Origin of the sequence: Pseudoalteromonas rubra, from assembly GCF_004212645.1 — a bacterium.
Lineage (GTDB): Bacteria > Pseudomonadota > Gammaproteobacteria > Enterobacterales > Alteromonadaceae > Pseudoalteromonas > Pseudoalteromonas rubra_G.
This window is the reverse complement of the sequence record NZ_PPUZ01000041.1, coordinates 1-57,671: the sequence shown is the minus strand read 5'-3', so window position 1 is coordinate 57,671 and position 57,671 is coordinate 1. Positions and strand designations below refer to the sequence as shown.

The 57,671-nt window shown below is 50.1% G+C and carries 41 protein-coding genes and 1 tRNA gene (1 of these 42 running past the window's edge); 24 read left to right on the top strand and 18 right to left on the bottom strand.

Going from position 1 to position 57,671, the window contains the following annotated elements; translation table 11 throughout:
• The 9 genes from C3B51_RS15665 to C3B51_RS15625 form a co-directional block, all read right to left on the bottom strand.
• Nucleotides 1-1,006, bottom strand: the 5' portion of a protein-coding gene (locus tag C3B51_RS15665; RefSeq protein ID WP_130245669.1) for a peptide MFS transporter. It extends 431 nt beyond the left edge of the window; the window shows 1,006 of its 1,437 coding nt (coding positions 1-1,006); the start codon lies at nt 1,004-1,006; its stop codon lies off the left edge, out of view.
• A gap of 279 nt (nt 1,007-1,285) precedes the next feature.
• Nucleotides 1,286-2,494 (bottom strand): DUF642 domain-containing protein, encoded by a 1,209-nt coding sequence (locus C3B51_RS15660; RefSeq protein WP_130245668.1) that lies wholly within the window; start codon nt 2,492-2,494, stop codon nt 1,286-1,288.
• A 302-nt stretch (nt 2,495-2,796) separates the two neighbouring features.
• On the bottom strand, nt 2,797-6,906 hold the full coding sequence (locus C3B51_RS15655; protein WP_130245667.1) for a poly-gamma-glutamate synthase PgsB: 4,110 nt from the start codon (nt 6,904-6,906) through the stop codon (nt 2,797-2,799).
• On the bottom strand, nt 6,896-11,236 hold the full coding sequence (locus tag C3B51_RS15650; RefSeq protein ID WP_130245666.1) for a hypothetical protein: 4,341 nt from the start codon (nt 11,234-11,236) through the stop codon (nt 6,896-6,898). The genes C3B51_RS15655 and C3B51_RS15650 overlap by 11 nt, the downstream gene beginning before the upstream one ends.
• On the bottom strand, nt 11,224-11,982 hold the full coding sequence (locus tag C3B51_RS15645; protein WP_130245665.1) for a hypothetical protein: 759 nt from the start codon (nt 11,980-11,982) through the stop codon (nt 11,224-11,226). Before C3B51_RS15645 ends, C3B51_RS15650 begins: the two co-directional genes overlap by 13 nt.
• Entirely contained in the window at nt 11,972-14,269 is a 2,298-nt protein-coding gene (locus C3B51_RS15640) for a hypothetical protein (protein WP_130245664.1), read from the bottom strand. Before C3B51_RS15640 ends, C3B51_RS15645 begins: the two co-directional genes overlap by 11 nt.
• Complete coding sequence (locus tag C3B51_RS15635) at nt 14,256-17,369, bottom strand: poly-gamma-glutamate biosynthesis protein PgsC/CapC (RefSeq protein ID WP_130245663.1); 3,114 nt, start codon at nt 17,367-17,369, stop codon at nt 14,256-14,258. The genes C3B51_RS15640 and C3B51_RS15635 overlap by 14 nt, the downstream gene beginning before the upstream one ends.
• Nucleotides 17,369-19,315 (bottom strand): hypothetical protein, encoded by a 1,947-nt coding sequence (locus tag C3B51_RS15630; RefSeq protein WP_130245662.1) that lies wholly within the window; start codon nt 19,313-19,315, stop codon nt 17,369-17,371. Before C3B51_RS15630 ends, C3B51_RS15635 begins: the two co-directional genes overlap by 1 nt.
• Before the next feature lie 51 nt (nt 19,316-19,366).
• Nucleotides 19,367-21,586, bottom strand: coding sequence for a CapA family protein (locus C3B51_RS15625; RefSeq protein WP_130245661.1), 2,220 nt, complete (start codon nt 21,584-21,586; stop codon nt 19,367-19,369).
• 264 nt (nt 21,587-21,850) lie between these two features.
• Between C3B51_RS15625 and tyrR the strand changes: the two genes are divergently transcribed.
• A complete protein-coding gene (gene tyrR, locus C3B51_RS15620) occupies nt 21,851-23,407 on the top strand; it encodes a transcriptional regulator TyrR (protein ID WP_046005501.1) in 1,557 nt (518 codons plus the stop codon).
• A 33-nt stretch (nt 23,408-23,440) separates the two neighbouring features.
• Here the strand turns inward: tyrR and C3B51_RS15615 are convergent, their stop codons facing one another.
• Nucleotides 23,441-23,932, bottom strand: coding sequence for a hypothetical protein (locus C3B51_RS15615; protein ID WP_125719915.1), 492 nt, complete (start codon nt 23,930-23,932; stop codon nt 23,441-23,443).
• 150 nt (nt 23,933-24,082) lie between these two features.
• On the opposite strand from C3B51_RS15615, the gene C3B51_RS15610 reads away from it, so the two are divergent.
• Nucleotides 24,083-24,622 (top strand): thioesterase family protein, encoded by a 540-nt coding sequence (locus C3B51_RS15610; RefSeq protein ID WP_130245660.1) that lies wholly within the window; start codon nt 24,083-24,085, stop codon nt 24,620-24,622.
• Nucleotides 24,623-24,699: 77 nt separating this feature from the next.
• Here C3B51_RS15610 and C3B51_RS15605 read toward each other — a convergent pair whose 3' ends face one another.
• Together C3B51_RS15605 and C3B51_RS15600 are read right to left on the bottom strand one after the other, a co-directional pair.
• Nucleotides 24,700-25,374, bottom strand: a complete 675-nt coding sequence (locus tag C3B51_RS15605; protein WP_130245659.1) for an OmpW/AlkL family protein — start codon at nt 25,372-25,374, stop codon at nt 24,700-24,702.
• A 168-nt stretch (nt 25,375-25,542) separates the two neighbouring features.
• The gene (locus C3B51_RS15600; protein WP_125784073.1) at nt 25,543-26,307 is read right to left on the bottom strand and encodes a response regulator; all 765 of its coding nucleotides are present in this window, start codon (nt 26,305-26,307) and stop codon (nt 25,543-25,545) included.
• A gap of 343 nt (nt 26,308-26,650) precedes the next feature.
• On the opposite strand from C3B51_RS15600, the gene dapE reads away from it, so the two are divergent.
• A complete protein-coding gene (gene dapE, locus C3B51_RS15595) occupies nt 26,651-27,835 on the top strand; it encodes a succinyl-diaminopimelate desuccinylase (protein ID WP_130245658.1) in 1,185 nt (394 codons plus the stop codon).
• Nucleotides 27,836-27,854: 19 nt separating this feature from the next.
• Here the strand turns inward: dapE and C3B51_RS15590 are convergent, their stop codons facing one another.
• The 3 genes from C3B51_RS15590 to C3B51_RS15580 are packed head-to-tail and all read right to left on the bottom strand — an operon-like array spanning nt 27,855 to nt 30,592.
• Nucleotides 27,855-28,391 carry a hypothetical protein gene (locus C3B51_RS15590; protein WP_130245657.1) on the bottom strand — a complete coding sequence of 179 codons (537 nt, stop codon included), beginning with the start codon at nt 28,389-28,391 and terminating at the stop codon, nt 27,855-27,857.
• Nucleotides 28,391-29,581 (bottom strand): peptidyl-prolyl cis-trans isomerase, encoded by a 1,191-nt coding sequence (locus C3B51_RS15585; protein ID WP_130245656.1) that lies wholly within the window; start codon nt 29,579-29,581, stop codon nt 28,391-28,393. Before C3B51_RS15585 ends, C3B51_RS15590 begins: the two co-directional genes overlap by 1 nt.
• Nucleotides 29,582-30,592, bottom strand: coding sequence for a phospholipase (locus C3B51_RS15580; protein ID WP_125719901.1), 1,011 nt, complete (start codon nt 30,590-30,592; stop codon nt 29,582-29,584). It abuts the gene before it with no gap.
• Between the two features lie 187 nt (nt 30,593-30,779).
• Here C3B51_RS15580 and C3B51_RS15575 point away from each other — a divergent pair, with 187 nt between their 5' ends.
• Nucleotides 30,780-31,616: a MipA/OmpV family protein gene (locus C3B51_RS15575; protein WP_240657432.1), complete on the top strand. Its 837-nt coding sequence runs from the start codon at nt 30,780-30,782 to the stop codon at nt 31,614-31,616.
• A complete protein-coding gene (locus tag C3B51_RS15570) occupies nt 31,606-32,007 on the top strand; it encodes a DUF3019 domain-containing protein (RefSeq protein ID WP_125719897.1) in 402 nt (133 codons plus the stop codon). The genes C3B51_RS15575 and C3B51_RS15570 overlap by 11 nt, the downstream gene beginning before the upstream one ends.
• Nucleotides 32,008-32,055: 48 nt before the next feature.
• Here the strand turns inward: C3B51_RS15570 and C3B51_RS15565 are convergent, their stop codons facing one another.
• From C3B51_RS15565 to C3B51_RS15555, 3 genes are all read right to left on the bottom strand, one after another.
• Nucleotides 32,056-32,559, bottom strand: coding sequence for a hypothetical protein (locus C3B51_RS15565; protein WP_125719895.1), 504 nt, complete (start codon nt 32,557-32,559; stop codon nt 32,056-32,058).
• Between the two features lie 79 nt (nt 32,560-32,638).
• Nucleotides 32,639-33,115 (bottom strand): globin, encoded by a 477-nt coding sequence (locus tag C3B51_RS15560; protein ID WP_125719893.1) that lies wholly within the window; start codon nt 33,113-33,115, stop codon nt 32,639-32,641.
• A 262-nt stretch (nt 33,116-33,377) separates the two neighbouring features.
• Nucleotides 33,378-34,157 (bottom strand): delta-class carbonic anhydrase, encoded by a 780-nt coding sequence (locus tag C3B51_RS15555; protein WP_125719891.1) that lies wholly within the window; start codon nt 34,155-34,157, stop codon nt 33,378-33,380.
• 335 nt (nt 34,158-34,492) lie between these two features.
• Here C3B51_RS15555 and C3B51_RS15550 point away from each other — a divergent pair.
• The 19 genes from C3B51_RS15550 (at nt 34,493) to C3B51_RS15460 (ending at nt 57,346) form a co-directional block, all read left to right on the top strand.
• Nucleotides 34,493-34,569: transfer RNA gene (locus C3B51_RS15550), tRNA-Met, on the top strand.
• A gap of 258 nt (nt 34,570-34,827) precedes the next feature.
• Nucleotides 34,828-35,283, top strand: coding sequence for a ribosome maturation factor RimP (gene rimP, locus C3B51_RS15545; protein ID WP_125719889.1), 456 nt, complete (start codon nt 34,828-34,830; stop codon nt 35,281-35,283).
• Nucleotides 35,284-35,325: 42 nt separating this feature from the next.
• A complete protein-coding gene (gene nusA / locus C3B51_RS15540; protein WP_125719887.1) occupies nt 35,326-36,825 on the top strand; it encodes a transcription termination factor NusA in 1,500 nt (499 codons plus the stop codon).
• Between the two features lie 29 nt (nt 36,826-36,854).
• On the top strand, nt 36,855-39,533 hold the full coding sequence (gene infB, locus C3B51_RS15535) for a translation initiation factor IF-2 (protein WP_130245655.1): 2,679 nt from the start codon (nt 36,855-36,857) through the stop codon (nt 39,531-39,533).
• A 115-nt stretch (nt 39,534-39,648) separates the two neighbouring features.
• A complete protein-coding gene (rbfA, locus tag C3B51_RS15530; protein WP_125719883.1) occupies nt 39,649-40,059 on the top strand; it encodes a 30S ribosome-binding factor RbfA in 411 nt (136 codons plus the stop codon).
• Nucleotides 40,059-40,994, top strand: a complete 936-nt coding sequence (gene truB, locus C3B51_RS15525) for a tRNA pseudouridine(55) synthase TruB (RefSeq protein ID WP_046005485.1) — start codon at nt 40,059-40,061, stop codon at nt 40,992-40,994. Before rbfA ends, truB begins: the two co-directional genes overlap by 1 nt.
• 105 nt (nt 40,995-41,099) lie before the next feature.
• Nucleotides 41,100-41,369, top strand: a complete 270-nt coding sequence (gene rpsO, locus C3B51_RS15520) for a 30S ribosomal protein S15 (RefSeq protein WP_010385052.1) — start codon at nt 41,100-41,102, stop codon at nt 41,367-41,369.
• A gap of 272 nt (nt 41,370-41,641) precedes the next feature.
• On the top strand, nt 41,642-43,756 hold the full coding sequence (gene pnp, locus C3B51_RS15515) for a polyribonucleotide nucleotidyltransferase (RefSeq protein WP_054015305.1): 2,115 nt from the start codon (nt 41,642-41,644) through the stop codon (nt 43,754-43,756).
• A 111-nt stretch (nt 43,757-43,867) separates the two neighbouring features.
• Complete coding sequence (gene nlpI / locus C3B51_RS15510) at nt 43,868-44,770, top strand: lipoprotein NlpI (protein WP_125719879.1); 903 nt, start codon at nt 43,868-43,870, stop codon at nt 44,768-44,770.
• A gap of 4 nt (nt 44,771-44,774) precedes the next feature.
• Nucleotides 44,775-45,947 carry a hypothetical protein gene (locus tag C3B51_RS15505; protein ID WP_130245654.1) on the top strand — a complete coding sequence of 391 codons (1,173 nt, stop codon included), beginning with the start codon at nt 44,775-44,777 and terminating at the stop codon, nt 45,945-45,947.
• Nucleotides 45,948-46,179: 232 nt separating this feature from the next.
• Nucleotides 46,180-48,972: a monovalent cation/H+ antiporter subunit A gene (locus C3B51_RS15500; RefSeq protein WP_130245653.1), complete on the top strand. Its 2,793-nt coding sequence runs from the start codon at nt 46,180-46,182 to the stop codon at nt 48,970-48,972.
• Nucleotides 48,972-49,346: a Na+/H+ antiporter subunit C gene (locus C3B51_RS15495; RefSeq protein WP_046005481.1), complete on the top strand. Its 375-nt coding sequence runs from the start codon at nt 48,972-48,974 to the stop codon at nt 49,344-49,346. The genes C3B51_RS15500 and C3B51_RS15495 overlap by 1 nt, the downstream gene beginning before the upstream one ends.
• Nucleotides 49,343-50,854 carry a monovalent cation/H+ antiporter subunit D gene (locus C3B51_RS15490; RefSeq protein WP_130245652.1) on the top strand — a complete coding sequence of 504 codons (1,512 nt, stop codon included), beginning with the start codon at nt 49,343-49,345 and terminating at the stop codon, nt 50,852-50,854. Before C3B51_RS15495 ends, C3B51_RS15490 begins: the two co-directional genes overlap by 4 nt.
• Nucleotides 50,855-51,391 carry a Na+/H+ antiporter subunit E gene (locus C3B51_RS15485; RefSeq protein WP_125719871.1) on the top strand — a complete coding sequence of 179 codons (537 nt, stop codon included), beginning with the start codon at nt 50,855-50,857 and terminating at the stop codon, nt 51,389-51,391.
• Nucleotides 51,385-51,654, top strand: coding sequence for a K+/H+ antiporter subunit F (locus C3B51_RS15480; protein WP_010385043.1), 270 nt, complete (start codon nt 51,385-51,387; stop codon nt 51,652-51,654). The genes C3B51_RS15485 and C3B51_RS15480 overlap by 7 nt, the downstream gene beginning before the upstream one ends.
• A gap of 9 nt (nt 51,655-51,663) precedes the next feature.
• Nucleotides 51,664-51,993 carry a Na+/H+ antiporter subunit G gene (locus C3B51_RS15475; RefSeq protein ID WP_130245651.1) on the top strand — a complete coding sequence of 110 codons (330 nt, stop codon included), beginning with the start codon at nt 51,664-51,666 and terminating at the stop codon, nt 51,991-51,993.
• Nucleotides 51,994-52,261: 268 nt separating this feature from the next.
• On the top strand, nt 52,262-54,376 hold the full coding sequence (locus C3B51_RS15470) for a methyl-accepting chemotaxis protein (protein WP_130245650.1): 2,115 nt from the start codon (nt 52,262-52,264) through the stop codon (nt 54,374-54,376).
• 96 nt (nt 54,377-54,472) lie between these two features.
• A complete protein-coding gene (locus tag C3B51_RS15465; RefSeq protein WP_130245649.1) occupies nt 54,473-56,413 on the top strand; it encodes a DNA topoisomerase III in 1,941 nt (646 codons plus the stop codon).
• 75 nt (nt 56,414-56,488) lie between these two features.
• Nucleotides 56,489-57,346, top strand: a complete 858-nt coding sequence (locus C3B51_RS15460) for a tetratricopeptide repeat protein (protein WP_130245648.1) — start codon at nt 56,489-56,491, stop codon at nt 57,344-57,346.
• Nucleotides 57,347-57,671 lie beyond the last annotated feature (325 nt).

The following is a 57,671-nucleotide window of genomic DNA, read 5'->3' as shown; positions in this document are numbered from 1 at the left end:
TCATCATTGTCAAAAAGCCCAGCGCCAGGAATACCAACGCGATGGCGAACTTAACCGGAGAGTTAGGCTCACGCTTGTCCAGTTTCAGCCAGATCATGGCCACCAGTGGCGCGAAGATGATAATAAAGATAGAGTTCAGAGACTGGAACCATGACGCCGGAATTTCAAAACCCATCAGCATACGGTCGGTATAATCAGCGGCAAACAGGTTCATCAGACCACCGGCCTGCTCAAAGCCCATCCAGAAGATGATACTGAATACACTCATAGTGAAGATAACGCGGATACGGTCTTTTTCCTGACTGGTAAGTGGCTCTTTGGTGTTGCTGGCCGATTGCTGCTGAGACAGCTTAGCAGCAGGTACTACACCGATGTCGCCCAGATATTTCTGGCTTAACAGTAGTTGCATTACAACGGAGATCACCATGCCGATACCTGCCGCGATGAAACCAGCTTGCCAGTTAATTTGTGCTGCCACATAACCTGCGATAAGTGGACCCAAGGCACCACCTAAGTTGATACCCATATAGAAAATCGTGAAGGCACCGTCACGGCGCTTATCACCTTCCTGGTACAAGTCACCAACCATAGTCGAGATGTTTGGCTTAAACAGACCGTTACCGGCACATAATAATGCCAGACCGATATAGAAAACCTGTTCTTCCATACCAGCAACCAGACTATGTGGAATACCCATAGTAAAGTGGCCTGCGGCCATCAGGATACCACCAATGATGATGGCTTTGCGCTGACCTAATACGTTATCGGCTAACCAACCACCGATCAACGGGGTCAGGTAGACCGCCATGGTAAAGGTACCGTAAAGGCTCAGCGCGTCGGCGTTGGTCCAGCCGAAGCCGCCGTTTTGCACCTGAGCAACCAGATAAAGAACCAAGATTGCACGCATTCCGTAGTAGCCAAAGCGCTCCCACATTTCCGTGCCGAAGAGTAAGAACAGGCCTTTTGGATGGCCCAGAAACTCACCGCGATTAGGTAATGAATTCATATTATTCCCATTTCAATCAAATGTGTTGTTTTGGCCTTAATATTATCGATGCCGAAGGTACTGTTGATGACAGTATTCAGCGGCATACTTTGAACGGGTGGCCAGTCCCCAAATGATTTCCAAGTTAAGTCAGTGTTGACTAACTATTCATTAAAAGCGCGTCAGTATACCTAGTGGGATGGCGATGGGGAAGCCTTACCAGCTGGGTTAGGCGCTTTTTGTATACAAAAAAACCAGCCTGTCTGGCTGGTTTTTGCGCATATAGAGCGAATGTTCCGGTTATCGGCAGAAATTGTCGACAAAGGTCAGGTCGTTAATATGCTCAGGACCTTCCATGACTAAAGTGGCAACCGCTGTGTCTGGATTCATTTGCCAGATCTGCGCATTGCTGTTGGCTTCACGACCAGAAACATACAGTTTGCCATCAGCCGTAATCGCCAGGCCAGATGCCCAGTTCACGCCGTGCTCGCCAATCTTAGTCAGCTCCATATTGCCTTCATCCAGGGTATACAGCGCCTTGCCGGTTAAAACGTAAAGGACGTTACCGTCTGCTGAGTAAGCAATATCGCCATGACTGAAGTCATCACCCGGGTATGATAATTTACCCAGCACAGTTTTTTCACCGCTGGTCATGTCGAAATCGTACATGTAGGTTTTACTGGTGCTGCGTAAAGACACGCCATCCGGTGTAACCGCAGAGCGGTACAAAGGCCATGACTTCGTATTGGTAATGCTGTACTGCTGGTTGCCATTCAGGTCCAGCGCCCACAAAGTAGATGCTTTGGTTTTACTGTTGGTTTGCTCCATAAAGTAAAGCACACCGTCTTTGCTGGCGATGTTCGACGCAGTGTGAGTCACACCTGATACTTTGCTGTACTGACCGGCGTCAATGTCAAAGTAATAGACATAGCCACCTTCAGCCGAGCCATAATTATTAATCCCGAACAAACCTGTGACGCAGTCAGCACTAACGGAAACGTTATCCAGTAGTGCACCGTATGAGTCTGAGTTACCCGCACCGACAAATTTCAGGGTACTTTCGTTGCTGCTTGCAGTGACGTTAATTGTGTAGTGCTGCCAGCCACGTTGTGTGCCGTTTAGCTCTGCGATTACCTGATCGTCCCAGTAAACGGTTGCTTTATTGGTGGTGGCATTGTTGCTAACACGTGGTGAGTAATAAAAGCTCACAACATACTGCTTGCCCGCTTCAGTGGCAACGCTCTGGTAAGCGCTGTAGTTGCGGGTTGAATCAAGCTCCAGGTATTGCTCGCCATCCTGAGCCTGAATAAGGCCAAGACGGTTAGTCTGAATTTCAAACTTAGCAGAGCTGCGGTTCCAGCCGGGCAAGGTTTTAAACAGGCTCCATGAACCGTTGACCGTGTTTGACTGCTCAAAAGAACCGTTGGTGATGAGGTTTTCACTGGCATTTGCAGCAAAGCTGCTGATTAGGGCGGCGCTGAGGCCAAGCGCAAGAACTGATAATTTCATAGATATACTCCAGGGTGCGATTCTATTTGTGTAAATAAAATGTTATCCCTAATCAATTTTAACTAATCCCATTTTCTTACTTTTACACAGCTTGGTCAATTAGAAATCAAAAAATGACTGTTAGTTCCGATTTATGCCTCAAGACAGGGTGATAAAAACAATCCCAAAGTATTGGTTTTTAAGTGCTGTGTACCTAATACTTTTACATGTCATCTGAGGCATTTATAGATGATCAGAGCAAGGAGTATGCCCACATTAAGTGATTCACATTAAGCGATTGTGGGCCTGAGAGTCTGTCCGTCCTAATTCTGGTTGCGGTTCAGCCAGCGCTCGGTCAACCAGCCGGGCTTTTGTCCCCGGTTCAGTGCACCCAGAACCGAAATAGCGCGCTCCGGGGTGATCCGCTGGGTAGCAATATCCAGATAAACCTGTTGCGCCGTTTTTTTCCGTTTCACGGCCGCACCGGCATCCAGAAACGACTCGACCACTTGCAACACAAAGCGGGTGAAGCCCGAGAGGTTTTGCCGGTCAGTGTCCTGCTCATCTTTGGCATTTTGCTGAGTGAGCCGCTCGGCCAGATGGCTAAGCTCGGCCTGAGCAAACTCACTTTGCGCCTGCGGCAGTTTGCTCAGGGTGTGCAGCATCTTAGTGAAATAATCACGCTCAATGCGATTGACCTTATCAAGTTGCGTGAGCTTGTTCAGATCGCGACGGAACTGAGCGTGGCTTATCTGAGGTTCAAGCAGGCGCTCGCAGCTGGCGTGCAAAGTATGCCAGTGCTGCCAGGCATAAACATAATTAAGCCCCGGGCCTTTGATATTCTGCATGCCCACAATTAGCTGATGTTGCCCGGCAAGGCCCACACTGGCGATGCGGTTGGTGAGCTCGTCTGCGGTGATATGCGGGTTATCCAGCAGCAGTAATTTACTGTGCAGGATACTGCTCAGAACACGTTCCAGCTGTTTCTGGTGATCTGTCAGGTCTTCAAGACTCAGCAGCGATTGAGCCAGTTGCCAGTTTTGAACGCGCAGCCGGACCAGGCGCTGCTGTGCTTTATCGTCAATATGCTCAGTCAGTGCAATCCCCAGCAGATCCTCATCATCGAGGTGAGCGGCTTCGAGCCAGGGGCTGTCAAACAGGGCATTGACCTGCTCGACAAACTGCGCAGCGTCGCTGCCACATTTCCACTGTGCCAGCAGGCGCAGCAAATCCTGCTTGTCGTTATTGTCAATCAAACGGTTGATCCGGGTATCCAGCGCCTGATCCAGATACGCTTCAAAACCATCGACATTGCTCCCAACCACAACGATATGATCGAAGCTGAGATCTTCAATCAGTACCTGAGCGAACACTTTGGAGCGCGCGACCCGGTCGTTGCGGTTATTGAGCAGGGCAATGGTTTGTGTCTCTGGTTTGTCGTTAAGCTCAAAGAGTCCGAGGCGGCGCCAGTTTTCCAGCGTGGCAAGGCGCTCATTGGCCGACATACTGTTGACGAAAGACTGAGTCACATGATCCACCGGGGCCGGCGTAAAGTGCTGTAATACGCCCACATCCGGCACAATGCGCTCAGCGGTTTCTTTGTACACATAGTCTTTGTCGATACCAATGTACTGCGCCATTTTGCATACCAGCGCGATGTTGTCCGGGTGCTCCTCATAGGGATATAAGGCGCGGATATCCGGGGTGATCTGAAACCCGTCTCCCCAGTGCAACTGGATCAGGGTAGACTGCTTGTGATCTGCCGCACGGTTGAGGATCGGGGCCATGGTTTGTTCTGCGGTAAATATCTGGGTACGGCTGCCAATAAACGCGGCCATTTCTTGCGCGACGTCGACGCCGGTCGGGCCGAGAATATCTTCATGATCCGGGTACGTGTTGGTAATGGTGGTGAAATTATCGCGCATCCAGCGACGCAGGATGCGTACATATCTGGGCGTCAGGCCCATACATTCCCATAAAAAAACATCTGCACGCACCGAGCGTGCAAAATCCAGTACATCGCTTTGCTCCCAAATACTCGCTTTGTCGAATGGCCGGAACAGGGGGAGCTCATATTGCTCTCCCGAGCTGCGGGCGAATATCATCATGGCTTCACAGCCTGTCGTTTTCGTGACCACGCGCAGAGCCAGGCTACTGAATAAGGCGGCTTTGAGTCGCTCGGTACCCGACTTACCACGTGTGCCCCAGCCGCCTATAGTGACGGGGATTTTTGCGCGGTTGGTGCGGATTTTGCGGTTGAGACGAATGTGCCTCAGCCAGAAATAGGCAATAAAGGTTGAGACAAAAAACACCAGCTGGCCGATGCTATTTTGATAAATGGAGTAAAGATACTCTTTAAAGCTGTAACCCAGATTGACCAGCACACCCGGTACACCGGCGCGGGCAAACAACTTGCTAATGCCTGCTTCAAGCGGAAACTCACAGTCCAGTTCACTGCCATACGGTTTAAACTCCAGAGCAAACCCGAGTTTACGTATGCGTGCCAGGTAGTTTTGCTGCTCCAGTTCATTACCTTTGCGCAGGCCATCAATTTCGGCATAGTTCACCGACAGCTGCCAGTAAGCCCGCACACGTTGCCAGAGGTGCTTTGGCGGGGTGACCACTAAAATGCCATCGGGCGTATAGTTTTTGCAGCTGGTTTTAAGGTGATCCTGGCTCAGAACGGACAGCAGATAGTCGGGCAGCGGCAAATGAGGACGAGCGCTTGCTTCTTTCAGGTGGTAGAGCGCTTCGCCGGGGACGTTGGTGGCGCTGATCTCGGCGGTTGTGCAGCTGGGCACATGTAACTGCGCCGAGGGGATTTTCGCACTGGTGTGGCTAAAGCTTTGACGTTTGTCGGTACTTGGGCTGAAAAACTCATGCCATACCCGCCAGAATCTGCGCCGGCGTTTATAGCCAACGATGACTCGCCAGCCTTGCTTATCACGATACGCATTGAAGCTTTGTTCATGCTGAGCCAACATGCTGAGCGCCCGACCCAAAGTGTCCTGGTCGATATCCCCCGGCAGGTAAATGGTCTCCTGCTCTGCTAATTGCTGGGCAAGCTGGGCATGTAAACTTTGTTGAGTGAAGCTTATCAGCTGCTCCCGGGTGCGGGTAATATAGCGCCGCACGGCCAGGCTGGGTTCACAGCTCAATGCCTGATTCAGAACCTCGATATAGTTTTGTACCAGCGCGGAGTCCTGACTGACAGCATCATCGTCGAGTGGTGTTTCGACCGCTTGGTTGAGCATCAGCCTGGGGCTTTGCTCTAATAACATGCGTTTAACCTCAAGGCATTCTTTGCCAAGCAAAAGTGAGCGCCATAAGTTAAACGCGTAACCATCGGTGGCAAAGCGCGCGGCGGTCAGCTGTTTGACCAACGTGAAGCGCACGGCATCGACCGTTTCATCGGCAAAGCGTTGTTCAAGCAATGTTTTGGCGATCTTATCCGGCAGATTGGGGAGTTGCTCTATGCACACTTGCCTCACTCGGGCAAACGGGTGCTGGGCTAACTCGTGCAGCAAAGGAATGTCTCGCTCTGCCAATGGGTATTTGTTGGCCAGAATGCGCGGCATCGCGGCGACAATAAACAGCTGGTCGTTACGCTTTTGCGCAGGCGTGCTGTCGCGCTCGCTGGTTTCCACATAGGCCCACATGTAGCTGCGCACAAAGGTCGGACGCTGGTGGATCAAAATCTCCAGGATGTCCACCACGGCCTGATAGGGGGTGTTTTCGGCATCCAGCAGCTCAATCAACTCAGCAACCAGCTCACTGTCCAGTTCCGGATCGGCTTTGAATTCGTTGATCAAAGACACCTGGTTGACCAAGGCGCGGATCATACCGTGGCGCACATGAGCATTGTTACTGGTGGCCATCAGGCGCAGGAAAAACGGTTGCAGATCCAGTTTCTTCCAGGCTTGATCCAGGTTGTCTTCCGACAGCCTGAGATAGCGGTTGGTCAGTGCGCCCAGTTTGGCAATAAAAAAACGCAGCTCCTGCTCTAAGTCAGCAACCAGGGTCTGATAGCGGCCTATCACGGCCCCTTCATCAAACCACCGGGAGAAAGCCTGTTTATCTTGTTGCAGCTGGGTACCCGAGGCGCCCAGTGTTTCTGCATATTTGAGGATATGCAGTTGTTTCTCGGTGGCCAGCTCAGCCTTACCGAGCCTTTCAACAAACGACTGATAATCGGCATCATGGCCCTCGAGCTGCTCATGCAATCGCTCAATTTTATGGCGCAAAAACGCAATGGTCTGCAGCAACTGCCAGTAGTCCAGCTGCTCGTCTTTTGGTTGGTTTTGTAATAGCTCCCAGCCGGCCAGCTCTTCGAGCAGCTGATGGTATTTGTGACGGTGCAGGTTTAGCCAGAACTTTTCCGTATCGGCGAATAAAATGGCCTGAAGCTGGGATTTTAATTGATTATCTGCCATACAGGTCCTGCTCTAAAAAATGCGTCAGTTGCAGTGATTCAAAAATGATCTCGTCGTGGGCAAATGGCCCAAAGCCACTGCGTTGCAAGTTGCCCAGAGTGACTTCTAAGCGAACGCTGTGATTATTTCTGAACCAGTCCTGTGTCCAGCTCAGGCTTACCCAGCCACCGGTGTGCTCAGTGAAGTCAAACAGCGTTTGCCAGCCTACCGTGCTCAGGTATTGCCAGGTTGCGTTAGGTCTGTGGTCATCGGCAAACACGTAGCTGCTGCTCAGGCCAGCCGAGAAAATATGGCCCTGATAATATTGCTGCCAGACGCCACTTAATGAGGCCACATCCAGCGAGGTCCAGTCCGAGTTAGACGTCGTCGTGAGCTGAGCACTGAGCTGGCTGTCCACCCGACTCTGGTGACGAATACGATAGCCGCCGCGCCAGCCGTCACTGTGGTTGTGGCGATAAAAGTTAAACATGGCATTGCTAATGGTTTCATCCGCCAGGTATTCGGCTTTGTCTATGCTGGTATAGTAATAAAAAGGCTGCCACCACCACTGATGACGCCAGTGCTGATCTTCTCGCCAGATCTCGCCTATTGCCACCGTCCACTGACTGGTCAGGTGGGTTTCCCGGCTCAACGGAGACTCCTGCCAGCGGTTATACCACTGCGCTTTGGCAAACCAGTCGTCCTCATCATCGAGCCAGTCGTACAAACCGTTAATGCTGAACGAGGGTTCGCTGGTGTTGTTCAGACGAAAAAAACTCTCGAGCCGATACCAGTGCTGTTTATAGCGGTTACGCAGTCGAATGCCAAGGTCCAGCGTATGCTCCGAGCCCAGCGGTTCACTGCTTTGATAGATCCCATCACGGTTATATTGCATTACGCCTTCCACATGGGTCAGGTTGCCATTGGCCTGCATAACGGGCTCGTGATAGGTGTGCTCAGTCTGGGTATATACCAGCTCAGGTTCTGCCACTCGGTAAGGCACGACGGGCGGTGCCACAGCCAGCTTATGGCGATTGGGGTCCAGCTGCCAGCGATAGAGCCTGGCCAGGCTCGCCGTTTGTGGCGCCAGAGTGATCAGGCCGGCGGGGTAGAATCCCGACTGCTCGCGTCGCGCATTGTGCTCGACATATTCCAGCTTGAGCACCGCATCCTTACTGAGTTTTGCGGTGATGGGGTTTGCTTCATCGCCATAATAGAACAGCTGCTCAGCGGCTAATTCTATGGCCTGCCAGCGACCCTGCTGATAGGCCTCGACTTCCACACTCAGCAATTGCGCGGCAAATGGGTTAAGCCAGCGCACTATCAGGCTGCCAGCGTCGAGATCCGCGCGAGTCAGGCCCAGCTCACTGCGGGTGTCATCAAGCGGCCAGTTAATCGTGCCTTCTGCGCGCTCAATACTGACCTGTGGACGCTCTTGTAGTTGCAGTAACTCGGCGTTCGAGAAGTGGAAAACCAGTCTCACCTGCAAAGCGGCAAGCTCGCGCAAGTCCAGCGCCAGGCTATGATTGGGGCGTAAGATCAGCCCGGGTAGCGCATCATTACGACTGGTATGACGGCTAAACTGTTCAGCGCTGCTGCGCTTTAACAGCGCAGATAAATCGACCAGCTGAGTGCCAGCATAATTCTGATAAGTGTCAAACGCTTGCCAGTGCCCAAAGCTCTGAATGCGGCTATACAGAATATCCAGTGGTGCCACCTCACTGCGCTGCATCAACTTGGCTGACAGGGCGGTGAATTCATGCTCACTGAGCGACTGGGATTCAAGCCTTAGCAGGGCATTGAGCAGTAAAGTGCGCTGTGCGGCGACCGACTGCTCACCACTGACCGGTGTTTGATAGAGCAGGGACATGAAGTCTTGTTGCCAAAGTACACCTGCCAGGTCCTGGCTGTGAGTGAGGCTGTGAGTCGGGGGCAGGGCATCAAATTGCAATAGGAGTAACTGAGTGCTGCTGAGGGTTAATTGCTCCCCGCCACGCAGTTTGAAATAGCCGCTACTGGCAATAGACAGGCGTGGCTGGTTGTCGTCATCGATATGCAGCACGCTGGACGCCGGTACATCGTCAAAAACAGGCATGATTTTACGCAGCTCACCCTGATGTGCATGTAACCAGGAGATCTGACCCTGCTCAGTGTCGGCCGCCTTTGCCCGGGCGCTGACCTTGAGTATCATAGGCTGATGCGCGGTGATAGTAAGTGGCTGATCAGCAAGCGGGTAGGCACTTGTGTTGCTGGTCTCACTGAGCACGGTGCTAACGCCAAAGTGGCGCACTGAATAATCAAGTACGGGTGGGTCGCTCGCCGGCTGCGTATAACCGAGTTGCTCTCTGAGCACTTGTAGGGTGTCATCCTCAGTGCGCAAATCATGGCCCAGCCACAAAGCAAAGAGGTTTTGCTGAAGCTCTGCAAAGCTTTCGATCAGAGCGTCTCGACAGTCAGGTAAGGCGGTGTACCACAGACTGCATAATCCCTGAATACTGTGGATGGCCTGGGTGTTTTGATAGTGTTGCAACAGTTGCTGCGCCGCATAACGTTGTAGCGCCTGATAGGGATGGCGCAGCAATGCTCCCAGGTAACGCTCCGCAGTGTTGTGCTCGCCCAGCGCCCGAAAGGCTGTAATGCGCAGTTGCCAGGCTCGGATCACCACTTCTTTATTCGGGCTGTCAATCAGGGCTTTGAGCATCGGCAGAGCTTGCTGTGGATCTTGCTGAACCTGCATTTCGGCTTCGCCAAGGCGGTAGTGCCAATGGCTGGCGCTGAGGCTATCCGGGCTGTGCATATGGTTTGTGTGGGTAAGAGAAAAACGAGACAGGCCCTGCTGATAGCTGTGAGCAAGGCGTTGCAGTTGTTGTTCCAGGCGATAGGCAATGGCCGGGCTTTTATCCCGAAGCAGTCCCGGGCGCTGATACAACAGCGCATTATTTGGTAAAGATTGCAACTCCCTGATACGCAGGGCCAGGTCAACCTGTCCATCATCACTGACGGCTACACTGAGCTGCTCGGCATCCAGGGGCAGCGGCAGTGACAGCATGGCAAAGTGCTCGGAGGGCAGCAGGTTGATGGTGTGGCGGTAACTGTCAATGACCAGCGTCAGCTCCGTGGCTGAAGCTGTGCGTGCATACAACCGCAGCCTTGGAGACAGGCGCTGTTGAGCGGGTAACTCAAACTGCACCGCGCCGGATAGCCTGTGATAATGCAAAGTCTGGTCTTGCACAGTGGCATACAGGCGGTCTATGGCTGGCCGGTAGGCATGAATAACCGGCTGCTCGCTGACATGGCTGGTGTATGGTTGCTCGGACTTTTTGGGCAGTAAGAAACGCACTGTCGCTAACGTGTCTTGCAGTTCTGACAGGCGCTGTCGTCCCAGCGCGCTGGCCCTCGCAATATCCGCCGACTGCAGCGCTGAAATATCATGGTGCTGATAGACCTGCTCCAGTTGCCACTGCAAGTTATCGGTCCAGTAGGGGTTAAACAGCGACTCCGGCCAGGTTTGCGCGGCATCGGTATCGTATAAGCCCCGCTCCATTTGGATTAGGTTAAGCAAGGTATCGCCTTGCGCCGTAATGCGCAGGTAGCCCCCGGCAGGCACCGCGATATAGTCACTGCTGCTCAAACCAATAACCTGATCATCATCGAAAGTAATATCATGCCCAAGCCGGTGTTTGCGCAGTTGCGGGGTAAACTCATCGGCAGGCGTGTCGCTCAGTGAGAGCTGACTGATCAGCGCATCATCCAGCCTGGCTGTCACTATGCCACGCTGAGCTTGCGGCTGAGCCTGGCTCTGCAGAATACGTCGGGCATTCAACCTGAGCTTGATGGCCTTGGCAAAAAACAGTTGCACACTCTGGCCGTCGTTCAGGCGATACAAGGTGGTATGCGTTTGTGCTTCATAGACTTGCATGGCTGGCAGGGCCAGCTTGACCGGAATACGAAAGGGGTCTCTGTGACTGTGAAACTGACCCTGCCAGGCCGACACTGGCTGGATCTCATCGGTGGGATTATAAAAGCGCAGCAGCCGGGTTGTCGCGGTTGCAGGCAACTGGCATTGATGTTGTTCACAGTGTAACTCCGCGCGGGTAACGCGCTGCATGGCAGAAGGAGATTGCCCCTGAAACACCTGCACGGTGTGCGGTGAGCTTTCCAGGCTCAGCCAGTTTCCGGCGGGTAGCAAAATAAAGCGCGACCGTCTGGGCTCCAGATTGATATCCGCTGCACTGTGGCGCAACTGCAGTGTGTCAGGTGCATACCAGTCGGGGGCGCTGTGCAGTGCGGCAGGTTTTGCCTGCACAGGCAACAGAAAGCTTATCAGAATCAACACAATCAAATAAGGCATAGAGCAAACTGTTCCAGAGTATCGGGCTGCGCGACCAGCCGCTCGCGCATCGGGCGACTGATCTCAATATGAATAAAATAGCCTGCCGGTAATCCCAGGCGATGCATAACATTGCGCGTACCACCGAGTTCAGACACCTGCTGCGGGTACTGATAGGTGTGTACGCTCAGCTTTGACAGGCACAGGCGCAATTGTGACAAAGCAGCGGTGCTTTGTCTGCCCTGACTGATAATGAAATCGGCCTGACGGGCTTGCAGTGTGCGGCGTTTATCCTGAGCAAAGCCATGTAACTGGTACAGATGACCAGCTGGGTAACGCCTGGCAAACGCCTGCGCGGCCGCTGCATGCAGCCCGCTTGGGCGGTGTGAGTAGTCCATACTATACAAGTCGGGGCTGGGCGCGTTGCGATGTTCGGTATTGATCACCATCACCTGACATTGGGTCGCAAAGACTGCCTTACCTATTTCTCCGGTCAGCATATCGTGAAACTGGTGCGGTATGGACAACATGCAAGCCGAGCCTTGTGGGCGATAATACAAATCACCGCCGCCAAAGTGCGCTGAACTGGCCTCTAGTTTGACCAGGCCCGATTGGCTGCGTAATTGCCAGGGTGGCAGAGCGGCAGGCTGTGCAAACCAGTTGTACAGCATTTGCCAGCTGGGGCTTTGCAGCTCAGTCGTATCGCTGGCCAGCCCCTTATCAGCCAGCAGTAATAATGCTAAAAACAGCAGTTTTTTAATATTCATGTTGCCACCATTGAGGTTGGGGAGGCGGTGTTGCATATTCTTCGAGCAGGGCAAACCACAGGGTCTGCTCTGCGGACACACTCAGCTCATTGAGCGCGTCAATATCCGAGCCGATTGTCAGCGTAACAGAGGGATAAGCCGTCAATGCCGGGTTTTTCGGGTGCAGTAAAAAGGCTGGCAACCCGTGCTCGGGGGCCAGTGCATAACGCTTACGGGCAATGCTGTACTCATCGGTGACACTTTGGCTGAAACGGCCGTCCAGCTGAGTCTGGATGAGCAGCGGATCTGCCGCGTGTGTGCCTCGGGTAAAGGGTTTTATCACAATCGCCATCGGTTTGTCCTTGCCCCGGTAGTCCTGCTTCAGAGTCTGGCCCGGCTGAAGCTGAAACAAACGCACTTTCCAGTAGTCACGTGGTTTGCCCAGATTGATAAAATACCGAGAAGACGGGTCCGACAAATCGGGCAGGGGATCAAGCTGGGTGATGTCCTGCTCAGTGTAGCGGATCCCGTTATCACTGAGGGTTATGACTCTGGGAATAGGCGCAGTCAAACTTCCCGATCCCTGGATGCTGCGTTGAGCCCTGTGCAATGTCGTCAGGCTAGTCAGCGGCGCATACTGAAACGGCGCTGGGGGCTCTGGCGGAGCAAAGTACTTGGGCGGACTGTAAACCAGCGCGGTATTGGATACCGGCAGGCGCACAAACAGCGCTTGAGACAAGTAGCCCGTTTGCTTTTCCTCAAGCGGTGGTGGCGCACTGAACAAGCGTACTTTGAGGATCTTTTGCTGTTCAATAAAATCAAATTCATTGTCGGCACTTTGACTGAACCAGGCCCCGACCTCAGTAAAGCCGGTTTGTGGCACATCGCACAAAGTGGCACACACATAATTCTGATGATGCATGGCGCTGTGCCGGCTTTGCAGTTTCACGGCGACCGCACTGGTGCTGCTGAGCGTAATTCTGTGTGCCTGCGGGTTTAGGCGCAAAAAGCGCTTTTCGCTATCGGTAATGACTTCCCGCCGGGTTTCCGGGGTAATTAAACGATCGAACCCACCGCTCAGGCCCGACAGAGTCAGGGTCTCTGTGCGCAAGAGTTGCAGCTGGCTATCATAAACGTTCAGCTGCATGGTGCTGCCGGCCGGGCCTCGCATATCCAACTGGATATCACTGCCACCTTGTACTGTGTAGGCAACCTGACTGGCTTCATCGAGCTGATAATAGTAGCTGTGTAAGGGCGCAATGATCTGATCCTGTTGGTCACGCCAGGTGGTGATCATCTCCGTTTGGGAGTGGATCACTAATAGTCCGGGTTGTAACTCGGGGAGTAAAAAGCGCGTCGGGTCGTCAGTCTCTGTCAGGTTAAGAGTTTGCGGTGCCTGGCGCTGTGTGAGGTCGTGCCATATCAGCTGTAAGTCGCTAACATCCCCCTGTGTTTGTACGCTTAAACTACTGGTGTTGGTCAGGCGAATTGAGGCGGACAGACCCGCTCGGGTATAGTATCCATCCAAATCAAATTGCTCGGCAGAAAAATCGTAAGTGATCACATTGTAAGGCAGAGATTCATACAGAATATCGGCGTCAAAATCGATCCCCGGGATCCCTTGCGGGGCGAGTTTTCGCCAGTCGTAGGAGACGGCGTTGGCAACTTGCTGAGGCTGCAAACCGCTGCTGCCCAGTGTGTGGTAGCTGGTCATCCGCTCCCGCCACTGCTCGGGCAACTTCAGCCAGGTGCGGGTAACATCATCCGCATTGGTAGGGGTTTTACCATGAATACGCACCACTACACCGCGCAGGCTGGGTTCTTCGGGAATTAATCGCAGGGAAATTTTACTGGCCCGGGTTAGCTGCTGCCAGTCGACGTAAAATGACTGGCCAGATGTCACGGCCAGTGCCTGCCTGTCTTCAATCAGTTGTTTAACCTGCTGCTGACCTTCTTCCAGTGCAAGCTTAGAGGCGTGATGATAAACATGCTTTTCCAGCTCGTTGTCCTGACTGTCCAGCAAGCGATATTCAATGGCATAATTGATAGGCCGATCAAACACGGTCTGGCTGGCAAAAATGGCATTCGACAACACCCGGATAGCAACGGTCCTGGAAGTGGGGAATGTATAAATGAGCGGGCGGTCCGGGCTGAGCCAGTGCACCACCGAGCGGGTTTCCTCTTCACTGCGCGCCGCAATGCGCTCAGCCGAATTCAGCCAGACGTATACATGTAGTGCAACACGGTATCCTGCCAGCAATAACATGATCAACAGCAGGGCTTGCAGCAGACGTTTAATCCAGTACATTTGGCCCTCCCTGCATCATGTTTTCAAGCGTCTCCAGGGTGATCAATCGGTTACGCTGAGCAAGGTACACGGCCGCGGTTTTGCCGGCCAGTTGCACGTGCAAGCCGAGTAATTGGTTGTCAGACAGGCGGATAGCCTGCAACTGGCAGCGCGGCAGCTCATCACAGAGTGCGCTTAGCCAGGGCAGATGCTGGGTTTGTGCGTAGCGTCCTATGTTACTGTCGAGCTTTTGCATTTGCTCTTCTGATAGTTTAATCCAGTCATCCGGTCCGGTTGCTGCAAGGCGCAGTGGGATAAATCGGGGCAAGGCGGATACGGCGAGTAACCTTTCCTGCAGCGCTTGTTCAGAAACGGCATAGTGTTGCTTAAAGTCTGAGGCCAGCCACAGGGTGGCCAGTTCACTGTCGGGACTAAACAGGCGATAGCCCGATTGCGGGGATGAGCCAATCTCCAGCCCTCGGGTGGCAACCTGGCCCGACACTTTTTCGACACTAATACCCAATCGCGCCATGGCCTTGCGCAGAGCATTTATGGTGGAGGTATGACGAAAGTCAGGCTGGGTAAATTGATACGCAAGGGCGCTTGGACGGATCTGTGACGGCGCACTGTGGCTGCGAACCTGCAAGCTTAATACCGGCATGCCTGGGTTATGACGCACCGCACTTTGGTGCACCACATTATATAGCGTTCGTGTATTGGTAGGTGCCATCACGTTTGCCTCTTCACTGGCATAAGGGTGAGCACCGGCAATGAGCAATGCCCGCGCTCCACTGGTTTGAAACAAGTCCGTCGCAAACTGCAAGGTATTGCTTTCGAACAGGGGCCTGGGCACCTGAATGGTCAGCGGCTGGGTCGTATTTAGGTTGATAGCGTAAAACCCCTGGCCTTGCTGATAGTAGTGTATTTCGGGTAAAGGACTGATGACCACCAGGCGATGAGCATTGTTTATGACCAGTTGCAGTCGATAGCCCACCATATTGGCCAGCCGGTTTAGCTGTTCCAGACGATTAAGATCATCTTCATTGATAGCGCGTGAACGCAAGGCATGAGACAGCTTAAAAAGGGGTTCAAGCACTTCGTATTCCCACAGCGCCGCTTCATTTTCTTCGAGCATACGAAAATGACCACTGCCCTTGGCGCTGATATGCTGAGAAAACTGAGTTACCAGTTCGTCCAGTGGCAGGTTAAGCTGCTCAACGGGATATTGCACTGCATTGGCATTGCTTCTTGCCGTATGTGAAAGCAGCGTGGAGTAACTCAGATTGTCAAAAAAGGTTTCGAGCATGGCGCCCTGATAACCTGGATAGGGCAGATTGTTTTCGCTGAGCAGACCAAACTGGCTGCGTTCAAACCCTAGCAACCGTGTGAGCTGGCGCTGTGACAGCGATTCGGGCAGCTGATTGTAGATCCAAAACTGGCTTTGCTCTGCAAAGCGTGTGAGCTTTAACTGTGGCCGGGTATATTGGTTAATGGCCCTCAGCTGAAGCACTTCATTGCTGTTCAGGGCGGCAATAAAGGCCTGATAATAGGCACTTTGAGGACGTGTTTGCTGGCTTGCCACAGAGGGTGTTACCCGGGTGCCGAGCGCCAGGGCTCTGCTGCCTAAAATGGCAAAAAGCTGCCCGGCTGCATCCCCTGCCAGACGTTCACTGGTCGGGTAGGGCACCGTGACTATGTGCTCTCGTACGGGAGATTTAGCAAGGGCAAAAAAGCCTCTTGGGTGCGTTGTCTGGGTGTCTTTGATCACCAAAGTAGCTGGGTTATCAATCAGCGCAAAACCCAGCTCCGCGAGCACCTGCGCGGCGCGCTGCTGAGTATCCGGGTCCTGACGATTTTCATTCAGTAACCTGATTGCGCCTCTGAAGCGTTGCAACTGCTGGGCTTGCTGGTAGTGACTGAGGTTCAGCAAGTCATATCTTGCTGTATAAAGATAGCTTTTGTACTCACTGACATGGTGGCTCAGCGGTGCGCTTTGGACTTTTTCTACCTCGATGGGCTGCGCCGGGGGTTGGATCAGCGACGGCACAAACATGATGGCAAAGCCAATGCCAAATGCCAGTAAGCCGCCGACCATCGAGGTCTGGAAAGTGGCACGCAGCACCAGGCCCAGGGCATTTTTCTGATAAATTTTGAGTGCCAGTAACGTTGATAACATATAGCCAAAGGCAAAGGTATCCGTGGCTTTGAGGGTTGGAAAATAGTCAACCACGAAGTAATTGAGCACGAGTTTGTAGAAAAAGCCGATATTGAAAAACAATAACAACAGCCGCGCCCCTTCAAAATTAGCATGCTTGAGGCGGGTCAGGTTGAGCAAGATGGCACCGAGCGATAAGATCACTGTGGTTTCGATAAAGGTGGTGAGTAGTTTACTGGGCTGCATAAGTTGTAGGGCCAGCAAAGCCGGCAGCATGATGCCATTAAACTCCCAGCCGTAGCGGATATTAGCCCGGGAGGCCAAAAAGGCGGTGATCACCAGAATGATGTAGGCTTTGGGCGCAGCCAGTATAGAGGCGGCGACGGCTTCATACATGATGGCCAGGTTCGCAATACTGAAATTGGTAAACGGCATCAGAACAAAGCGCACTAAGATAAAGGTAATGGCCAGCTGTATGAGCGTTACCCGCATACCATAACGAAAACCCCCATTCCACATCACGTTGGCGGTCAGTGCAATGATCACAAGGCCCAGGCTATATAACTGGCCGGCGTAATCAAAGGTAATGTCCCACAGCGCCAGTACCTGGCCAATCTGGGGCCAGAACAGGGTATCCATAAATACCCTGACCAGAATACTGATCAAAATAATGGCAAAGAACCTGTCCCGGCCAAACATTTCGACATACCCGAGCCGCTCCATCGCCACTTTGGCACTGCATCGCATCAGTACATAGACCACTATGGCCTCAAGGATAATGACTACGGCGGAGACCGGGCTGACAATCAGCAAAGGCACCAGATAGCCGGGCACCACCAAACCGGTCAGCGGAAAGCCAAACCGCAGGTTCAGCATACATACCACGGCAATCCCCACCCAGACGGTGGTGATAACAGATTGGCCGAGTCCGCTGCCATCCGGGAAAAGTGGTAACACCCAGTCCATTACAGCGTGTGCTCCTCGTTGCTGTCTTCATTGTTATCGGGGGAGACCGACGTCAGCTGGTTCAGCAGCGCATGTGGGTCTTCCAGTTGCTGTAGCAAGGTGGTGATGTCGATAAATTCAAATAAGATCCCGGCCACCGAAAAGGGTTCGCCTATGGTACTGCTGACCTGGCTGGCTGAGATTGAGCGAATATTCAGAATATAAGTGTCTTTGCCAAGCGTGGCAGGCAGAAACAGCTCACCCTGTTGCAGGGTCAGATAGCGCAGCTTACCTTTGAGCGTTTCCTTTGGCATGGCAATGATTTTGTCCAGCAGATCCAGCGCCGTCATTTCGAACAAGGCGAGATGATGCTTTTTGGCCAGTTGTTCGAGCGGCTGGTTGGTCTGTACCACCTGGCCAAATAAATTAAACAATACTGCGGCGGTGCGGATCTGGTTAAAGACCTGCTCCAGCGTAGACAATTTTTGTTCCATCTCACCGATAGCGGTTTTTACTTTCTGGCTCAGGGGCTTTTCAAGCGTTAGTGTCAGTGCCCGGGTTAAGGGGCTCAAGGTGGCACGTTGCTGGTTTTGCAGCATTCGGTAGTGGAATAAAAGCTCACCGATTTGACTGGCAAAGCGGTTAACGTTTTTGACAAACGCTTTCTCGTCGAAATGCGCGTTAGGGATCACCGTCATGGCCCAAAAGCCGCGAATGTCGCCTGCATACATCAAAGGTACGACAAATTGTCGCTCCTGCTCCTGAAGGCCAGTGAAAAAGGGGCGGGCGGTTTGCACCGCGCCAAACGCTTTAATGGCATCTGAATAGGGCGGACGCTGATAATCCCGGCGCTGCTCTAATATATCTTCGATATTGCAGTTGATAGCGCGGATCTCTTCAAGGCGGTGATCGCCTTCAAGGCGTGCGAGAAAAATCGAGCGGTTTAGTGCAAGCTGCTGATTAACTAAGGTAATGATGGCATCCCAGGGGGTGCTCTCAGTACTGATTGAGCGTGGCAGATAGCGTCCCATCATACGCTGATGGACATTGGCAATGAGTTCCAGCAGCTCGTATTCTTCAAGCCATTTGCGCGAGAAAAACACCCACAACATGGTCATCACATTAATCACCAGAAGCTGGCCGATTGGCAGCAGGTAGTGTGCAAACAGCAATACCAGGTAACTGCTCAGCAGGCCGACGGCGGACAGGCCAAGAGCAATAATGATACTCAAAGTCAGCGTATTTTTTTGATAAATGATCAACAGCAGCGCCAGTAAGCTCAGTTGTAGCGCGACGGATTGCCACTGTGCCAGTCGCGTGACCAATTGTGATTTGGCCAGGCTATCTGCAACATAGGCGTGCAGGTAAACGGGGTTATTGGCACCGTGTAACTTAGGGGCTCGCAGCGGCACGCTAAAGCCTAACTGTTGCTGGGCGATGAGTACCACTTTGCCCGCCAGCTGGCTGATGAGTACATCTTCTTCCAGCAGCCGGGTGCTCGAAAACTTGGGCAGGGCACTGGGTGCCAGAGCGAAGTTGATCAGCTTCCCTGTGTTGTTTTGCTGTGGCCCGTAAATACGCTCCCAGACATTCTGGCATTGTGACTGCGGCTTGCCGAGTACCATATTATACCCCAGCCAGGGTTGCACGGCCGGCAGACAATAACGGGGGTCGGCAAAGGGGAAATACACATTGGCAAAAGACATACTTTGTTTGGAGGCAACGTCGGACAGCACCACGATGGCTTTGACATCCTGGGTGAGCAACTGACTGATAAGGCTTGACTGCTGCTGTTGCAGATTGGCAGACTCAATCACCACAATGTCACTGCTTTGCTGCTCAAATAGTTGATTAAACTGGCTATATACATAGGCATTCAGGCGCGCAAAAGAGCCGTGTATGGCAATCACCAGAACCACCATAAATAGCAGTAAAATCGACCAGAATGGCTTTTGCCGTTTAATCATAAATACTTGTTGTTTGAGCGACACACGCCCCCCGAGTTAGTATGGATACGTCTAGTTGTAAGCAGAAAAATGCAGTGTCAGTGTCACCGAGTTACTGGTCTGTACAGCGATAAAGTCCATCCCATGCATACGTTCTGCCTGCCATAACCCATTGTTTAGACTAAGAGGTTTTTGCCAGGAGATCAATGCGAGCTGGTCCAACATGAGGGTTGCTTCACCTTTTTCCGGTGGTGCCTGCTTGAATGCCAGTTTAACGGCGCGCGCTGGCAGTTGTTCCGATCCCAGGGTCTGGCTATCGTCAGGCAGGCTGATATCGTGTCGGAAGGTTTTCCAGTCGTAGCTGCCTGGTTTAATCAGGCTGACTTCTTCACTGGAAAACTCCAGGTTATCTTCTGCAGTGACTATGGTCAGCTCAGCGCTCACGTCACCCGCGTTATCCCCTTTGGCATAGCCAAACAGGCTCAGTTCGGAGTAAGCCTGAAGTGTAGACTCAGCCGGTGTAATGGGCATAGTCCGCAGTGTTTGTTTAAAGGGCATGCGCAGCGGGCGATTATTAAACTGGGTACGTGACAGGCACATGCCCTGCAATCCGCGCATAGCACCAGTCAGGCAGGGGGTGATGTCATCGCTTTCATGTTCCCAGCGGGTTACTTCATTGGTCTCGTTGTCGTTGTCCCAGTCTTCAAAATCGCCAAACCACATTAAATCCCGGCCAAGGGTCATCTCAGGTTGACCTGTACTACTGATCTTACTCACGAAGGCATGGCTGGGAGCATATTCGCGCAGATCAATGATGTGCTCGCCAGAGGGCAAAGTCAGAGTAACGGTATCAATCTCCTGGGGGGCAGGGGCTTGATGAAAATACACATCGCCAAATCCTGGTCCCGGCACAATCGCAATTTCGGGGCCTGAAAATTCGGCCAGCCGGCGGATCAGATAATCACTTAAAAACCCACCAACCAGTTTGGGTTGATAGTCTTCCAGATACACAGGGTAGGCTCTGGCTGATTGTGTTTTCGGTGTTTGTGTTGGGTCGATGGTGACTGAAACGGCTACGCCTAGCAAGGTCTCGTGACGATTCTGTTCAAACACAAAGTTACCGAGTCCAAGTAACGCGGGCACCCCGTTATAAAGAGCAAAGCCCTGAGCAACGTGCGGGTGGTGGGCTATCATCAGGTCGGGCTCCCGGCGGCTGACAAACTCAAAGCGGTTGTCAATATAACGTGTCGGGGCGTAAGAATACTCGTCACCACCGTGCAGTTGAACGATGGCATAATCACTGTTATCTCTGGCTTGTTCCACTGCGGCTCTGAGTGCCGTACTGTCGGTCAGATCGGCGGCCCCCCCTTTATCGGCAGTGGCAATATAAGTGACAAGGTGGTCGTCGCCGGTAATCGACGTGGCCGACACCAGGCCCAGCGTGGTGTTGCCCACTTCAACCAATCTGGGTGCATAAGCCTCTGCGGTGTTGTTACCGGCACCACTGTGGCTGAAACCCGCTTGCTCGACATATTTTAGGGTGTCTTCCAGCCCTTTTTGCTGATAGTCAAATACGTGGTTATTACCGAGCGCGACATAGTCGATGCCTATCTCTGTTAACCCTTGCAAAGTGTCTGGCAGTGAGAAAAAGGCAAATTCTTTGCTCGGATGTACAGTCGTGGGGGCTGCAAGGACTGGCGATTCCAGATTGACCGAGGCAAAGTCGGCGCTCGCCGTTATAGGCTTGACGAACTGTGTCAACGCAATCGCACTGCTGGCCGCATTGCCGGGCCTGATCATCGCCTCTTCGACATCTGGCAACAGGTTGCCCATGGTGGTCAATGAAGGGTCCATGTAACGCCGACCAAACATGGTATCTCCGCCAAACATCAGCTCACTGCTGGTGGCACTGAGGCGCTTTAACTGAACTGCCAGCGGGTTATCCTGATAATCACGACTATTGACTGTGACTACCGCGCGTTGATAGCCGGGCTTGCTCAGGGTCAGAGTAAGCATGCCAGTGTTGAGATCTGTCAGGGTCAGCTGGCCTTGTTCATCCGTGCGATACTGGTTGCCCAACGCTTCTACGCTGACGTCTGACAGGGCTGCATCGCCCGACCCTTGCAATTGCAGGTTTAAGCCACGCTTTTGGTCTTGCTGTGTTTGTTCTTGTTGCCGTTGCTGCTCTTGCTCTTGTGCCTGCGTCGGGCCGCTCTCGTAAGGGTCTTCCACGGAGCAAGCGCTCAGAGCACACATAACGGGAACAAATGGAAGTAACTTGTAAATATTCAAGGTGGCCCCTTAACCTGTACGGCTTAATAACTAGGTCTTTTGTATTATAAATTGATTGTTAACCTTTCTGCAATCGTTAACTGCGATTATTGCAGCCACCAAAGGTCCGTATTATTACCTATTACTTTATAAGAGTAAGCGGTTATTTTTATTATAGTTGTTTTGGTCAAAATCTCTGTCCAAAAATGTTTACGTTTTGCTAGTCTGAGGTCTATTCTTAGAGTATGATCCCGGCAAAAGGTAGAAAACCGTTTTGAGGAACAAATGCGTTTAGAAATTCACTGTGCCGATCGGATCGGTATTGCGCAGGAAATTTTGAATATCCTGGTTAAGTACCGGGTTGACCTAAAAGGAATAGAAGTTGATTCCGTCAATTGCAGAATGTATGTGAGTTTCCCCCCCATAGAGTTTGAACAGTTTCAGAAAATCATGCCCGAGATCAGGCTGATAGATGGGGTTGAGGATGTCAGAACGACGGCTTTTCTGCCTTCTGAGCGTGAACACAACGAGCTGAATACTTTGCTCAGTGCGCTCCCTGACGGCGTTATTTCGATTGATGCAAAAGGCTGGGTGCGCCACTGTAATGATGCGGCGTGTCGTGACCTGAACCAGCCGGAGCCGGAGATCATCGGGGCAAATATTAATAACCTGCTGAAAGGGTTTAACTTTACTCGCTGGCTGGAAGGCAAAGATGTTCTGGGCCAGACAACCCGGGTTGAAGTGGGTGGTGAAGACTTTATTGCCGACATTTTACCTATTTCTGTACCGCAGGGACCTGAGGGCGATGTACTGGCTGGTGCGGTGATCAATATAAAATCACAAAGTCGGCTCGGTCAGCAGGTCAGTGCGTTTCGTCGCTACGGGCAGGAGAGCTTTGCGGCAATTCACAGTCAGAGTACCGCCATGCGCCGGGTGGTCCGCGAGGCGCGCAAAATGGCTCAACTGGAAGCGCCTATTTTAATTACGGGAGAAACTGGCACGGGTAAAGAGCTGCTGGCCCGCGCCTGTCATTATGCATCCAATCGCTCTTTGAAACCTTTTATTGCCTTGTCGTGTGCTTCACTGCCGGATGATGTCGCAGAATCCGAGCTCTTTGGTTATGCCGGATACGAAGAAAACAGTGCACCTAAACGCGGCGTGCTGGAGCAGGCCGACGGCGGCACGGTGTTCCTCGATGAAGTTGGTGAGATGTCTACGCAGTTGCAAACCAAGTTATTGCGCTTCTTGCAAGATGGTACCTTCCGTAAAGTTGGCGATGAGAATGAAGTGAAGGTCAACGTGCGTATCATTGCTGCGACGCAAAAAGATCTGCCAGCTATGGTTCAGGAAGGCAGTTTCCGTGAAGACCTCTACTACCGCATCAACGTACTGACACTGGAGATAGCCCCATTACGTGACCGTAAGGCCGATATCAAGTCTCTGGCTGAGCATTTTATTTCAAAATATGCGCAGCAAAGTGGTCATTCAACACCCGCGCTGGATGAAGAATGCCTGCAATTTCTGGAGCAATACCCCTGGCCGGGTAACGTCAGACAACTGGAAAATGCCATTTATCGTGCCGTGTCTATGTTAGATGACAACGAGTTGCGGATAGAGCATTTGCAGTTGCCTACCTTTACCCATGACTTGGGTTATCTGGAATCGGATTTTGAGGGCACGCTGGAACAGGCGGTTAAGCGTTTTGAAGCAACATTACTGCGTAAACTCTACCCAGCTTATCCAAGCTCACGCCAACTGGCCAAACGATTAGGGCTGAGCCACACCGCTGTGGCAAACAAGCTCAGAGAATACGGCATCAATCGCAAAACCGTTAAAGTATAAGAGAGGGGCACCACGCCCCTGTCTCTGGGGCTGTTATTGCTTGGTGCCCATATTTTTGGTCACGCCGTCCAGCTTAATATTATCAATGCCTTGTTCGGTAAACTTGATGGTAACGCTGAGGTTATTGCGTACCAGAAAGTAGTCGATGTCATCCAGGCGCAGCACATAGTCCCCTTTAACGGGACTCATAAATTGCTTTTTGAACAGTTCAAGCTTGTGCTCACCAAGCTGCCAGCTGAATCCTTCGATAAAGCCGGGGTTAAACTCCTGAACCCAGACTTTAGAGTCATCTTTGCTGAGCGTTATGGCAATAGAATATGATTCGGGGATCTGAGCCATGTCATAGCTGCGCTCACCGATACGAAATTTTTGTGTATCACTTTGCCAGCCGAAGCCAAAGTTAAACTCTTTTGCTACGCCAGTGGGATAAACCAGCTGACCTTTACCGGGCAAATCGAAATCAGCCCAGACGTGCCCGGCACTGAACAAGGTCAATAAATACACGAGCTTGGTTAAGTATTTCATCAAGTTACACTCTTTTAAGTCTTGCCTAAAAGTTAATGCACAAACGCACTTTTCGCAAGTCATGGGTGCACAGGATGGTTTAATTCCTGCTTGTTGTGAAATCCGGCTGTGCTAAACTCGAGTTTTATGCTAACTGGTTGGACCAATGAGATGAATCTATATTTCCGTTTATTGTGGTTATTCTGGCGGATCCGTCAGAATAGAGCCACGCAACCTTTGCTCGACGTGATTGATATTAATTTCAGAGCACTGCCGAGCGATTGTGATATTAATTTGCACCTGACTAACTCGCGTTATCTGGCCATGATGGATCTGGCGCGTACCTGGATGACTGAGCGGGTTGGGCTGTTTAGTGCGATTATGAAGCGTCGCTGGTTCCCAATCGTGAATGCCACCGCCATTACTTATATTCGTGATATCAAGCCATTGCAGGAGTTTACGGTATCGACCCGGTTAGTTGGCTGGGATCACAAGTACTTTTATATAGAACAGAAGTTTCACTCAGAGCGTGGCCTGCACGCTATTGCCTATGTACGTGGCGTATTCAGAAGTCGCCAGGGTGTGATCAGTGTGGAAGAAATGCTGGAAGTTGCCGGGTTTAAAGGGGAAGCGCCGATTTTGCCAGAAGAAATCGTGCACTGGAAAGCCATGTTGGAGCAGAAAAAAGCACGCAATACGAAAGTGGCATAAAGGGCCAGTGTGATGGCCCCTGGGGATTGAGAAAGTAACTCTGTAGTGTGCCCACACAGTGTGGGCACTTTAAATCGTTAGAACTTGTACTTTACACCAAACATGGCAACAATTGGGTCCAGCTCAACGTCTGACGTAAGCGCTTGCTTACCGTCTGCGTAAACGGTTGCATCGGTATTGATGTCCATCTTAGAAACCATAGCGTGCAGGCCCCACTTGTCATTCAGGTCGTAGTTGAAACCGACCTGAAGCGCAACACCGAATGAGCTGTCCAGGTCCACCTTAACATCGTCAGTACCCAAAACACCTTTAAGTGCTGCGCTGGCTTCTTCATCAAAGAATACGGTGTAGTTCAGGCCTGCCCCGATGAACGGACGGAACTTATCGTTGGCACCAAAAAAGTGGTACTGGGCCATCAATGTAGGTGGCAAGTGCTTAACAGAGGCAATTTCTACGCCGCCCAGTTGTGTGCTCGGGTTACCCGGAATATAGCCTTCACCTTCAACCGTGTGAGAAAACGGAGTGGCTGCAATTAATTCAAATACAATGTTGTCGTTGTACTGGTAGTCAAAGGTAATACCCAGTTGTGTATCTGAGTCAGCGACCAGGCCCGCTGTTTTGATTTCATTTAACGCTGAACCTGTGTCACTTGGGTTTACGTTAATTGCACCCACATTCACACTGAACTGGGCCTGAGCCAGTGGTGCAGTTAACATAAGCGTAGATAGGATAGCGGCAGTAAATTTTTTCATTTTCATCTCCTGAACCTGTGCAAGGTAAATCTTTTTGTTGCAGCTATCATAGGCCGATGGGATTTTTCAAAAGCTGTTCTAGATCAATATTCAAATTGCGAAATTTCAGAAAAAATTGAAAATTTGATTTAGATTAAGTTTTTGACCCCGATTTACCAACTGAGATCACTAATTATCCTGGATAAGCTCGGTTTCGCACCCGCCCAGCTGCTTTAATAGTTCATCAAGGTGACGTTTGGTGGCGTCATTGAGCATGTCGCGGTTAAAGCGCAGTGCCAGTTGACATATTTTGGTGTCAATAAAGCCTTCGACTGCCACAATACGCACAGGCACGGCATACAATGGCGAGATCAACAAATTGCCGCCGTTGAGGTCGAATACGTCCAGCTCCAGTTCATAGGTATTAAACAAGTGCATCTCACGGCTGTAGGGGGATTGCAGCAACATACCAGACTGGCTGATGTTTTTAACCTGACCGGATAAGGTTCGGCTGCCGGTGCGGATCCGCACGCTGTGCTCAGGCAGCCCGGATAAGCGCACTGCGCCGCGACGACTGATGGTGTTCCAGGATTTGTGAACTGTCTCCTCGAGCTTGTCGGCGGTAAAGGGTTTCATCATATATTGCGAGACCCCGTGTTGAATGGCACATACCACATGCTCTCTGTCGCCCAGTGAACTCATCATAATAAAGGGCGTTTTACTGTGTTTTTTTGATTTTCTGACCCTTTTGAGCAGTTCCTCACCATCCAGATTTGGCATTTGCCAGTCGGCAATGATGATGTCGATATGCCGGGCATCCAGTAATTCCAGTGCCTCTTTACCATCTTCTGCGGTGTAGACGTTTTCGGCGCCAAGGCGGTTGACTAAGGTGGTACGTACCAGGTTTCTAACCAGCTGACAGTCGTCGACGACCAAAAAACTGACATCCTGCATTACTAGTTCCTTATCTTGCAGTAAATAGAACGGAGTAGTGATCTGTGGGAACTCCAGATTAGGCTAACAATACTAACCTTCACATACTTAGTTCTAGCATACGCAGGGCAATTGACAACCTGTTATCGAAATTGACCAATATATTACGCTCTGCTCTGCTTTATTGAGTCCTGTGCAATACATGTTTGTCACAAAATTGCCTTGTAGTCGACATGAACTGGTCATGCTCAGGCGCTGTAATCGAGAGCAAATGAGCAACCTCAGGGCATAAAATGTTCAGTCTGCGCCTTAATGCAGTGATGCCTGCTGTTGCTTTTATATCAGAACACAGGAACTGTATGTTATGCCTTCCCCTGCAATAAAACCTTCGGTCAAACACAATACTAATAGTAATAGTAATACGGTAAAAACGCTGCGACGCTTAATCAACGCGCCCTCTGTTACACCGGATGATGCGGGTACCATTGACTATCTGGCTGAACGTCTGGCAGCACTGAGCTTTGAATACACGCATCTCGATTGCAACGGGGTACGTAATCTGGTTGCCTGGCGTGAGTTTGGCCCCGGGCCTGTGATGGCTTTTGCGGGTCATGTTGACGTGGTTCCTGCGAACCCACAGGGCTGGGTTGCGCACCCTTTTGCCGCTGCTGTGATAGATGACGTGATTTACGGGCGAGGCGCTGCCGATATGAAAGGGGGCGTTGCCGCTATGTTGAGTGCAACCGAGCACTTGTGTGAGCGGGCGCAGCAGTGCCAGGGTACCTTATTCTGGCTTATTACCTCTGATGAAGAGGGGGAAGCTGAGTATGGCTCAAAAATTATGGCCGAGTATCTGGCGCAACAGGCAATTGTGCTAGATGCCTGCCTGGTTGGTGAACCCACTTCACATCAGCAAGTAGGCGACACCATTAAAAATGGTCGCCGTGGTGCGATTTCCGGGCGGATACAGATCCGTGGTAAGGCTGGGCATGTCGCTTACCCTGAGCAAACCATCAATGCGGCGCATATTGCCGGTGAGCTGGTGAATGAGCTGGCCAATATCAGTTGGTGGAAAGATGTGCTGGGATCGCAAACCAGTTTGCAGGTAACCGGCCTGACGGTACCTGATATCGTTGACAACCTGGTGCCGGCAAGCTGTGAAATTACCTTTAATGTGCGCTACAGCCATGCCTATAAAAGTCAGGAAATTTATCAGATAGTGGCACAGGCTCTGGCACCCTGGCACGATAATGTCAGTGTGCAGTGGGAACGTCCCTGTGAATCCTATTATACGGGCGGGCGTGAGTCGGCATGTTTTCTCACCCTGGTTGAGCAGGCCATTTTGCGTGTGCGAGGACAGTTTCCGGCACTGAGCACCGCCGGGGGCACATCGGATGGTCGCTTTTTTGCCTCCAGTGAGACTCAGGTGATTGAATGTGGCGTAAAGAACGACTCCATTCATCAGGTGAATGAACATGTGTCGGTGGCAGATCTCCACGCCATTGAGGAGATCTACCGCGCGATTTTATGCGACTACTTTGTTGCTTGAGTGCACTGCATTGCAGCGATTATTGCGCCAGCTCGCGGCGCAATTGCGCCTGCATGACTCTGAGTCCCTGTATTTTGTCCCTTGCTTCTTGCAGCTGCTGTGGCGGCAACTTATGTCTCATGCCTTTTTCAAGTAACGCCTCCAGTCGCTCAACCTTTTTGTCTACCGCGGCAATATAGGCCAGTTTCATCTGAGCTGCGCGAGCGGATTGATCTGCCAGGTAGGCTTGATGATCAGACAAGTCGCCTTCGTATGCAGGCGCAGGCGTAGCGGGCGAAATGGGCGGAATATAGGGCGCGTCATCGCCGACCTCTTGCGACTGCGCAACAGACGATAAATTCGGGGTATCAACGGTGGTTTCGGGTGGCGTGGCATTGACGGCGGGTAGTGCCACATCCGAGGCCGCGGTTACAGACTCGACAGGCCGCGTTTGCAGGCGGTCTTGTTGCGCCTGTTCCGGGTTCACTCGCAACGACGGAAGCGTGTACAAGGTCCACAAGGCATAGCCCAGTCCTCCCAGAACGAGGGCAAGCAAGAGTGCCTGTACGCGACCCATTAAAGCTTCACTCCATGCTGTTGCTGCCAGTGTTTAAAGCGCTTCTGGTAAGCCGCCACAGCATGCTGCGTAGTGAGCGATTCCAGCGCCCGATAACGCACGGTCTCACTGTCCTGAGGATAGTAGGCATACTGAGGCTGCTCTGCATACACAACAGCCCAGCGTCCCTGAGGTGTGCGTACCGGCGAAGTCGCTTTACCTGGCTTGCTGCTAAACGCCAGCTGGGCAAGCCAGCGCTGAGTATGCTCGCGGGTAATGGCATGCAAAGCTGCTTGTTCATCCGTAGCAAATTCATTGCGACGTTTTGCCGCCTTTAGCGCAGGTAATGGGCCTTTTTTTCCAAGCTGTTTATGAAACTGCTTTGCCTCTTCCATGCTATCGAAGGTTACCGCCAGGGCTGACAGCTGAGACTGATACCTGAAATCATCGCGGTGACGTTGGTAGTAACGCTGGATTTCGCTGCCAGGGATGTTTGCTCTGAGTGCTTCCAGGTAGGGGCTGCGTTCGCCATGAAGTTGTGCTTTGATCCCTAAATAAGCCAGCATGGGCGGGCGTAACAGCTCTCCTGTTGCAAGTGCGTTCAGGCGCGTCAGTGTCAGGCCCTGCTGAGCCAAAAGTGGTGTTGCTGCCGCTGTCAGGTCGGCATGATAACGCCACTCGATTAACTGGTGCGTGAGTAGCCCAATATCGCCCTGGTGAAGGCGAAAGCGGTTTTGCATTGACTGGCTGGTCAGTAGCTGTGCCAGGGTGACTTTGGGTGTATCCAACAGTTTAATCTGCGCCCAGTGTGAGAGCTGCTCAGGCTGGTAATCTCCGTCGGCCGGATATGAACCCAAAAGTCCAGATAACGCCGCTGCGTCAAAGGGAGGCTCTAGCTGTACTTTAGGCACGGATTTAAGTGCCGGGAATTGATGTATGAGCAATGTCACCATCATACGGCGAACATGGTAGTCGTTGTCAAATCCGACATTCGACTGTCGTTTGAGTAACTCGGGATTAAGCTGGCGTGCTGTTGCCAGCAAAAACTGATTCTCAAGCAAGTGCTTGTTGAGTTCAGTACCGGATAATGCGCGGTCTTGCTGTTGATACAAAGACTGCATCAGAGCCAGTTCAGGCTTGGTTAGTTGAGTCAGGGATGCCCAACATGGCAGACTTAAACAGCCTGCCAAGAGTAATGCCAGATAGTACATTTAGCGCGCTACCATTGCATGGTTCAGCATGTGCACAACCATGGCTATCGCATGAGGAATAACCTGGCGAGCCGTTGTGACACGATCATAGTGATCTTCTGAGTTTAGTACGATGCCGCCCTGAGAATAGGAGTAAGCGCCGCCCTGGGTAAGCAATGGGCGAATGTCTTTGGTCGCGGCGTCAGGGGCACTGAAGCTGGCCATGGCTTGTTTCACTAAGCTCAGGTTGTTGAGGTTTTCCTGATCATAATAGTCTTTTACCCAGGATTCCCAGCCAGCATGGTTAAGATCTGAGGTCGTCCAGGTATGATGAGGCTGCAGCAGATCTGTGGTGTGAAAGACAAATCCCAGGATCTGTGGATTACCGTTTTGCAAGTAGCTTTGGTACCAGTACTGGCCAAGGTTGTCGATAGGCTGGAACGGCATTTCTTCAAAGTCGTCATACATGCTGTATGTAGAGTGACTGTCTATGCGGTAGTTTTTCTCAGTAATACCATAGCTGTCATACTCACTGTCGTCGGCGCTGAACCAGCCTGTTTCACCGCCTTTACCGTCATCCAGATAGTCGCCTTTTAACCAGGTAGCCGCCATGTTATCTACGGTGCCCCAGACAGTGAGCTTGTCATAATTATAACCACCAAAATCGTTACCATGGGCGTCAGCACCCTGGGTGTGGTTTTGGAAGTGCCAGTAGCTGGTGTATTTGACAATACTTTCGGCCGCACCCCACAAAGGTGCCTGGACACAGTCTCCTGTAATCGCGCCACAGAAGAAAGTGTCTTCAAAGTCATCAACGTCATAGGCGGCTTGCCCCATGACTTCGGCCAGTTGAGTGACGCTCATGCCGTGTGACTGAGCATAAGCCTGAAGCTTGGCATATTGGGTTGTCGACGGGTTTTGTGCCATGTAGTTGACGGCATCGATAACGATGCGTTTGTGCGTTTCCTGACTAAAGGCCTGCGCCCCGGTGGAGGCGAGTGTCAGCGCACAGAGTAATAATCTTTTTTTCATTGTAGTGTTGTTCCTGAGTTAGAATTTACGCTCTATCAGAGCAGCGGGCATTAGAATGCTCTTGTGTTACATTTGTATTAAATATAGGTTAAATTAAATCTTGATGTCCATACCTTGTTGTCCTGACAGAGCTCAGGTATGATTGGTAGTTAATTTAGGCACATAAAAAGCCACAATAACGATGAAAATGATAAAGCTACTTTCTGCTGTGCTGCTTTGCCTGACGCAACAGGCTTTCGCTGAACAAAGCGTTGCGAGCCAGGAAGAGGATTGGCTTGAAGACAATGGACTGGAGTGGCAGCTGAGTATAGGCGCCTTTTATGCAGATATGGCACTGCCTGAGCTGGTCGGTGCTGATAACTCTCCGGCGCACCTGACCTTACTTGCCGACATCAAGCTTCAATACAAAAACTTCTATCTTATTTCTTACTCAGGCGATTTCTTCGGTGGGTCCGATGTGGGTTATCAGTTTATTCAAAAGGAAGACTGGGGCCTGGATATCATTTATGGCAGTTATCAACTCGCTTTTACCGAAACGGGTTACTTTGACACCAGCGATCCTGTTGTTAAAGAATTAGAAGGCATTAGAGACAGAGATCCGGATCAATCGCTGGGAGTCGCATACTATCGCACCGTGGGTGATTATCTGGCGGTCGCAGAGCTGGTTTACGATGTTTTTGGCGACACTAATGGTTGGGTATTCCACATCGAAGCCACACGTAACTTTGAACTGCGCAATTGGGATCTGTGGCTTAATTTTGGCGCCAATTACTATTCGAGCAATTTTAATAACTATTTTTATGGTGTAACTGAGCAAGAACGAAATGATTATCTGACACCTTATGAGCCAGGCAGTGGCGCATCGGCGTTTGTTCAGGCTCAGCTAAACTACCCAATAGCAGAAGACTGGGAGTTCAGTGCGGGTCTGTCATTCCTAGTTGGGTCCAGTGAAGCAAAAGATAGTCCACTGCTCGAATCTAACTATGCCAGGGTGCTGTTTAGTGGAGTGAAATATGTATTTTAAATTCACTTCAGCGATGACTATCGGCGTGTTTTGCATGGCCTCTGCGGCGCATGCAGCAGTAAACGACGATAGGAAAGGGATATTACAGGTGGCACCAAATAAGTGTGTTGCGTTGCACGAAGGAAGAACGTGCTACGCTGACGTGACGTTTTCAATTTCTGCGCCGCAAGTCGGGGATTATTGCATCAGGGACAGCAACTCGAAAAAGATTTTGCAGTGCTGGGCAAATGTGAGCCACTTCGAGTACCTGCTGGCTTTTGGCTCAGCACAAAGTGTCAGCTATGAGTTAATATCTAAATCGAAGCGTGATGTCCTGGCCGTGACAACCATTAACGTCAATTGGGTCCATAAGGTACGCAATAAAAAACGCCGCTGGCAGCGCTTGTTTTAGGTTAAGAGGAATGCACAGGCTAGCGCGGGCCAGCCTGTTTTTTGTTCTTTACTGACACTGTTCAACCAGGCTACGCAAATGTGTGCCAATATCTTCGCTTTTGCTTTGTCCCTGTTCAAGCAAAGTGTGTACTTGTTGTTGCAGTTCAGCCAGCTCATAATTCGCCAACAGGGTTTTCAAATAAGACATCGTATCCGCACCGGCTTGTAATAAACCAGGCAGGCTTTCCATTGACAGCTCCTGATCGGCCAGGCTAGTAATGGTATCCATTAAATCAGCCAGATTTGCGCTGTCCTGCAGTGCACCCTCAACTTCAATCATGGCACCCATTGGATCGCCGTTTAATTGTTTAACGACACACCCCGCCAGGGTGCCGGCCTCAGCTGATTGGCTCATCGCGGTCAGGCCATGCGCCCTGATGTCTTCTATGACCTGTTCCAATTCCTGATTATTTGCCAGATATTGCTGCTCTATCTGCGCTTTAGAATCACCAAGAAAGTCACATCCCGCAAGTGCAACTAAACCGATACCGCAAAATAAAAAACGTTTCATATAAGTATCCAAAATCAATCCAATTGATTGCAGTTTACTGGCTTACGGGTCGGTTGTCATTATTACAATATTGGCGGTATCAAGTGCGTAAGCGGGCCCTTGACTGACTCCGAAAGCGTGCCAGTTCCACCACATTCGAAATGCCAAACAGTTCGGATTTCAGAATGTTAGCAAATACATGTAACGCACGTTTCCAGGCATTACGTACGGCCAGGGTAAATTGCGCACCCAAATGAAGCTTCAGGACTTCGAGTAAACTATTACAAAATACGCTGATGTCCTTCACTGAAGGGGCCAAAGAAGCAATCAGGATACTTTGGTGGCGCAGGAAACGCGTCAGCTCTTGCTGGCGGGGCAAATGCATCAGGCATTGCTGCATAAAATCATGCAAGCGATACTCCAGCGACAGCATATGGCGTTCGGACTCAGGCAGCGCCATGGTGACCTTGTGTTGTTTTAATTGATTGTAAAAGCTGACACAGAAGCAATGAAAGTTCGGCTTCAGGGTCGTGAAAGACTGATTTAATAACTGGTACTGATAAGGTGAAATACTCATAATCGCTCCACATACGATTAGAGCGAATCCGTTTGCTCAAGTAATTGTGCAATCTCATGGACATCAGCCGCTGGGCTGGCCAACAAGCACTGCAGTAACTTGGGTAAAAGTTGTGTTGGGGCACACTGAAACAGCAAGACGGTGAGCACCCACTTTTTCAGTATAGGTAGACTTTGATCAGTTCAGCAAACTTCATTGTTGTTTGAAATTACGTAAAGCAAATCAGCCAGACGCTTAGGTCTGGCTGCTAGCCTGTCTTCTGTTACTTAATCGGGGCAAGTAGCTTCGGGTCGGTGACCAGCTGTCTGACACCGTGGGCGTGATCTTCTTCAAAGACATTGTCCTCACACCACTGGGCCAGGCTGTTGATATCTACCTTGGCACAGGCGGGTCTGACACTCCAGGTAACCTGAAGCGGCGAACACTGCTTGTTGTTATAACTGGGTCCAGTGGTTGAACCGAGAAACTCCACTGGCTTACCGGTCGTTTGCGGGATGTATTTGGCCTGATGGTAGCCATTGACGATGTTGCCATCATAGCTTAAATCATTAAAGTCCAGCGCGTCTTCGTCATTCACAACCAGAAAAACCTGGGTTTCAACGCGTAAGTCCGGATTGGCACATTCATTACTTAAACAAGAACCCAGGCCTTTGCCGGGCGCAACATCACATGAGCTGTGCACCCAGTGTACCTCTATGGTGTCACCTGGCTTCACGTTTTTACAGACCTTGCCTTTAGGTGCCCGCAACTCGGCCTCGGTCAGGCTGCTGGTGGCATTACATTGATAGCCTCCGTACTTGCCATTGCCTGCAAATACCGAAAAGTCTTTTGCTTTGTGCTCTGCGTTCTTATGAAAGTGGATGTTACACAGGTTCATTTCACTGGCCGGGGGAGCAAGTGAAAATACTCGCTTATTTTCACCATGCAGCTGGTCGATATCACGCGGAGTTTGCGGGCCAAAGCCGTCGCAGCTATTCGCAAGGGTATTAAAGGATAGTAGTGTTAGCGCTGTCATCGAGACGCCAATTAATGCCTTTTTCATGACTGTTTCTCCATCATTTTGTATTAACTCGATGGGCCGCCAGTATAGATGTTTAACTTTTAAGAACAAGCTAAATGGTAAAATATTGTAAATTTGTGGTTTATCATAAGTTAATCTCGATGTTGTTGTTCGGTATTCTCGAGCTTTTTGTTTTTTATGGTAAACTATTTACGATTACTTGAGGTTGGCCGTGAGTGTTGAATACCCGCAAGATTGCGTGAGATATCGGGCCGCTTGAAAGCGACTTTTCGGTTAAAGGGCTGAACTAAGGTTGCGTATTAATACAACTCTCTCTATAATACACGCCAGTTGATGCAGCATTGACTGCACGTTGACGCGGGATGGAGCAGCCTGGTAGCTCGTCGGGCTCATAACCCGAAGGTCGTCGGTTCAAATCCGGCTCCCGCAACCAAGCTTAAGAAATGGTTCATTTCTTACAGTTCGCGCATTCATCGTAATGCGCGTTTTGCGTTTAAGCATATGCTTATTTAGGCTGATACAGCCCGCAACCAAGCTCGGCCACTGGCCACACAGTTTGTTTTTGGTGTGACGCCCCGCTTGGTTCGGGGCGTTGTTGTATCTGGAGCTAAGCAACTAAGCCCAGCCCAGAAGCAAACAGCTGAATCATTAGGGCTTTTAGGCCCTTTTTTTGTTTGTATGGAGGTAATTTGTGACAAAACTCGAGCAAGAATTAACAACTATGTTAGAGCCGGCTGTTGAAGCCTGTGGCTTCGAGTTGCTCGGTCTGGAAGTGATGCAAGCCGGTCGCCATTCGACATTGCGCATCTACATTGACCATGAAAATGGCATCAATGTGGACAATTGTGCCGATGTGAGCCGTCAGGTGAGTGCCATTTTGGATGTCGAGGACCCCATTACAAACGAATACAACCTGGAAGTGTCTTCACCTGGTGTAGACAGACCATTATTCAAACAAGCTCATTATGAGCAGGCAGTGGGCGAAGAAGTGCGTTTGCGTACTAAGCTTCCTCAGGAAGGTCGCCGCAACTTTAAAGGCGACTTAGTTGCAGTTAATGGCGATATGATCACGCTAACCGTCGATGGCCAGGAGCATCACCTTATGCTCAGCAACATCGAGCGCGCGAACATCATCGCAAAATTTTAAAAATTAGGTGCGAAGGAAAAAAGGGCAAGCGAGGCAATACTTATGGCAAAAGAAATATTATTGGTTGCAGAAGCTGTTTCCAATGAAAAAGCAGTCCCAAGAGAAAAGATTTTTGAAGCATTAGAGTTCGCACTAGCGACGGCCACCAAAAAGAAACACGATGGTGAGATCGAAGTACGCGTTTCTATTGACCGTAAAACGGGCGAGTATGACACGTTCCGTCGTTGGATGGTGGTTAACCCACAAGAAGATGGCTCACTGGAAAACCCGTATGCAGAAATCACATTTGAAGCGGCTCAGGTAGAAGAGCCTGAGATCCAGCTGGGTGACTATGTTGAAGAGCAAATTGAATCAATTCAGTTTGACCGCATCACAACGCAGATGGCTAAACAGGTTATCGTACAGAAAGTACGTGAAGCTGAGCGTGCGTTGATTGTTGACGCCTACAAAGATCAGGAAGGCGAGCTGGTTACCGGTGTGGTTAAAAAAGCATCACGCGACACGGTTGTACTGGACTTGGGTAATAACGCAGAAGCGGTTATTTACCGTGAAGATATGCTGCCACGTGAAAGCTTCCGTCCGGGTGACCGTGTACGTGGTCTGCTTTACGCGGTTAAACCAGAGGCGCGTGGCGCACAGCTGTTTGTAACACGCTCTAAGCCAGAAATGCTGATGGAACTTTTCCGTATTGAAGTACCAGAAATCGGCGAAGAGATGATCGAGCTCAAAGGTGCAGCGCGTGATCCGGGATCGCGTGCTAAAATTGCGGTAAAATCAAATGATAAACGCATCGACCCTGTCGGCGCGTGTGTTGGTATGCGCGGTGCGCGTGTACAGGCTGTGTCTACCGAATTAGGTGGCGAGCGCGTTGATATCGTATTGTACGATGACAACCCGGCTCAGTTTGTGATCAACGCAATGGCGCCAGCAGAAGTCGCATCGATCGTAATGGATGAAGACACACGTACGATGGAAATCGCGGTAGAAGCCGACAACCTGGCGCAGGCGATTGGTCGTAACGGTCAGAACGTACGTCTTGCCAGCCAATTGACGGGTTGGGAACTGAACGTGATGACAGTGGAAGACATGGAGCGTAAGAGCGCAGAAGAGTCTGACAAACTGATCAACCTGTTCACCGAAGCGTTGGATATCGATGATGACTTCGCAACGTTATTGATCAACGAAGGCTTCTCAACACTTGAAGAAGTGGCCTACGTACCAGTTGCAGAGTTCCTGGAAATCAATGGTCTGGACGAAGACACAGTGGAAGAGCTGCGTAAGCGTGCGAAAGATGCATTGACGACCAAAGCGTTGCGTGACGAAGAAAGCCTTGAAGGGGCTGAGCCTGCAGAAGATCTGCTTAACCTGGAAGGGTTGGATCGTCACCTGGCATTCGTGATGGCCAGCAAAGGCGTCATCACGCTGGAAGACCTGGCTGAGCAAGGCATTGACGAATTAGTCGAAATCACTGAATTATCTGAACAACAAGCGGGTGACTTGATCATGGCCGCACGTAATATTTGTTGGTTTGGTGAGCAATAGTAGTTTATTAACGGGAGGTAACGCATAATATGGCAGAAGTGAGCATAGAGAAACTAGCCGAAAACATTGGTACAACTGTTGATAAATTACTCCAGCAGTTGGCAGATGCAGGGATCACCAAAGCCACTGGCGACCATGTTACTGAAAACGAGAAAGCACAATTGCTGGACCATTTGAGTAAACAACATGGCGGTACCGGTTCGGAAGGACCGGAGCGTATGACTTTGCAACGCAAGAGCAAGAGCACATTAAGTGTGACCGGCTCGCATGGCAAGGCAAAATCCGTTCAGGTTGAGGTACGTAAAAAGCGCACTTACGTTAAAAAGAGCGCAATCGAGCAGCAAAAAGAGCAGGAAAGACTCGCTGCAGAGGAAGCTGCGCGCAAAGAAGCAGAGTTGAAAGCTCAGCAAGAAGCTGAGCAAAAGGCCAAAGAAGAAGCCGAGCGTAAGGCACAAGAGGAAGCCGAGCGTAAGGCAAAAGAGGAAGCTGAGCGCAAGGCTAAAGATGAGGCAAAACGTACAGCGCAAGCTGAACGTCAAGCGAAAGAACAGCAGAGTGAAGAAGTGGATAGCGCCCAACAAGAGAAAGAGAAACTAGAAGCAGAGCGTCTGCGCAAAGAAGCAGAAGCGACTGCCCTAAAGAAAGCAGAAGAAGAAGCCAAGCGTAAAGCAGAAGAAGCAAAGCGCTTAGCAGAAGAGAATGAAGCCCGCTGGAAAGCTGAAGAAGAAGAACGTGCACGTCGCGAAGCTTCTGCAGATCACCACCTTACGACATCGACTTACGCGCGTGAAGCCGAAGACGAGTCAGATGCACAGGAAGAAAAGAGTGCACGTCGTAAGAAAAAGAAAAAGCCAGCTGAAAAAGCGGCTCAGCCTGTGCGTGGCAAAGGTAAAAAAGGCAAGCTTAAAGCACCTACCTCACTACAGCATGGCTTTAAGAAGCCGGTTAGCGAAGTGAAGCAGGAAGTACGCATCAGTGAGACCATCACAGTTGCTGAGCTGGCATCACGCATGGCAGTGAAAGGCGTTGAAGTGGTTAAGACCATGATGAAGATGGGTGAAATGGTTACCATTAACCAGGTCATCGATCAGGAAACTGCGCAGGTTGTGGCTGAAGAAATGGGCCACAAAGTTGTTCTGGTAAAAGAGAACGAACTGGAAGAAAAAGTACTGAGCGAGCGTAACGAAAGTGAAGCGCTAGAGCAACGTGCACCAGTTGTTACCGTTATGGGTCACGTTGACCACGGTAAAACTTCAACACTGGATTACATCCGTAAAGCGAAGGTTGCTGCTGGCGAGGCCGGTGGTATTACCCAGCACATTGGTGCATACCACGTTGAAACCGAAGGCGGCATGATCACCTTCCTGGATACGCCGGGACACGCAGCGTTTACCTCAATGCGTGCACGTGGTGCCAAAGCCACTGATATCGTAGTACTGGTTGTTGCGGCTGATGATGGTGTAATGCCACAGACTAAAGAAGCGGTACAACACGCCAAAGCGGCAGAAGTCCCTCTGATCATCGCTGTAAACAAAATGGATAAAGAAGGCATTGACCCGGATCGTGTTAAAAACGAACTGGCACAGCTGGACGTTATTCCTGAAGAGTGGGGCGGTGATACGCAGTTCGTTCACATCTCAGCGAAAACTGGCCTGGGCATTGACGACCTGCTAGAAGCGATCCTGATGCAGTCTGAACTACTTGAGCTGAAAGCGGCACACAAAGGCATGGCATCAGGTGTGGTTATCGAATCTCGTCTTGATAAAGGTCGTGGTCCGGTTGCAACTGTACTGGTTCAGTCTGGTGAGCTTAACCAGGGCGATATCGTACTGTGTGGTCTGGAATATGGTCGTGTTCGTGCAATGAAAGACGAAAACGGTAAAGACATCACGACAGCAGGTCCTTCAATTCCGGTTGAGATCCTGGGTATGTCGGGTGTACCAGCTGCGGGTGACGAAGCAACTGTTGTTAAAGACGAGCGTAAAGCCCGTGAAGTTGCACTGTACCGTCAGGGTAAATTCCGTGATGTGAAACTGGCGCGTCAGCAAAAAGCGAAGCTTGAAAACATGTTTACTAACATGACTGAAGGCGACGTATCTGAAGTGAACGTGGTACTTAAAGCAGACGTACAGGGTTCAATCGAAGCTATCTCTGATTCTTTGGTTAAACTGTCTACAGACGAAGTGAAAGTGAAGATCGTTGGTAGCGGCGTAGGTGGTATCACCGAAACTGACGCTACGCTGGCTGCTGCGTCTAACGCTATCATCGTTGGCTTTAACGTTCGTGCCGATGCCTCTGCACGTAAAGTGATTGAAGCTGAAAACCTGGACTTGCGTTACTACAGCGTAATCTACGACCTGATCGAAGAAGTGAAGCAGGCAATGTCGGGCATGCTGGCACCTGAATTCAAGCAAGAGATCATTGGTCTGGCTGAAGTACGTGACGTGTTCAAGTCACCTAAGATCGGCTCTGTTGCGGGTTGTATGGTAACTGAAGGTGTGGTTAAACGTAGCGCACCTATCCGCGTACTGCGTGACAATGTTGTTATTTACGAAGGTGAGCTTGAATCACTGCGCCGCTTTAAAGATGACGTGGCAGAAGTTCGTAACGGCATGGAGTGTGGTATCGGCGTTAAGAACTATAATGACGTTAAGGTCGGTGACCAAATCGAGGTATTCGAAACCGTTGAAGTACAACGTACGTTGTAATCCAATCGGGGTTAAACCTTGAAATGGGGGCGTCAGCCCCCATTTGTGTTTGTGTTTCCTCTAGTGGGCGAGTGTATGCATTGCCCGTTTTAATGATTAAATTGAAGTGGTGAAAATGAGAGAATTTTCTCGTACTGATCGTGTTGCACAACAGATCCAAAAAGAAATTGCCGTGATTCTACAGCGTGAGATTAAAGATCCACGTTTGGGCATGGTCACCGTATCGGCTGTAGAAGTATCGCGCGATCTGTCCTACGCCAAGGTCTTTATCACTGTGCTTGGCGGTGACGATGACAAAACCAAAGAAAACCTGTCTATTTTAAATGAAGCGACAGGCTATATCCGTTCACTGCTGGGTAAACGGATCCGCGCTCGGATCATGCCGGAGTTGCGTTTTGTGCTGGATAACTCCCTGATGGAAGGTATGCGCATTTCTAATCTGGTTGATGAAGTGATCCGCAAAGACAATGAAAAGCGTGGTGACGAAGCGCAGCCAGATACGAAAAGCGACGACGGAGAAGCCTGATGGCGCGTCGTAGTAAAGGCCGTCCAATAGACGGGATTGTGCTGCTCAATAAGCCGCAGGGGATCTCCTCCAATAAAGCGCTGCAACAAGCCAAAGGCATCTACTTTGCGCAAAAAGCCGGCCATACGGGGGCACTCGATCCGCTGGCAACGGGTATGCTGCCAATCTGTTTTGGTGAAGCGACTAAGTTCACCCAGTTCCTGTTGGATACTGATAAAACTTATGTTGTCCGTGCCAAATTAGGCGAGCGTACCACGACCTCGGATTCTGATGGCGAAGTGGTTGAAACACGCCCGGTGCAAATCACTCGTGAGCAGCTAGAGCAGGACGTCGCCAGCTTCTTGGGAGAGTCGGATCAGTATCCGTCGATGTACTCAGCGCTAAAGTATCAGGGTCAACCTTTATACAAGTACGCCCGTGAAGGCATCGAGGTGCCGCGCAAGTGCCGTAAGATCAACGTCTACTCGATTACTTTGGATGAATACGACGAGCAGGCGCAAGAGATCCAGATGACGGTGCATGTCTCAAAAGGGACTTACATTCGTACCATAGTGGATGACCTGGGCGAGAAGCTTGGCTGTGGGGCACATGTCATTATGCTGCATCGCTCTGAAGTGGGTCATTATCCGAGTGATAAAATGATCACGCTGGAAGAGCTCGAAGAAAAACTTCAGCAGGCCAAAGCAGAAGATTTGCCGCCGTCGACTTACATCGACGCGTTGTTACTCCCGATGGACACGGCGCTGGTTGATTTACCGGCGGTAGAGATCAGTGCGGAGCAGGGCGTGGCATTCAGCCACGGTCAAACCGTGGTGGTTGGCGAGCTGCCAGAGGGCGTACTGAAAGTCGTGGCTGATGGTCGTTTTGTCGGTATTGGCGAGCGCAATCAGCACGGCCATTTAAAGGCCAAGCGGGCCTTATCCAGCGCACAATAAAATTTTTTGTCAGCGGGGGCAATTGCTGATACAATGCCGCCCGCTTTGTCGCTTTGGCTGAATTAGTGATCGGCTGAAGCATTACTTAAACAATTGGAGTTTATTATGTCACTAAGCAATCAAGAAAAAGCAGAAATCGTAGCAAAATTCGCACGCGCAGAAGGCGACACTGGTTCTCCTGAAGTTCAGGTTGCACTGTTAACTGCTGATATCAACAAGCTACAAGGTCACTTCGCTAACCACAAGCATGACTTCCACTCACGTCGTGGTCTGCTACGTAAAGTAAGCCAGCGTCGTAACCTGCTTGACTACCTTAAAGGTAAGAGCGTAGAGCGTTACTCTGCACTAATCAAAGAGCTTGGCCTACGTCGCTAAGAATTTGATTATTTGTCGGATTTTTATCCGATAAGAAAAAAGGGGCTAAATCGCCCCTTTTTTTGTGGGTATATACTCAGTATACTTATGCCCGAACCACCATTCTGGCGGTTCAGCGCCAAGTCTGCAGCCAATTGTAGTGCTTAAGCGGATCATCTAGCTCTGTTTGGTTTAATCAATTTTATCAAATAGTTATTAGCCTCATTAGTCCGCTTAAGACTGTAATTGGTCGTTGTTGGCGCTTATATGTTATTTTTGTAAGGAATATATTTGTGCAAGCAATTATTAAAGAATTCCAACTTGGTCAACACACAGTAACCCTGGAAACAGGCGCAATTGCGCGTCAGGCTGACGGTGCTGTATTGGCCAGTATTGGCGACACTTCTGTACTAGTCACTGTTGTAGGTAAGCGTGAAGCGGCACCTGGTCAGGACTTTTTCCCTCTGACAGTAAACTATCAGGAAAAAATGTATGCGGCAGGCCGTATCCCTGGTGGCTTCCTGAAGCGTGAAGGTCGTCCTTCAGACAATGAAACGCTGATTGCGCGTCTGATCGACCGTCCAATCCGTCCTCTGTTCCCGGACGGCTTTGTAAACGAAGTTCAAGTTATCGCAACAGTGGTTTCTTCAAACCCTGAAATTCAACCAGACATGGTTGCAATGATTGGTACTTCTGCGGCGCTGGCCATTTCTGGCGTGCCATTCAATGGTCCAATCGGCGCCGTGCGTGTTGGTTTCACTGATGGTCAGTACGTACTGAACCCGTCAGTAACAGAACTTGAGCAAAGCAAGCTTGACCTGGTTGTTGCTGGTACCGAAGGTGCTGTACTGATGGTTGAGTCAGAAGCTGAAATTCTGACTGAAGAAGAAATGCTGGGCGCGGTTGTCTATGGTCATGAGCAATCACAGGCTATCATCAAGGCTGTGAACGAGTTTGCTGCAGAAGCAGGCAAGCCGGCTTGGGACTGGACTGCACCAGAGAAAAACGTTGAGCTGTCTGACAAAATCGCAGCCATCGCTGAACAAAAAGTAGGTGACGCTTACCGCATCACTGATAAAGTGGCACGTAAAGACGCACTAAGCGAAGCAAAAGCGGAAGTGGTTGAGAAGTTGACTGCTGAGCTGGCTGAAGGCGAAGCGCTGGACGAGCAGGAAGTGTCTAAGCTGTTCAGCTCACTTGAGAAGAAAATCGTACGTGGCCGCATCATCGCGGGTGAGAAGCGTATCGATGGCCGTGAACCAGATATGGTTCGTGCACTTGACGTGATGACTGGCGTATTGCCACGTACACACGGTTCAGCCATCTTCACACGTGGTGAAACTCAGGCTTTGGTTACTGCTACCTTAGGTACAGAACGCGATTCACAAATGATGGACAACCTGATTGGCACGCAGAAGCATCACTTCATGCTGCACTATAACTTCCCTCCATTCTGTGTGGGTGAGACAGGTTTCATCGGTTCGCCTAAGCGTCGCGAAATTGGTCACGGTAACCTGGCTAAGCGCGGTGTACAAGCGGTTATGCCAACGCTTGAAGAATTCCCGTACTCTGTACGTGTGGTTTCTGAGATCACTGAGTCAAACGGTTCGTCTTCAATGGCGTCTGTATGTGGTACGTCTCTGGCCCTGATGGATGCGGGTGTACCAATCAAGTCATCTGTTGCGGGTATCGCGATGGGTCTGGTTAAAGAAGGCGATGACTTTGTCGTACTTTCTGACATCCTGGGTGACGAAGACCACCTGGGTGACATGGACTTTAAAGTAGCGGGTAACAGCGCGGGTGTAACTGCACTTCAGATGGATATCAAGATCGAAGGTATCACGAAAGAAATCATGCAGATCGCACTGCGTCAGGCAAAAGCAGCACGTCTGCACATCCTGAGCGTGATGGACCAGGCAATCGCCAGCCCATCTCAGGACCTGTCTGAGTTCGCACCTCGCATCTACACTATGAATATTCCACCTAAGAAGATTGCAGACGTAATCGGTAAAGGTGGCGCGGTGATCCGTCAGCTGACGGAAGAAACAGATACAACCATCGAAATCGAAGATGACGGTACCATTAAGATTGCTGCAACCAACGGTAACAGCGCGAAAGAAGCGATTGCTCGCATCGAAGCGCTGACTGCTGAGCTGGAAGTAGGCACTATCTACACAGGTAAAGTAAACCGTATCGTAGATTTTGGTGCATTCGTAAACGTACTACCTGGTAAAGATGGTCTGGTACACATTTCACAGATCAGCAAAGAGCGCGTAAACAACGTAGCTGATCACCTGAGCGTTGGCCAGGAAGTGAAGGTAAAAGTACTGGAAGTAGACCGTCAGGGTCGTGTGCGTCTGAGCATCAAAGAAGCATTAGAGTCAGAAGCGGCACCTGCTGCTGAGTAAGATCTGACAAAGAAACAATGAGTTTCGATGAAAGGGGCTGAATGGCCCCTTTTTTTATGCTTTAATGATCGCTCAAACCGAGTAGCGACGAGCGGATCACCAATTCGCAACATGCCCAAAAGGGGAAATAGATTGAGACTGTTATTATTACCTTTGCTATGTATGAGTTTGCTGGGATGCCAGTCAACTCAGCAGGCCGCGGATGTACCGAATGTAACCGTACCTTTTGCCGTGCCTCTGGCGGCCAATTTTCGCAATGAAATCGCCATTGCCAGATACAGCGAGCTGTTACAGAACAAAACATTAGATAGCGAGCAGCAAGCTCAGTTGTTTTATAACCGTGGCATGCTTTACGACAGTCTGGGTTTAACCACATTGGCACGCATAGACTTCAATCGTGCCGTTAAACTAAAGCCAGACCTGGCAGAGGTCTACAACTTCTTGGGCATTCACCACACACTCAGGCAGGAATATGGCACGGCTTATGAAATGTTTGATGCAGTGCTGGAGCTAAACACAGACCATGAGTACGCCTATTTAAACCGCGGGATTGCGCTGTATTATGGTGAGCGACCGGCGCTGGCTGCGAATGACTTTGAATCCTTTCTCGAGCGTTCTCCCCAGGACCCGTATCGGCTGATGTGGCTTTATCTGGCTGAATCAGAAATCGACCCAGTTGCGGCAAAAGCGGCGCTTAAGCAGCATAGTCAGGCATTAAATAATGATGAATGGGCAACGCAATTGGTCCAGCTTTACTTGGGTGAGCTGTCTCAGCAAGCTTTTCTTGCTCAGGTGGGAGACGGTGTTAAGTCGCAGCAGGAGTTTGCAGAGCGCTTATGTGAGGCCTATTTTTATCTGGCTAAGCGTTACCAAGCCCAGGGCAATACCAGCAAAGCGATTGAGTTTTTTAAACTGGCCCTGGCAACCAATGTATATGAATTTGTAGAGCATAAATATGCCCGGCTGGAGCTACAAATTATTGCCGATGAAATGAATCGGGCGGATGTAAGCTGAGCTTATGTCTTTGTTGATGCTTCGCTATGTGGTGCTGCTCATTTGCTGCACCCTCATTGCGAGCAGCACCTTCAACCCCTGGCAAATTCACTCTCCTAACGCACGCCAGGCGCAGCTCTCTGTACTTAAACGCAGCCCGCAGAGTTTTTACCTTGATGTTCAGCGGGCGAAATTACACCTGCCTGAGTTACCCGACGATACCGTATTAGCACTGCGCCAGCTGGGGCATCCTGAGGCGGCGTTTGAATGGGCGCTTCGCCAGGTCATGCAGGGGGAGCTTGATACGGCACTGCTGTTGGCCAGTGCGCACTGGGAAGCGGTCAGTCAGCAATCCCGACGGCGTTTATTAGAATCACTTATCGCCGCAGAGGCGGTATCTGAAGTACAGCAGTTGGCTGCTCAATTTACGTTGCCTCATCCTTATATGACGCTGTCACAGATAATGCAGGGAGCACCGGCCAGTTCACTGAGCGGCGCTGACCTACAGGCTCTGAAGATAAAAACGCTTGATGAGATCAGCTGGGGGAGCACTCAATGTGCCCGGCGGGTCGTGATGCTGAGCGATTCCTGGCAGGGGCTGAATAAGCTGACACAGCTGAAAGCGCAGTATCTCGCCGCACCGTTGCCGTTTGCTGGCAGTTATTGTTTTGCCGATCCTGTGTATCTGGGGGCAGACTTGCAGTGCCGGATAAAAACACAGAAGTTCGCCTACTGTGACTTGTCGACATTACCTGGCAGAGCCAAATGGTCATCGGCTGATCACTTGGTGCTGATGACGGCGCGCGGTGATGCCAATGTCAGTCGCGGTGTGATGACGCTAAGCCTGAGCAGTGACTATAAGGTGTTCATTCATGAGCTGATGCACTTTAGTGGCTTTGAAGACGAGTATGCCATTGGCGAATCAAAAGCTCGCTGGATATGTGCAACACCCGGGCTGAAAGCGCCTAATTTATATGTTGGCCATCAGCCGCCTGAAGGCTGGTATCCCAGTCGCAGTTGCGAGGCTGGGCTGTTACCCGCCTATAAGCCACAGCAAGCGATGTCTAACATGCAATATCAGAGTCTGGCTTTGACCAAGCGTTACAAAGCGCTTTGGCTGTTGGCTTTTCAGCAACAAAGAAATAAACCCACCGACTTTCAGCAATTTATTCAGGTTAGATTAGCCGCAAAGGGTTAAAAGCCGAGTTTATTTATGAATTTAATCTGAATTGTTTGTAAATGTTGGCTAAAATGGCAGCGTATAGAGCGCGAAAGTCTAGACAACTCAAATACTAATCAAGTATAACTGGTAAGCGTTATGTGTGATAAAAACGTGCGCAAAATAAATCAGATAGTCTATGCATAACACTAGCTACATACTGCGCGCTGTTCCGTTTATTTACGGTTATTGAAGATAAAAGGTTTTCTTTATGACATTGCTTTGGATACCCTTGCTATCCTTATTAGGCAGTTTACTCTCATCATTAACAGGTAAACTATCCCGCAATCAATCGACTGCGGTGACTTTACTTGCGCCCGGATTGGCACTTGCGTTGGCCTGCTATTTGGCCCCTGACGTATTCGCCAATGAACAGCTGCGCACCACCATAGAGTGGATCCCGCTGTTGGGCTTGGAACTCTCATTCCGCTTAGATGGTTTATCACTTCTGTTCGTTTTCCTGATCCTGGGGATTGGCGTACTGGTGATCTTCTATGCGCGTTACTACCTCAGTAGTAACGACTCGATGCCCAAACTCTACGCTTACCTAATGTTGTTTATGACCGCCATGCTGGGCATTGTGATGTCTAACAACGTATTGCAAATCTGGCTGTTCTGGGAATTAACCAGTATCAGCTCATTTTTGCTGATAAGCTATTGGTGGCATAAATCCGAAGCCCGTAAAGGGGCAAAAATGGCGCTGGCGATCACCGGCGGCGGTGGTCTGGCACTGTTAGCCGGTCTGTTGCTGATAGGTGACATTGTTGGCAGTTATGACCTGGATATTATCCTGGCCAGTCGCGAGCTTATTCAGGCCCATGATTTGTATGAACTGGCACTGATCCTGGTATTGCTGGGGGCGTTTACTAAGTCTGCGCAATTCCCGTTCCACTTCTGGTTACCCCATGCCATGGCGGCACCTACGCCTGTGAGTGCTTACTTACACTCGGCGACTATGGTGAAAGCGGGTATTTTCCTGCTTGCGCGTTTTTATCCGGCACTAGCCGGAACGGAAATTTGGTTTATTCTGGTTGGCCTGACCGGTCTTGTAACTTTGCTGGTCGGTGCCTATATCGCTTTGTTTAAGCATGACCTGAAAGGACTGCTGGCGTTCTCGACCATCAGCCATTTAGGCCTGATCACTTTGCTGCTGGGGCTGGATACCGAACTGGCAACGGTGGCAGCCATATTCCACATCATTAACCACGCGACCTTCAAAGCGTCGCTGTTTATGGCAACGGGTATCATAGATCATGAGACCGGTACGCGCGATATGCGCAAGCTCAACGGTATGTGGCGATTTATGCCATACACAGCCACACTGGCCATGGTCGCTGCAGCCTCTATGGCGGGTGTGCCGCTGTTGAACGGCTTCTTATCAAAAGAAATGTTTTTTGCAGAAACTTTACATCAGCAGTTGCTTGGCTCAATGTCCTGGCTGATCCCGATTTTGGCAACCATTGCCGCTGCCTTTTCTGTGGCTTACTCAGCGCGTTTTATCCACGACGTGTTCTTCAATGGGGAGCCGGTTGGCCTGCCTAAGGAGCCGCACGAAGCGCCACGCTATATGCGTGTGCCTATCGAAATTCTGGTCGCACTGTGTCTGATTGTGGGCATGTTCCCGGGCTTTATCGTTAGCGACATCCTGAATGTGGCATCTGCTGCCGTGCTAGGCACAGAGCCACCGCAGTTTAAGATTGCAATCTGGCATGGTTTCAATCTGCCCCTGCTGATGAGTGGTATCGCAGTGTGTGGTGGTTTACTTATTTATACTCAGCGTCGCTACTTATTTGCGTTCCAGGCTTCGCTGCCGCCTATCAATGCGAAAAAAGGCTTCGAACATGCCATGTATAAGGTGGTAAGCTGGAGCCGCGCCCGCATTGACGCCATTGAGAATGGTTCATTGCAACGTTATCTGATGCTGATGTTAATGGTGGTTATGCTGAGTGCTGGCTGGCCGCTGTTCGAGATGAGTCAGCTGGTTGGCGAAAATAAACCGACTCCAATTGATGTACATAATGCCATTGGTGCTGGACTTCTGATGATTGGTGCCATTGGCACAGTGATCTGGCATCGTACCCGTATGGTTGCCTTGTTGATGATCTCGGTCGTAGGCCTGATGGTGGCAGTGGCGTTCACTCGCTTCTCAGCGCCGGACTTAGCACTGACTCAGTTAACGGTAGAAGTGGTCACTATTATTCTGCTGATGCTGGCTTTATTTTTCTTACCGCAGAGAACACCTAAAGAGAGCAGCTCAGTGCGCGTATTGCGCGATTTAGGTATTGCCTCTGCGATAGGTGTCATTGTAGGCAGTATTTGCTATGCCTTGATCACACGTCCTTTGAGTTCAATTTCTGACTTCTTCCTTGCCAATGCTAAGACAGGCGGTGGCGGTACCAATGTAGTGAACGTCATCCTGGTTGATTTCCGTGGCTTTGATACCTTAGGGGAGATCACCGTGCTTGGTATTGCCGCACTGGGTATTTATAAGCTGCTGATTAATCTGCCACTGTTTATGCCAGGTAGTGACTCAGAAGGTCGACCGTGGGCGAAAGAGCGTTATCCGATTCTGCTGGCGTCTATCTCACAGAGCCTGTTACCGCTTGCCTTGCTGGTGTCGGTCTATATCTTCCTGCGTGGTCATAACCTGCCGGGTGGCGGCTTTATTGCTGGTCTGGTAACCGCGATTGCCTTTATCTTGCAGTATATTGCACACGGGTCGAACTGGATCTCAGAGCGCTTTACGCTTAACTACCGGAAGATCATTGCCTCAGGTATTGCGATAGCCATGATTTCTGGCTTGGGTAGTTGGGTATTTGACCGACCGTTCCTGACCAGCTGGTTTGATTACTTTGATTTGCCAGTGATTGGTGAGATTGAGCTTGCCAGCGCATTGGTATTTGACTTGGGTGTGTATATTACGGTTGTTGGCGCGACGTTGATGATCCTGGCAAGCCTGGGTAAGTTGACAGCCAATGCACCTAAAGAAGAGGTAAATATTTAATGGAGCTATTGTATTCATCCTGCGTAGGTTTGTTAGTCGCCTGCGGTGTGTTCCTGATTTTACGAGCCCGCACCTTTCCGGTGGTACTGGGGCTGACGATGCTGTCGTATGCAGTAAACCTATTTTTGTTTGCATCAGGCAGACTGACGATGAACAAAGCCGCGGTTTTGGGCTTTAGCGACGGGTATGCTGATCCCCTGCCGCAGGCGTTGGTCTTAACCGCGATAGTTATCGGCTTTGCTATGACGGCATTTGTGGTCATCCTCGCTATCCGCGGTCGTGCAGACTTAGGTAATGATCATGTCAATGGCAGTGAAGTACCTGCAACTTCTCGTAACGCTGGCTCTCAGCGTAAGGAGCAAGGTAAAGCATGACGCAGCATTTAACTTCCTTGCCAGTATTGTTGCCAATGCTGGCTGCTATTTTTATGTTAATGCCGCCCTGTGGCAAGAACCTCAGAGCGCGCCGCATTGTCTCGGTTGGGATGGGCGTGATCACGACAATAGCATCGGCAATTTTGCTGTTGATGACGCAGGAGCATGGTACTTCGGTTTACGCCATAGGTAACTGGTCTGCGCCGTTTGGTATCGTGTTAGTTGCCGATCCACTATCGGCCTTGCTGGTCACTCTAACGTCTTTCCTGGGCTTGGTCTGTGGTCTGTACAGCTGCGCCGGCGACGATGAGCGCGGCAGTTTTTTCCACCCATTGTTGCACTTTCTGGTGCTCGGTGTGAATGGTGCCTTCCTCACGGGAGATGCGTTTAACCTGTTTGTATTCTTCGAAGTCTTGTTAATTGCGTCATATTCTTTGCTAATGCACGGTGGAGATAAGCGCAACACGCGAGCAGCATTGCAGTATGTGATTTTAAACCTGGTCGGCTCGTCTGTTTTCCTGATCGCTCTGGGGATCCTGTACGGTACATTGGGCACGCTGAACATGGCAGATATGGCACAAAAAGTAACATTGCTGCAAGGCGACGATGTCTACCTGGCTAAGATAGGTGGCTTGCTGCTGTTGGTCGTGTTTGCCCTGAAGGGCGCATTGCTGCCGCTTCACTTGTGGCTGCCTAACACCTATTCGACGGCAATGCCGGTAGTGGCTGCGCTGTTTGCAATCATGACCAAAGTGGGTGTGTACTCGATGATGCGCGTATACACCCTGATCTTTGGTGAAGAAGCGGGTGAACTAAGCCACATGGCACAAAACTGGCTCTGGTGGCTGGCCATGGCAACCATAGTAATGGGCGCAATCGGTGTATTAGCGAGCCAGGATTTACGTAAAATGGTCGCGAATCTGGTTGTTGTATCCGTAGGTACGTTAGTTGCCCTAGTGGCTGTTCAAAGTGTACAGAGTAGCGCCGCTGCGGTGTATTACCTGGTGCATTCGACTCTGGTCAGTGCAGCGTTGTTCCTGTTAGCGGATCTGATCGCCCGACAAAGAGGTAAAGTGGCAGACAGGATCACCGCAGGGCGGCCAGTTGCTCAGCCTCTATTCCTTGGCGGCGCATTTCTGGTTGCGGCGGTCGCTGTCATTGGCATGCCGCCTCTATCAGGATTTGTGGGTAAGATCTGGATCTTAAGGTCGACTCTGGACACACCTTATGGTAACTGGTTCTGGCTGATTTATCTGGTCGCGAGTCTGGCCGTGTTGGTATCAGTGTCAAAAGCGGGCAGCACTGTTTTTTGGCACCACACAGGTAAGAGCGACAGTGAACAGGAGCGGGCTCATCCTGCGCAGATCTTCGCCGTACTACTACTGGTGATGTGCGCGCCACTAATGGTGATTTTTGCCGGTCCTCTGAGTGAATATGCTCTGCTTGCTGCGCAGGAATTACATGACTTCACGGGGCTACTGCAGGACGTGTTGGGAGGAGTGAACTAAATGCGTTTGGAAGCTAAATATAGATGGTTGCCGACTCCGTTTCGCAGCTTGATGTTGTTTGTTGTTTGGTTGCTGCTGAACAACAGCGTAGCACCGGGGCACTTGATTTTGGCGGCTATCCTGGCCGTCGCCATTCCCCTTGCTACTTTTCCGTTTCGGACTAAACAGCCTTTGGTGTTGAAACCTGGCAAAGCCTTACAATATCTGTTGCTGGTTCTGTACGATATTCTGATGGCAAATATTGAAGTTGCCATCAAAATTCTTGGCCCGACACGAAAGTTGAAACCCGCGTTCGTGAAAGTGCCAATTGATTTGGCTCAGTCCATGCCCATCACCATCCTGGCGAGTACGGTATCGCTGACTCCGGGTACAGTGAGTGCAGAGGTTTACCCCTGGCCCGAAGACATGACTGATGGCACAGAGCCGCAACAGCGTTACTTACTGATCCACGTGTTGGATCTGGATGACGAAGCGGCCCTGATCGAGACGATTAAAACGCGTTATGAAAAACCCATTAAGGAGATCTTTGCATGCTAGAGACGGTGATTTTGATTGTCTTTGCGATGATCGGTGTATCTTTGCTACTAAACTTGTGGCGACTTGTTGTTGGGCCTTCTATTCCGGATCGCATACTGGCATTGGATACCATGTACATTAATACCATTGCGCTGATAGTGCTATATGGCATGAATATGGGCACTTCACTGTATTTTGAGGCTGCTCTATTGATTGCCTTACTCGGCTTTGTCAGCACAGTTGCAGTATGTAAATACTTGCTGCGCGGCGATATCATTGAATAGGGGGAGCACATGATGGAATGGATTATTTCATTTTTATTATTGTTGGGCGGCAGTTTAGTCCTAGTTGGCTCCATCGGCTTGGTTAAAATGCCTGATTTTTTCATGCGTCTGCACGGGCCAACTAAAGCAACAACACTCGGCATGGCCTGTCTGTTGTTTGCTGCAATGGCTTATTATGGCTTTTACGGTGAAGGCGTGAGTGTAAAAGAAGTACTAATCTCAATGTTCTTGCTAATTACCGCGCCTATCAGTGGATATATGCTGATTAAATCTGCGATTCATCACAGGTTAGATAGCATTGAGTCTACCCGTGGTAAAGATAAAATTGAGGAAGATTGAGTTTCCTTTTAATAGCGAGTCGCTGTTCAACAGCGACTCTTTTTCCAGTCAACAACACCGACTATACGACCTGCCCAAATTTCTTATACTGTTACATCTTGTTCGTTTAATCAAAATTAGTTTAATTAATGTACTATTCTTGTTTGGTGTAAAAAAAATCGCGGATTAGTGTAGTCATAATTACTTAAAGCTGTCATTTTAGAATACGCAAGAAAGCGAAACTTTTGCTAAAGTTATCTAAATAAACAACCATTTGTGAGTGTTTTATATGCAGCATATGTCCATCAAGAAGAAGCTTATCCTGTTTGTGATTACGCTAGTTACCGCCCTCGTTGCCTTGTTAGTAACAACCATGTGGATGAACCTGCAAAAAGAGAACAAAGTGCAAAGTACTCAGCTCAGAGAGCTGGTTTATCAGGAGATAAGAACCGGGCTAACAGCGCAGGGACAATATTATGCACAGCAGGTGGCCGAGTTTATCAATTCGGCTTATCGGGTGCCCTACACATTAGCAGGTGCGCTGAAAGAAACTTCAGTTAGTGAACCCCTTGCACGCAACCAGGTGCAAGACCTTGTTGCTGGTGCATTGAAACAAAACCGATTTGTCTCTTCCATGTATGCCCAGTTTGAGCCCAACGGCTATGATCGACAAGATCAGGCTTATACATCCGGGGCCAGCCACTCGGCGCCAGGCGACGGTACGCTGGAACTATATTTTACTCGAGATGCAAGTGGCATCACCCAGCACCAAATTGAATCGGCTGCCGACAAATATTTAGACAAGCGTAACGAGTTTGGGCTCCGGGAAGCCGAATGGTATCTGTGCGCGCGCGACAGTGTTGCCCCTTGTATTATGGAACCTTACCTGTACGAAATCTCTCCGGGCAATAAAATGTTGATGACCTCGTTAACTGTGCCGGTTGATGTCAACGGGCGTTTTCAGGGGCTGGTTGGAGTTGATGTCAACTTGCCTGTATTTCAGCAGCTAGTTGATGAGTTATCTGAATCTCTTTATCAGGGACAGGCAAAAGTTTCTTTGCTTAGTAAACTTGGGCTGGTTGTGGGTGCCAGTCACTACGATAAACTTGCCAGACCACTAAATGAATCCGTAAATCCCGATGTAGCAGAGCAGCTGCTGAACTTACACCAACAAGGTGGTTTTAGCGAAATAGGGGATGTGCTTGCGATTGCGGTACCTATTGAAATCAAGCTTGCTAATACGACCTGGTCTTTGGTTATTGAATTACCTAAAGAGGTTGCGTTGGCTTCTGTCACTCAGATAGAGCAACAGATTGAGGAATCTACCAACTCATTAGGGCGTTGGATGCTGTTTTTGGGCACTGTGGTAGCGGCTGTTGCGCTCGGGCTTGCTTTGGTACTGATCAATACCATTATTGGTCCGCTCACCTATATTGAAAAGCGGGTAGAGAGCCTGGCTTCCAGTGAAGGCGATCTAACTCATAAACTGGAAGTGAGTCATCATGCTGAGTTGATCTCTTTGGCCAACGGCTTCAACCGCTTCACCGATAAACTAAGAAGCATGATAGTTGACCTAAAAGAGCTGGCAGAGGAGTCTTATGCTCAGTCACACAAAACCACTGAGGCCGCGATTAATATCAAAAACAAGGTTTCTAATCAGCATCTTGAAATAGACAGTGTTGTGACAGCGATTAACGAGCTAAGTGCAACGGCAACAGAAGTGGCCAGGGCATCAGAAAAAGCCGCCTCAAGCACAAACCATGCTGTTGAAACGGTGCAGAGCAGCGAGCGTAGCATAGTCAAAACGACAGAAACGGTTCAGGAAATTGCCGAGCAGGTCCTGGAAGCGAAAAACGCATTCGGGAAAGTCTCTGAGCGCAGTGGAGATATTTCTAAGATTTTGGATGTGATACGCGCCATTGCTGAACAAACCAACTTACTGGCGCTTAATGCCGCAATTGAAGCCGCGCGAGCAGGTGAGCAAGGGAGAGGCTTTGCAGTGGTTGCCGACGAGGTACGGGCATTGGCGTCAAAAACACAGGCCTCAACGGATGACATTAGTAAGCTGATTGATAATCTGCAAAGTGAAGTCACGGGCTCTGAGCAGATCATCGAAAGAACGGTTAGCCAGGGTGGGCAGGCGGTTTCATACTGCCAGGAGTCTGCCGAATTAATGAGTAGCTTAGTGGGCGAACTAAGCAGTATCTCAAATGAGGTAACACAAATTGCGACTGCAGCAGAAGAGCAAAGCATGGTGACTGAGGAGATCAGCACCAATACAACAGGTATATCAGATGCGGCAGCTGAATTGTCTGGTTTTGCCGATGAGGTAGAGCAGGCGGCCAGTGCAATGACGTATATAGTGGAGCAAAAGCACAAGCAGTTAAATTTACTGAAAACCTAACTCCCGCTCCAATCACTTTGTCCGATCGAGTCAGCTCTGGTAATTACTGCCAGAGTTGACTATCATAACTGTAAATACATACAGTTTTTCTGAAGAATGAAACTTTATATTGCCGAAAAGCCTTCTCTGGGTAGAGCCATTGCAGACGTATTGCCTAAGCCACATAAAAAGCATGATGGTTATATCGAGGTAGCCAATGGAGATTGTGTTACCTGGTGTATTGGCCATTTGCTGGAGCAGGCCGCTCCCGAGGACTACGACCCTAAATACAAAAAATGGCAAATGGTGCATTTACCCATTATCCCTGAGCATTGGCAGTTCAAAGCAAAACCTAAAACCAAAAAGCAACTCAGCGTCGTAAAAAAGCTGATCAAGCAAGCTGACTGTCTTGTGCATGCGGGTGATCCTGATAGGGAAGGTCAGTTACTGGTTGATGAGGTATTGCAAGAAGCAAAGCCGTCGGCATCTAAAAAGCAAGCCGCTCAGCGACTGCTGATCAGCGATCTAAACCCTGCGGCAGTCAAGAAGGCACTAAACCAAATGCGTACGAATCAGGAATTTGTGCCTTTGAGTGTGTCAGCTTTGGCCAGAGCAAGGGCTGATTGGCTGTATGGTATGAACCTGACCAGGGCGTATACCTTGGTCGGACAAAAAGCAGGATTTCAGGGGGTGCTGTCAGTTGGCAGAGTACAAACGCCAGTCCTTGGTTTGGTTGTCAGGCGGGATATGGAAATAGCCAACTTTGTTTCTAAACCGTTTTTTGAGGTGCAAGCGCTGGTCAGAAAAAGCGACGGGGCAGAGTTTAGTGCCAAGTGGCAACCCAGTGAGGCATGTCAGCCATATATGGATGAGGAAGGCAGAGTGCTGGTTAAAGGGTTGGCCGAAAATGTCGCGTCAAGGATCCAGGGGCTGGACGCTCAGGTCAAAAAAATAGATGCTAAGCCAAAGAAGCACAACCCGCCTTTGCCTTATAACTTATCGGCACTACAAATCGATGCCAACAAACGCTTTGGTATGTCGGCTAAACAAGTGTTGGATGTTTGTCAGGCGCTTTATGAAAGACATAAACTGATCACTTATCCCCGATCGGATAATCGCTACCTACCGAAGGGGCACTTTGGCGAGTCTAAGCAGGTATTGGATGCGGCACTAAATAACCAGGGGTTGGAAGAAGATAAAGTTGCGGGTGCAGATCTGAGCCTGAAAAGCAAATGCTGGAATGATGCCAAAGTTGAGGCGCACCACGCCATCATTCCGACAGCAAAGAAGCTAAAGACGGCCCAGTTAGGCCAGTACGAGCAGCAAGTCTACCAGCTCATTTGTACTCAGTATCTCGCGCAGTTTTATCCTGCTTATCGGTATACAGAAACCAAAGTGGAGCTTGATATTGCAGGCGGAGTGTTTGTTGCTAAGGCGGAGCAGATCATCGACCTTGGTTTTAAACGCTTATTTAAAGTGGAAGAAAAGAAACAAGTTATGTTGCCCCAGCTGGAAGTTGGCGAGTTACTTCACTGCTTTAAAGGAGAAGTCATCGAGAAACATACTCAACCCCCCAACCACTTTACAGAAGCCACATTATTAAGTGCCATGACTGGCATCGCCCGATTTGTGTCGAACGCTGACATCAAAAAAGTGTTGAAGGAGACTGATGGGCTCGGGACAGAGGCAACCAGAGCCGGAATTATCGATTTATTATTTAAAAGAGGCTTTTTGCAACGTAATGGTAAAAGCATTAAATCAACAGAGCTAGGCGCTGCGCTAGTCAAGACGCTTCCCGAAGATCTATCTTTGCCAGATAGAACAGCACTGTGGGAGTCACAATTGGCAAAAATCGCAATGAAAGAGCAAACCTATCAGACTTTTATGCATCCTCTTGAAAATGAAATAACAGGTATTATTGAACGCGCGAATACGAGTGACAGTTCCATATTCAGTGGCCTGAAAAGTGGTAAATCAGGATCGAGAGGCTCATTTTCTAAAAAAAGAACCAAAAAACGCGCAAGTACACGAAATGGTCGTCGAAAGTCAGCAGCTTAATCGGATTTTATATTTGCCTTGTAATTGGCATGGATGTCACCATATAGATAGTCAAATATCACAGCTGGTTTGAACATGGAAAATAAAATCTTACTTACACCGGAAAACATTCAACAGGTGTTGGCATCTTCGGATCCTGAAAAGCTCGTATTAATGACGTTTTTTAGCGCCCAGGAACCAAACTGTATTGCACAAGCTGATATTCTCGATGCGCTTGCTCAGCAATATCCAAATAATATAGTGGTCGCTACGGTCGATTGTGATCAACAACAAATGCTTGCTTCTCAGTTAGCCCAACAAGTGGGCCTTCAGGCGTTACCAACTTTGGTTGTGTTGAAAGGCGGTGCACCTGTAGATGTTCTCCCTGGCGCAAAAACACCAGAAGAGATTTCCAAGGCTTTGTCGGAGCATCTGCCTTCACCTGAACTGATCTTACTTGAGCAAGCCAAGCAAGCGCTTGCTAATGGTGAACTGAATGATGCCTTTGCACTGGCAAAGCAGGCTTATGGTGTTGCAAAAGATAACCCAAGAGTTTCGCTGGTATTTGCAGATATCTGTATTCAGATACAAAAAGTAGAAGAGGCAGAGGCACTACTTGCGTCTGTTCCGGCAGAAGCACAGGATGCCTACTTCACTAACTTAAAGTCGAAGCTGGAACAAGCAAAAGAGGCTCAGGAGTCACCTGAACTCAAGCGCCTTATGGCTGAAGCCGAAGCTTCACCGGATGATTTATCTATATTATGTCAACTGGCTCAGGCCCAGGTCGATGCAGGAAAGAAAGCCGATGCATTGGAAAGCTTGATATCTGTGCTAAAAAAAGACATGAACTTTGGAGAAGCCAAAAAAGGCTATCTGGATATCATTGCGTCTTTACCCGAGGGCGATGAAATTGCGGCTCGATACCGACGAAAACTCTACAGTCTTTTGTATTAATTCTTTTCTCTACTAAAATGGCGCAAAAAAGCGCCATTTTTTCTTGCGTCTCTTCTGAAATGTACAATACTTAGATCCCCTAGCAATTAAATTGTGTCAAATAGGTGAATATTTGATGACAAAGCGGTGCGTTTTGTCGTGTTCTGTATGTAAAGTGGACGAAGGGCGAGTTTTTCTCACTTTTCCTCAAAAAAGGGGTTGTGCTTGGTTTCGATTTCCCTATAATGCGCATCCACCGACACGGGGCACTCACTACGAAGTAGAAAGCTGAAAAGCAACGAGTCAAGTGAAGGGAAAGCCAAATGGAAAGCTTAATTAAGAAAAA

Excerpts from the sequence above, each read along its gene's own strand:
- C3B51_RS15660 (WP_130245668.1), bottom strand. The coding sequence starts at position 2,494 with ATGAAATTATCAGTTCTTGCGCTTGGCCTCAGCGCCGCCCTAATCAGC.
- C3B51_RS15655 (WP_130245667.1), bottom strand. The coding sequence starts at position 6,906 with ATGGCAGATAATCAATTAAAATCCCAGCTTCAGGCCATTTTATTCGCC.
- C3B51_RS15650 (WP_130245666.1), bottom strand. The coding sequence starts at position 11,236 with ATGCCTTATTTGATTGTGTTGATTCTGATAAGCTTTCTGTTGCCTGTG.
- C3B51_RS15645 (WP_130245665.1), bottom strand. The coding sequence starts at position 11,982 with ATGAATATTAAAAAACTGCTGTTTTTAGCATTATTACTGCTGGCTGAT.
- C3B51_RS15640 (WP_130245664.1), bottom strand. The coding sequence starts at position 14,269 with ATGTACTGGATTAAACGTCTGCTGCAAGCCCTGCTGTTGATCATGTTA.
- C3B51_RS15635 (WP_130245663.1), bottom strand. The coding sequence starts at position 17,369 with ATGGACTGGGTGTTACCACTTTTCCCGGATGGCAGCGGACTCGGCCAA.
- C3B51_RS15630 (WP_130245662.1), bottom strand. The coding sequence starts at position 19,315 with ATGATTAAACGGCAAAAGCCATTCTGGTCGATTTTACTGCTATTTATG.
- tyrR (WP_046005501.1), top strand. The coding sequence starts at position 21,851 with ATGCGTTTAGAAATTCACTGTGCCGATCGGATCGGTATTGCGCAGGAA.
- C3B51_RS15615 (WP_125719915.1), bottom strand. The coding sequence starts at position 23,932 with ATGAAATACTTAACCAAGCTCGTGTATTTATTGACCTTGTTCAGTGCC.
- C3B51_RS15610 (WP_130245660.1), top strand. The coding sequence starts at position 24,083 with ATGAATCTATATTTCCGTTTATTGTGGTTATTCTGGCGGATCCGTCAG.
- C3B51_RS15605 (WP_130245659.1), bottom strand. The coding sequence starts at position 25,374 with ATGAAAAAATTTACTGCCGCTATCCTATCTACGCTTATGTTAACTGCA.
- C3B51_RS15600 (WP_125784073.1), bottom strand. The coding sequence starts at position 26,307 with ATGCAGGATGTCAGTTTTTTGGTCGTCGACGACTGTCAGCTGGTTAGA.
- dapE (WP_130245658.1), top strand. The coding sequence starts at position 26,651 with ATGCCTTCCCCTGCAATAAAACCTTCGGTCAAACACAATACTAATAGT.
- C3B51_RS15590 (WP_130245657.1), bottom strand. The coding sequence starts at position 28,391 with ATGGGTCGCGTACAGGCACTCTTGCTTGCCCTCGTTCTGGGAGGACTG.
- C3B51_RS15585 (WP_130245656.1), bottom strand. The coding sequence starts at position 29,581 with ATGTACTATCTGGCATTACTCTTGGCAGGCTGTTTAAGTCTGCCATGT.
- C3B51_RS15580 (WP_125719901.1), bottom strand. The coding sequence starts at position 30,592 with ATGAAAAAAAGATTATTACTCTGTGCGCTGACACTCGCCTCCACCGGG.
- C3B51_RS15575 (WP_240657432.1), top strand. The coding sequence starts at position 30,780 with ATGATAAAGCTACTTTCTGCTGTGCTGCTTTGCCTGACGCAACAGGCT.
- C3B51_RS15570 (WP_125719897.1), top strand. The coding sequence starts at position 31,606 with ATGTATTTTAAATTCACTTCAGCGATGACTATCGGCGTGTTTTGCATG.
- C3B51_RS15565 (WP_125719895.1), bottom strand. The coding sequence starts at position 32,559 with ATGAAACGTTTTTTATTTTGCGGTATCGGTTTAGTTGCACTTGCGGGA.
- C3B51_RS15560 (WP_125719893.1), bottom strand. The coding sequence starts at position 33,115 with ATGAGTATTTCACCTTATCAGTACCAGTTATTAAATCAGTCTTTCACG.
- C3B51_RS15555 (WP_125719891.1), bottom strand. The coding sequence starts at position 34,157 with ATGAAAAAGGCATTAATTGGCGTCTCGATGACAGCGCTAACACTACTA.
- nusA (WP_125719887.1), top strand. The coding sequence starts at position 35,326 with ATGGCAAAAGAAATATTATTGGTTGCAGAAGCTGTTTCCAATGAAAAA.
- infB (WP_130245655.1), top strand. The coding sequence starts at position 36,855 with ATGGCAGAAGTGAGCATAGAGAAACTAGCCGAAAACATTGGTACAACT.
- rbfA (WP_125719883.1), top strand. The coding sequence starts at position 39,649 with ATGAGAGAATTTTCTCGTACTGATCGTGTTGCACAACAGATCCAAAAA.
- truB (WP_046005485.1), top strand. The coding sequence starts at position 40,059 with ATGGCGCGTCGTAGTAAAGGCCGTCCAATAGACGGGATTGTGCTGCTC.
- rpsO (WP_010385052.1), top strand. The coding sequence starts at position 41,100 with ATGTCACTAAGCAATCAAGAAAAAGCAGAAATCGTAGCAAAATTCGCA.
- nlpI (WP_125719879.1), top strand. The coding sequence starts at position 43,868 with ATGCCCAAAAGGGGAAATAGATTGAGACTGTTATTATTACCTTTGCTA.
- C3B51_RS15505 (WP_130245654.1), top strand. The coding sequence starts at position 44,775 with ATGTCTTTGTTGATGCTTCGCTATGTGGTGCTGCTCATTTGCTGCACC.
- C3B51_RS15500 (WP_130245653.1), top strand. The coding sequence starts at position 46,180 with ATGACATTGCTTTGGATACCCTTGCTATCCTTATTAGGCAGTTTACTC.
- C3B51_RS15495 (WP_046005481.1), top strand. The coding sequence starts at position 48,972 with ATGGAGCTATTGTATTCATCCTGCGTAGGTTTGTTAGTCGCCTGCGGT.
- C3B51_RS15490 (WP_130245652.1), top strand. The coding sequence starts at position 49,343 with ATGACGCAGCATTTAACTTCCTTGCCAGTATTGTTGCCAATGCTGGCT.
- C3B51_RS15485 (WP_125719871.1), top strand. The coding sequence starts at position 50,855 with ATGCGTTTGGAAGCTAAATATAGATGGTTGCCGACTCCGTTTCGCAGC.
- C3B51_RS15480 (WP_010385043.1), top strand. The coding sequence starts at position 51,385 with ATGCTAGAGACGGTGATTTTGATTGTCTTTGCGATGATCGGTGTATCT.
- C3B51_RS15475 (WP_130245651.1), top strand. The coding sequence starts at position 51,664 with ATGATGGAATGGATTATTTCATTTTTATTATTGTTGGGCGGCAGTTTA.
- C3B51_RS15470 (WP_130245650.1), top strand. The coding sequence starts at position 52,262 with ATGCAGCATATGTCCATCAAGAAGAAGCTTATCCTGTTTGTGATTACG.
- C3B51_RS15465 (WP_130245649.1), top strand. The coding sequence starts at position 54,473 with ATGAAACTTTATATTGCCGAAAAGCCTTCTCTGGGTAGAGCCATTGCA.
- C3B51_RS15460 (WP_130245648.1), top strand. The coding sequence starts at position 56,489 with ATGGAAAATAAAATCTTACTTACACCGGAAAACATTCAACAGGTGTTG.